Origin of the sequence: Gaetbulibacter sp. PBL-D1, from assembly GCF_050509525.1 — a bacterium.
In the GTDB taxonomy this organism is placed as follows: Bacteria; Bacteroidota; Bacteroidia; order Flavobacteriales; family Flavobacteriaceae; genus Gaetbulibacter_B; species Gaetbulibacter_B jejuensis.
Genome location: NZ_JBNWKB010000002.1, coordinates 57672 through 115342, shown reverse-complemented (window position 1 = coordinate 115342; position 57671 = coordinate 57672). Strand labels below are relative to the sequence as shown.

Genomic DNA, 57671 nt, shown 5'->3' with positions numbered 1-57671 from the left:
TACTACACCAGCAGGTAAATTATCGGTAAATGAAATGTTGGTTTGCGAAGGGTTTGAAGCAATATTGTAAACTGTAAAAGTTAAAGTACTTTCTTGACCTTCAAAAATAGTATCAGGATCAAACGCTTTAGTTAAAGTAGGTGCAATAACTTGAACGTTGCTTATTGAAATATTTGTTTCAGGAGTTAACTCATTATTTTCAGCAATATCTGGAGTTGCTTCGGCAGTATTGTTAAAAGCTCCACCAAAACTTGGTGCAGTAACAGGAATTCGTATTCTAACAGTTGAACCAGATTCCATATTAGGAATTACACCCGAAATAGTATTTCCGGTTACTGAAAAGCCACTCATGCAAGTAGCAGTACCAGCAGTAACGCTACATGTTGGAGTTCCAACAACTGTAAAGTTAGCGTCTAATATATCTTCAAAAAATATGTTTGTAGCGTTAGAGCTTGTTGTGCTATTACTTATGTCAATTATCCAATCAAAAGGCTGGTTAACTGTAACTTGAGTAAACTCAGGAAAGGTTTGTACAATTAAATCTACACAAGGTGCTAAATATGAAGTTACTTGAGAACTGTTATTTGAAGGACTTGCATCAATAATATCATCGCCAATATGATTTGCTGTAACATTATTTATAACAGGAATAGCAGCGCTTGAACAACCAGGTTGCCAATTTACAGTTGCTTGAAATGTTACTGAACTTTGCGCAGGTAATTCCCAATTGTCTTCAACGGTAATTCCCCAAAATTCATCAAATTCACCATCTTCTGGTTCACCATCAAAAACCACATCTATGTTTGCGTTTGTAATAGTAAAACATTCAGCAGTACCAGTTGTTGAAACACATTCAACAGAAAGTAAACTAGCAGAAACAGGTATGCTTCCAGCTAAAGTCATATAATCTGAAAGCTCGATAAAAGTGTCTACATCACCAGCATTTGTAACGGTTATTTCATAAGTGATTGGTCCCCAATCTGTAGTATTGTTAACGTCTCCACCTTCAGGTAATTCTGGTGCAATTTGTGTTTTTATAACTTGTATATCAGATGCAGGACAAGATGCAGTAGGAGGTAATGTAACAAAATCACTTTGAGCGCTATTTTCAATATTTGAATCAAAAAGCTGACTTTGCATAATGTTGGTTCCGCTTCTTACATGAGCAAGTGTATTTTGTGTACTTGTTGAGCACTCTGGTTCTAGGAAAATTACTGTTGTTTCAATAGTAATGGTTGCTCCAACAGGCATAGTAAACGTATCACTAGCCCACAACGTATTCATATCAGTAATAGTAAAATCATCGCATGTAACATCTCCTGTTGTGCCTAAACAGGTTATGCTTATTATATCCCAAGTTACTGTAGTAGATAGGTTTTGTAGAAAGAAAACAATAGGAGCGTCAAGAGGTCCATTATTACAAACTGTAGTTTCAAAGGTGACTTCTTCTCCCCAATCAACAATGGTCGAAACATTAGGATTTGTTTGAATAGTATCAATACAAATATCAGTAACATTACATAATTCTGCAGTCAATAAATTAGTTTGAACTAAATTAGAACTATCCGAAGATTCATTAACGTGGTTTAGCTCAATATTAATATAACTATCTACAATTATTTGCTGTGGATCAAAAGCACAACTAGGTTGTAGAAATTGATAAACAACCTGAAAAGTTATAGAGCCGCCTGAAGTAAACACATGAGGTGTGCCATAACTAAAAATAGCTGACGTTGTATTTACAACAGTTAATGGACCATTTACAGTAGAGAGATCTGGACACTCTGTTCCGTTGGTTGAGCCAACACATTCTATAGATTGTAATTGTACAACTGGTTGACCATATTCGAAAGGCGATTGCAATGTCATAAACCCAGTTATTCCATATAAAGGGTAAGAAACACTACTATTATTGGTGATTGTAAATTCATAAGTTACAGTATCGTTCCAGGCGCTAATTCCTGTTCCTTCAGCAGGACTTATTTGAGAATATACTACCGAAAAATCAATAGGTATATCAATAACATCAATAGAAATTATAGACTGGTTGTTTGATGTATTGGTGTCGGTAGTGCCTGATGGAGGAGAGACTAATGCATCAAAAGCAATTCCTCCAATATCTGTAGGCGCATTAACATTAATTCGTATTTCAACGCTAGAGTTATTGGGTAAACTAGCAACACTTCCTGTGAGGACGTTATTGAGTTCAAGGTTGAAATTTTCGGCATCACTTGCACCTCCTAAATTGTTTTGCGAAACATAAGAGTTAACAACAACGTCATCATTAAGGTTTAAAGAAAAAGTAGCATTACTTACCGCATTTCCAGAATTTATAATTGTAACTATGTACTGAAATTCTTGGTAGATTTGAACCTGAGAAACATCGGTCCCACTCAAGTTTTGAGCCTCTACAACTACTGCTAAATCTGTAGTTTGAGCAGATAATTTAAAAAAACAGAGACAAAAAATCACGAGGCTTAAAACGCTTTTGTACATAGGTTGGTTTTTACAAATAGATGTCAAATAATAAAAATGGTTGTGTGAAGATAGTTTAAAAGATTGTAAATTTGACTGTTACTTAGCATTTATGAGCAAACTTTATATTGTACCCACGCCAATAGGAAACCTAAAAGACATGACTTTTAGGGCTGTTGAAGTATTAGAACAAGTCGATTTAATTTTAGCTGAAGACACACGTACTTCAGGGAAATTACTAAAGCATTTTGAAATCACTACTCCTATGCAATCGCACCACATGCATAATGAGCATAAAATGGTTGAAAGTTTAGTAAATAAACTAAAAAGCGGAACAACAATAGCGCTTATAAGCGATGCAGGAACACCAGCAATTTCAGATCCTGGATTTTTATTAACAAGAGCTTGTGTTGAAAACGCTATTGAAGTAGAGTGTTTACCAGGAGCAACTGCTTTTGTGCCTGCTTTAGTAAATAGTGGTTTGCCTAACGATAAATTTGTGTTTGAAGGCTTTTTGCCTGTAAAAAAAGGGAGACAAACACGATTGACTTTTTTAGCAGAAGAAACCAGAACCATGATTTTTTATGAAAGCCCTCATAAACTTATAAAAACACTTACTAATTTTTGTGAGTACTTTGGTGAAGATCGCCAAATATCTGTTTCTAGAGAGTTAACAAAACTCTATGAAGAAACGGTTAGAGGTACTGCAAAAGAGGTTTTAGAATACTACACAAACAAGCCACCAAAAGGCGAAATTGTAATAGTGGTTGCTGGGAAGAAGGAGTAAAATGTTTTTTTTAAAAACACAATTAATTGTTTTTTGTTTTCAAAATAAACAATTTTTAATATTTTTGTTTTCAAAATAAACAATCATGGAAGATTTTGTAATTCTTCAAGAGCAACTTTTAGAGAATGTTTCTAAAGAGCAACGATATTTATTAGATGAGATAGATTGGTCTAATCGATTAATAGGTATAAAAGGAGCGAGAGGGTCAGGTAAAACTACACTATTACTACAACAAATAAAGCATAAGTTAAGCAAGAGCTTAGAAACAGAACCTTTATATGTTTCATTAGACAACTTATATTTCCTAGATAACACATTGATTTCGTTAGCTCAGGATTTTGTATTACGAGGAGGAACCCATTTATTTTTAGATGAAGTTCATAAATATCCTAATTGGTCTAGAGAATTAAAATTGATATATGACCAATTTCCTAATTTAAAAACAGTGTTTACTTCATCGTCGATATTAGAAATATTTAAAGGAGAATCTGATTTGAGCCGAAGGGCTGTAAGTTATCATTTAAAAGAATTATCATTTAGGGAGTATTTGTTTTTTGAAACAAACAGGAATATTCCAAAAATAAGTCTAGAAGAATTACTAACTAATCATAAAGAAATAGCTAAAAAAACAAAAGGAGAAATAGCCCATGTTATAAAATATTTTAAAGAATATTTGAAGCATGGTGCATATCCGTATTATTTAGAAAACAAAGAAAGTTATATTCAAAAACTAAATCAAACAATTAGTTTGATATTAGAAATAGATTTAAATGCAGTTGAAAACATAACTTATCAGGATAGTCGTAAAATAAAAAAGCTATTAATTGCTATAGCTCAAAGTGCACCATTTACTCCAAATGTATCCAAATTAAGTGAGAGATTAGGAGTGCAACGCGCATTCTTGATTAATGCTATTAAACTTTTAAATCGTGCAGATTTAGTTATGGAATTATACAAACCTACAAAAGGAGTTGGAGCGTTAACTAAACCTGAAAAGTTATTCCTAAACAATCCAAATTTGGTTTACGCTTTAGGTAAGGACAATACAGAAATTGGTACATTGAGAGAAACCTTTTTTGTAAATCAAATGAAACACCTTTACGAGATTCATTTAGCTGAAAAAGGGGATTTTATTATAGATAGAACTTATACTTTTGAAATAGGAGGAAAGAACAAAAAAACAAAACAGATAAGTGGAACACCAAATAGTTTTGTGGTAAGAGATGATATGGAGGTGGGGAGTCTAAATATTATTCCTTTGTATTTATTTGGTTTTTTGTATTAATGCAAGAACTACTAAACAACATAAAGCAATGTACTATCTGTAAAGACCATTTGCCACTTGGTCCAAACCCAGTGGTTTCAGCACATAAAAACTCTAAAATTGTAATTATTGGTCAAGCACCAGGAACCAAAGTACATGCGTCTGGAATTCCTTGGGATGATGCTAGTGGAAAGCAACTTAGAACATGGCTTAATGTTACTGATCAACAGTTTTACAACCCTGAACATTTTGCCATTATCCCTATGGGTTTTTGTTATCCAGGAAAAGGGAAGAGTGGCGATTTACCTCCACGACAAGAATGTGCTCCACAATGGCATGAGTTGTTGTTACAGCAAATGCCCAAAGTAGAACTTGTGATTTTAATAGGTATGTATGCGCAGAAGTATTATTTAAAAGAGAAGGCAAAGCAAACACTTACTAAAACAGTAAAAGACTTTAAAACGTATTTGCCATACTATTTTCCGTTACCTCACCCAAGCCCAAGAAACCGATTTTGGTTAAGCAAAAACCCTTGGTTTGAAGTTGAGGTGTTGCCAGAGTTGCAGGAGAGAGTTATAAGAGTTTTATAAACTTTTCTTGTTGTTTTTCTTCCAATTAGGTATCGAATATTTACTGTTCTTCTCATAATTTCCAATAGATTCAATTTTTGAATTATTAATTTTTTTAAATTGTTTAATTCTATATGATTTACCTATTTCTTTTATAATAACAATGATTATAGTTGCTAACCATAAATGCTCAATAAACGCCATTATTTTAAATTTTAAACTAAATTAAACTAAGCTGATAGATACAACTGTGACAAGGTTTAAGTTGTCATATTTATATAACGAAAAGGCATATTTTCTGTTTGAAATTCAAATCAGATTCATTAATACCTAATACAACAAGTAGCTTCGAGAAGAGCAATATATATTTAGGAAATCAATACAACAGCAAACAAAGTTGTATTTGATTTTAAAAAGAAATTAAGTGAAGAATCAGTTGTTTTATAACCCAATAAAATACTTTTGGTATTCTAATAGTTCTTGTGGGTTTTCTTTTGCGTTTAAACGTTTTATCTCGTTGCCATCTTCATCAAGTTCAATAAGGTAAGCAGTATCACCATCTTCAAAAAATCGTAAAAACTTAGCAAGACTTCCATCTTCATTATAAAATTTGGTGGCTTCAAAGCTGTCGTAATTGGAGTTAATCTGTTCACTATATACTTTACCGCTTCTTATGGTTTGGGTAATAGTTCTACCGTCTTTTATAAAGGTTTGCGATACAATATTTCCTAAAATATCATAAGATGAAGACTCTACAGATTTTCCGTCTTTATAAGTTGCTTTAGTGGCAACTTGACCGCTTTCAAAATACGTTTCAACAGTTCCAGTTATCACATCATTGGCATACATAACGGTTTTTTTCAACGTCCCAGAAGGGTAATACGTTTTTTCAGCTCCATGCTTTTTACCTTTAGAATAAATGGCATGAGAGAAGATTTCACCATTATTATGAAAAAGTAAATAATCACCATCTAGCAAGCCTTCTTTTACACTAAACTCTTCCCATTTGGTAAGTTCGTTTCCCACAACATAGTAACCATCCATTATTTTTTTATTCTTTTTATCTCTGTAAATAGAATGACCATTATAAGAATCGACCACATACTGTCCTTGCTCTATAAAAGTAAAAGACTTATCAGTTTTTTCAGTTTGTTTTTTACAAGCAATAAAGATTAACGATAAAAGAAGAAGGCATAATGTTTTTTTCATTTTTGTGAGGCTTATTTATCTTTTAAATAATTATACTTTTTCTTCAGCTTTTGCTCATCAAATGAGAGTGCTAAACCATATAATAACGAGGCAACAATGACTATTTTCCAAAGAATTCCGCTATACAAATACATTGGGTCGTTTAGATACAATAAGAGATAATAACCTAAGATTAATGCAAGAGACAGTGAAATAAACAATATGGGTTTTTTAGGACATAAATAACCAAAGATTATCAAAATAATACCTAAAACACAATAGAAAATAACATCTTCAATACTGTAAAGTTTTCTATAAACTAAAAACGCATTTAAAAATTGGAATGCAGCAATAATGTATAGTATTTTTTGAACTCTGTTTTGAGAATCTTTAGCGTCTCCAATTTTCGTTTTATTGGTGATTTGTTTTCCAATGAAGATGGCTTTTTCTTTTTCAGTTCCAGATAAAGGATATCCACAGTTAGAGCACTCAAATTCTATTTGCGAAACAGTCTCTTTGCAGTTTGGGCAGTTTAAATCAGTCATTGTCAATTTTTATATATGTTTTCCTTTATTCCAACCGTGTTTTCCTAAGTACTGTTCTCCACTTTCAACAGCTCCATTTTCAATGCTTGTTCCCATGCTATCATTCCATCTATTCAAATAACCAAAAAGTGAAATAACACCTAGCATCTCCACAATTTCACCTTCGTTCCAATGCTCATACAATCGTGTTTTTATGGAGTCGTCAACAGCATTTGGTACTTGACTAGCAGCCAAACTAAAATCAAGAGCTGCACGTTCAGCTTCAGAAAACGCAGGATGCGTTCTATACTCCCAAATATTATCTAGTTGTTCCTGTTCTGCTCCATAGCGTTCCGCTGCTCTTATAGCATGCGCTTGACAATAACGACAACCTGTAGCGTTACTGCTCACCCAAGCAATCATACGTTTTAAGGCCGAAGTAACTCTACCTTCATTAGCCATAACTGCTTTGTTGAGGTTGATAAATGCTTTTGAAATGTCAGGACGACGTTGCATAGTTAATACCGAATTTGGACAAAACCCTAAGGTTTCATTGTAAAAATCGGCTAGTTTTTGAGTTTCAGCATCGTGGTCTGGAGATAACGGAGTGACTAATGGCATAATCTATTTTTTAGTGGTATTTTTGAAGTAATAAGACACCTCTTTTTTGTAATTTAATGAAATTTTAAGAGGTCTTTTACGTCTTAAGTAATTAAAAATTTATTCATTACAATAAACAAAAAAATCTTCAAACATGACAAATAAAGTCTCTACACATTGGAAAGGAAATTCGCAGTTTGAATCTGATAACCCAAGCGGAAAAACCCTATTTATGGATACTTCGGAAGAACATGGAGGACATAATTCAGGATTGCGACCAAAGGCAATGATGTTATCGTCACTAGCAGGATGTTCAGGTTTAGACGTGGTATCTATTTTAGATAAAATGAAAGTGAAAATCTCTGATTTCAGAATTGACACTTACGGAGAATTGACCGATGAACACCCAAAATATTACCATACTGTTTCAGTTGAATATCATTTTTATGGAGATGATTTAAACGAAGACAAAATAAAGAAAGCGGTAGACCTATCGGTTGAAAAATACTGTGGTGTGATGGAAATGTTTCGCAAATTTGCTAATGTAAAAACTTCAATTCATTATCACAATTCATAAGTATGCGCTGGACTTTAAAGCCAAAACCGAATACTGAAAAACTAAAACAACTACAAGAAGCACTTCAGGTTGATGAGATTGTTGCTACACTATTATTGCAACGAGGCATTGAGACTTATGAAGCAGCTAAAACCTTTTTTCGCCCAAGCTTAAAAGATTTGCACAATCCGTTTTTAATGAAAGATATGGATAAAGCGGTTAATCGTATTGAGCAAGCATTGACTAACAACGAAAACATTTTGGTGTATGGCGATTATGATGTAGATGGAACGTCTTCGGTGGCTTTAATGAGTTCATATCTTAAAACAAAAACCAATCAGGTGGCTACATACATTCCAGATCGTTACGACGAAGGTTATGGAGTGTCTATTAAAGGTATCGATTTTGCGCATGACAATGAGTTTTCACTTATTATCGCTTTAGATTGTGGTGTAAAAGCTATTGATAAAGTAGCTTACGCTAAAGAAAAAGGCATTGATTTTATTATCTGTGACCATCACAGACCAGGTGATGAGCTACCAAATGCTATTGCTGTTTTAGACCCAAAACGAGATGACTGTGAGTATCCTTACAAGGAGCTTTGTGGATGTGGTGTAGGCTTTAAACTCATACAAGCATTGGCTTCAAAAGAAGGAAAATCTGCAGAGGATTTAACTGAATATCTCGACTTGGTCGCAACAGCAATTGGCGCAGACATTGTTCCTATTACAGGAGAAAATAGGACTTTGGCGTATTATGGGCTGCAAGTGATTAATGAAAATCCTAGACCAGGAATACAAGCTATTATCGATCAAGTAAAAAAAGAAGAACTTACTATTACTGATGTTGTATTTATTGTGGCACCTCGTATTAATGCTGCAGGACGAATGCAACATGGTGATTATGCTGTGGCGCTTTTAACAGAAACCAATTTTAACCAAGCCAAACAATACGCTGAAGAAATTGAAGCGTTTAATACTGATAGGAGAGAAGCAGATCAACAAATAACAGAAGAAGCACTTCAACAAATAAAAGCGCATAATGAAGAGGAGCGTTTCACAACAGTTGTATATCATAAAGAGTGGCACAAAGGTGTAATAGGTATTGTTGCGTCACGTTTAACCGAAACCTATTACAGACCAACACTAGTGTTTACTAAAAGTGGAGATAAGCTTGCAGCTTCAGCACGTTCGGTTTCTGGTTTTGATGTGTATAATGCACTAGAGGCTTGTAGCGCACATATCGAGCAGTTTGGAGGTCATAAATATGCAGCAGGACTTACCTTAAAAGAAGAAAACTATGAAGCCTTTAAACAAGCCTTTGAAGACGAAGTTTCTAAGACAATAGATAAAACCTTGTTGGTTCCTGAAATAAAAGTAGATATGCTGATTAGCTTACCTCAGGTTAATGATAAATTGTGGCGTATTATTCGTCAGTTTGCACCTTTTGGACCTAGTAATATGACACCTATTTTTATGAGTGAGAACCTTAAAGATACTGGTTATGGAAAATGTGTGGGTGAAGAAGATAAACACTTACGTATTACAGCAACTCAAACAGGACAAGAAAAACTTGTAGGTATAGGTTTTGGCTTAGGAGACAAATACGATTTAATTACGAATAAAAAACGGTTTAAAGCAGTGTATTCCATAGACGAAAACCATTGGCAAGGACATGTGAGTTTACAGTTAAAGTTGAGAGACATAAAATAAAGCTTTGTCATTCTCAACTTGATTCAGAATCTATACAATGAATTTCGTGTCGTAGTACAGGAAGATAAAGTCAAATTAAAATAATTTCTTTCAGTTTCCGTTTTTCTAAAATGAAGTATAAACTACTCACTTTTTCCCTTTTGTTTCAAACAATTCTTTTTTCACAAAATTTGGTTAAAAACCCAAGTTTTGAACTTAGAAAGAGAGACAAGTGCTTTGTGTTTTTGGGTGACTTTGATAGTCAAACTTTAAATTGGTCGAAGCCCAACAATGGAAGTACAGATTCTTTTCTTACTTGTAGTTCTAACTTGGGAACTAAAAACTACAACGGTCAGCAAAGTCCTAAAGAAGGAAATACATACTGTGGCATTTATACATTTTCTCCTTACAGTAATTACAGAGAGTATATTCAAGGAGAATTAAAAGAGCCTTTAATTGCAGGAAAAACGTACAAAGTAAAATTCTATGTAAGTCTTGCTGATATGGCTACGCATGCCATTAAAGAACTTCAAGTGTTATTTACTGAAGAAAAAATAAAAAGCTGTTTTGATAAAAACAGTTGTGAAAAAGTAATAGTTCCTAAAAGAGCAACTACCCAAAGGTTTATGTTACACTCTTTGAAAAATGAAGGTTTTTTAGAAGAAAGAAATACATGGGAAGAACTGTCTTTTGAATTTGTTGCTTCAGGATTTGAAAACTTTTTATCCATAGGAAATTTTAATAAAGATGGTAAAACAGAACTAAAGGAAATATTAACGGTTAGCCGAAAAGACAATAAGTTTTCTTACTACTATATTGATGAGGTTTCAGTTGAAGCAACTGAGAAATCAACTGAAGGAAAAATGACTTCACACACTAACAACACTACTAAAGAGTCATTTAAAAACAACACAACCTATGTCTTTAAAAATGTGTTGTTTGATTTTGATAAAGCCACTCTTTTAGAAACTTCTAAAGTAGAACTTAATGCTTTGTATGACTATTTAAAAGAGCATCCTGAACTCCACATAGAAGTTTATGGACATACAGATACTGTTGGCACAGAAACAAGAAACGAAGAATTATCAAAGCAACGAGCAGAAGCTGTTTCCAATTTTTTAGTAGAAAAAGGGCTAGAAAGCCATAAAGTAAAATGGTTTGGGTTTGGAAGCTCTAAACCAAAAGTAAGTAATGATACTGAAGCAAATAGAGCAATAAACCGACGAGTAGAGTTTAAACTTATCAAAAAATAAAGTCTTTATTTAGATTTATTCTAAATAATTATATCTTTGTAGTACAAAACCACTTCTCATGGAACAAGATATCTACAAAATATACCATAATAATTTCGGAATTTCTTTTAAATGGATTAACCCTCAAACCGAAAAGGTAAAAGGAAAAGTACAACTTATATTTAGAGATATGGGCTTTTATCTTACACATAACGAGATAAAGCAGTTTTATAATTGTGTTTGTGCTGCAAAAAACACACAACCTTGTAGTTGTTGTCAATCAAACATTGATAGTAAAAACATTCTGCTTAAAACACCAAGTAATAAAATAGATATTGCAGTTAATGAAAAGGAATTATCTCAAGTTGAAGATTTAATAAAAGGCACATTATTTCAGTTAGATTTAGAGTATTATTTAGAGACGCTTTGCAAAAATTAAAATAAGAAACTTGGATGTTTTACTTTTGTGTCAAAATCTAAACCAACAGTTTTGAGAGGTTATCATCTTGAAAAACCTCTTTAAATTCCTGTTTCCATAGGAAATGAATATGACAAAAAAAGACCCTTACGCAGCACTTCGATATAAAGAGTTCAATTTATTTATACTAGTTCGTTTTGCTTTGGTTTTTGCATGGTCAATGCAATTTATAATTATTGAATGGCAAGTCTATGCACTCACCAAAGATCCATTATATATTGGTTTAATTGGACTTATGGAGATTATTCCTGCATTAGGAATGGCGCTTTTTGCAGGACATATTGTAGACCAAAAAGAAAAGCGGAATCTTTTAGCTCTTTGTATTGCTCTGTTTTCAATTATTAGTTTTGGATTATTCTGGATTACGTCTCCAAGTGTTTTTGAAACATGGTCCACAAAACAAATACTCTATTGTATTTATGCTTTAGTGTTTTTTGGAGGACTACTACGTTCGTTTTTTGGCCCAACTATTTTTTCGTTAGTGGCTTTAATTGTTCCTAAAAAAATATATCCTAATGCAGCTACTTGGAACAGTTCTACATGGCAAATGGCAAGAGTTTTGGGTGTCACTTTCGCAGGATTTTCAATTGGTTGGCTTGGAGAGAATGAACAAATGGGTGTGCATTGGTCGCTTTGCATTGTGTTTGGTTTAGTAATGTTTTCACTGATAATGTTATATCAAATTAAACGCAAACCCATTCTTAACCCAAACATTGGAGAACCAGTAGTTAAAAGTTTAAAAGAAGGTGTTTCATTTGTGTTTAAAACAAAAGCTATTTTGGGAGCCTTAACCCTAGATATGATTTCGGTATTGTTTGGTGGTGCTATTGCCTTGGCAGCAGTTTTCGCCACTGATATTTTAAAAGTAGGACCTGAAGGTTTTGGAATTTTGGTAGCTGCACCTAACATTGGTTCGTTTTTAACTATGTTGGTTACTGCATATATTCCTATTGTAAAGAAAGCTGGTATTAAACTGCTAGTAGCTGTGTTTGGTTTTGGGTTGAGTATTATTGCTTTTGGCTTGTCAACCGTATTTTGGCTTTCAGTAGCAGCTTTGTTTTTTAGTGGAGTGTTTGATGGTGTGTCTATGGTAATTAGGCAAACCATTTTGCAACTTAAAACACCAGACCATATGCGAGGTCGTGTGTCTTCGGTAAACTCAATGTTTGTTGGCTCTTCAAACGAATTGGGTGCTTTTGAAAGTGGTTTGACTGCAAAATTAATGGGAACAGTAACTGCTGTAGTTTTTGGAGGAACAATGACATTAATTACTGTAATTACAACAGGATTGGTTTCGCCTTCATTTAGAAAATTGGACTTGACAAAAGATTTAGAAGAACACGAAAAAGAAGACTAGTGTCTTTTCGAGTGGAATTCTGAAAAGAATTCTGTATCGAGAAACTAGATTGTAAATTTCACTTGTTTTCGATACAATTTTCTTTATGAAAATTACTTAAACTGACGTGAATACGTTTTTAGTTCCATTGTTGTGCCATCAAAAACACCATAGGTATAGTAGTTGATCCAATCACCAAGGTTAATGTATTTTGAATTGTTTTCCAACGCTATTTCAAGTGGTAAATGTCTGTGTCCAAAAATATAAAAATCACGATGTTTTTCAGACTGTTTGCGCTTACAGTATTGTACTAACCATTCATTGTCTTCACCTAAAAATTTAGCATCTTCTTCACCTGAAATCAATTTGTTTTCAACCGACAGGTATTGTGCTAATTTCACGCCTAAATCAGGATGTAACCAACGAAACAACCATTTACAAAAGCGATTGGTAAACACCTTTTTCATACGTTTATAACCCTTATCTCCAGGACCTAATCCGTCACCATGACCAATGAAAAAGCTCGTGTCATTAAATATAAATTCTTTAGGCTTATGGTATACAGGAATGTTAAGCTCTTCTTCGAAATAGCCATTCATCCATAAATCGTGATTGCCAACAAAATAGTAAATAGGAATACCAGAATCAGAGATTTCTGCCAATTTACCAAGTGTACGAGTAAATCCTTTTGGCACTACTGTTTTGTATTCAAACCAAAAATCGAACAAATCTCCCATTAAGAAAATTGCAGCAGCATCTTTTTTAATCTCGTCTAACCAAGCTACAAACTTTTTTTCACGAGGAAGCGATGCCTTTTTATTTGGTGCTCCTAAATGATTATCAGAAGCGAAGTATATTTTTTTTCCTTTTGGGATGTTCATCGTTTATAAAAAATGTAATCAGTTACAGGTGGCTCAATTTCTTGTTGTCTTAAATCGGAAATAAGTTGCCCTTTATGGTGCGTAAAATGATTAGCGATATGAAACAAAATATCTTGTACTGTGTTTTCAAAATTATCGCCTTTTGAATTTGTGTAATTTATTGTTTCTTCAAAATCAAAAGTATCAATAATTTTTAATGTATCAACATAGTTGGTTTTGTCTATGTCTTTACAATTTTTAAGTGCATGTAATTGGTGTACTCCAAACGAGTCTGTTTTCAATATACGTGCATTCCATATTTGATGTGCGTTTAAGCAATGCGAAAACAACGGAATGGTTCTTTTTGATATTGAAGCAGAATGTTCCAAAAACAGTTCTATCAACTTTTGGTTAAAGTAGTGATGATAATCAAATATGCTTTTAAAAAATGGTTTCATTTAATTATCGCTAGCATACCATTCGGCAAAACTGGTTTCGGTTTCCTGAAGCTTTAAGGAATGCAGTTTTATGTTTTTTGGTAATCTGGTTTTGATTTTTTCAGCAAAATCAATAACCATCATCTCACTGGTTGGTTGGTAATTTACCAACAATACATTATGTCCTCTATCTTCAAGTTCTTTTGCTAACTCCACATGAGGCGTGTTTTTGTTGAACACTGTAGCATGATCAAAAACATCAACTATTTCTTCTTTTACAATTTTTTTTAAATCGCTAAAGTCTATAACCATTCCAAATTTAACATTGGAGTTGTCTGCTATAGGTTGACCAATAACTGTAACCGATAGTTTATAGCTATGTCCATGTACGTTTTTGCACTTTCCATCATAACCGTAAAGTGCATGTCCTGTTTCAAACGAAAACTGTTTTGTAATTCTAATATTACTCATCAAAAAATATTTTCATTACAAAGATATTGAATTTGTAAAAGCAATTGATTTTTAGATTACTTTTGCGCGCTTTTGTTTAAAAATTATGAAAGATACTTTGGTTGAATCTCAAATTTTTGAGAATATCGATTTTGTTGAAAACCCTCAGTACGAAAAGGTTATCAACGATATTATTTCGCAACAATACAGTATTGTTGAAGACTTTTTTTCTAAAGAAGAAGTGCATGCTTTAAGGCAATCGTTGTTAGAAAAACATGAAGAGGATCGGTTTAAAAAAGCAGCTATTGGTAATCGCGTTAATGAAGTGATTGTAAAGTCTATTCGTGGCGATGTGATTTTATGGATAGATGAAACTAAAGCTAACGCAGCAGAGCAATTGTTTTTCAACAAAATAAACAGCTTAGTAAACTACTTAAATAAAACCTGTTTTTTAGGAATATTGCACAAGGAATTTCATTATGCATTATATCCAAAAGGAACGTTTTATAAGCGTCATTTAGATACATTTCAAAATGATGATAGAAGAAAACTGTCGTTTGTTTGTTACTTAAATGATGAAGATTGGCAGCCAGAAAATGGAGGTGAACTTGTATTGTATCTTGATGAAAACGGAAATGAAGTTCCAAAAAGCATTTATCCTTTTCCTGGACGTGTAGTCATTTTTGAAAGTCAAATTATAGAACACGAAGTAAAACCTGTAGAAACGGAAAGGTTGAGTATAACAGGATGGTTAAAAACCAGATAAGACTAACGTCTTTTTCTTCGGTTATAGAAGTAAATAATTATTAATACGATTGCTAGTATAAGAAACAGTCTATTACCCATAATTGTTTTTTTGAACTATTAAAACCCTAAAGTTACTGCTTTTGTGTAAGTGGTAAAAATAGTTTTCTAAATTTTATAATTAACGGAATGCCTCTAGCTATAATCCAAATGGTTAACGCAATAAATACAGCGTGTAACTTAAGGTTGTAGTTATCTAGTAAAAAAAGCGCAGGCACAAATACCAAAAACGTAGAGGCTAAAAGTAAATTACGCAGTATTTTCATTTTTCCTAAGCCTTTAAAAACACCATCAAAAATAAAGGCTAAAGCACAAAGTGGTTGCATTGCTAATACAATCCAAAATACAGAGTAAAATTCGTCTAAAACAGCAGTTTCTTGAGTGAATAATCGTCCAATTGGATAATAAAGAATACCTCCTAAAACTGCTAAAACAATACCTAAACCAATTCCATATTTAATTAAGGTATTGCTTAATTTAATCAAATCACTATACTGTTTTGCACCAAAGAGTTTTCCTGATAAAATGTTACCAGCACTTGCATAACCATCAATAACAAATGCACCAAAAAACCAGAGGTTAATGGCAATAGTATAAGCAGCAATATAATTTTTGCCATAGGCAGTAGCAAACCTAGTCGCAAAATATAATGTGATGTTTAACGCTAAGGTGCGTACAAATAAATTAAGCACCATTAAAGAGAAGTTTTTAATCTCTTTGTTAAAAGGCAGCTTAACCATAAGCGGAACATCGGTTTTTTTAATTATAAAATAAGCGGAAAGCAAAGCCATTAACAATTGAGCAACAACACTTGCATATGCAGCACCTTTAATATGCATTGGCGCAATAAACCCTTCAACGCCATACACTAAAACAACATCTAAAACAATATTTGTTAAAGCACCAACAACAGCAATTATCATAGGATAAAAAGTGTTTTGTAAACCTCTAAATGTTCCAAAAACCGCAATGGTAAATAAGGTAAACGGAAACCCAAACACTCTAATTTTGTAATATTCACTACAGTATTCTAGAATTAAACCAGAGGCATTATAGAGTTTGAAAATAGAATTTGTAAACGGATAAGTACCTACAATAATTAATAAGCTTAATGATGTTATGATTAAAATAGCTTGTGCAGGCAGATTTTTAACTTCATTAATTTTATTTGCACCAAGGTATTGCGAAATAATTGACGAAATAGCACTTCGGGTTTGTCCAAAAATCCAGATAAGCATAGATAAAAACGTGCCAACAATACCAACAGCAGCTAGTGACTCTGCTGTATTTATTGGAATATTACCAATAATTGCAGCATCAGTAAGCGATAATATAGGTTCTGAAATCCCTGAAATTAATGCAGGTATTGCTAATCGGTTAATATGTTTTGTGCTTATGTCTATATTCAAAATACCAATTCGTAACAGTAAAAAGGATATTCACTTTGTTTAGGAAAATAAATGTCACCTAAACGTTTGTAACCTCTTTGTTCGTAAAATTTTTGATTTCTTTTATTTTGAGAAAATGTATCAAGTCTAACTGATTCGTAATCGTTTGTTTTTGCAAATATTTCAGCAAAGTCCATAAATTGTTGTGCGTATCCTTTTCCTTGATGGTTAGGGTGAACAGCTAACCTATGAATGTAAATGTTTTTTTCATTTTTAGTGAGCCATTCAATAGGTATATATTCCTCATCCATTAAAGTAGAAATTACTACACATCCAATAATAGTGTTGCCAATTTCCAATACATAAAGTTCTGATCGCGCTACATCGTTTAAAAAAGCATTTTCACTTGGATAATGTTCATTCCATTGATAAATGTTGTTAGCTATCATGTGTTTAGCACAAGCGTTAGTGAGCTGTAGTATAGAACCAATATCGTTAAGCGTAGCTTTGCGAATCATTAATAATGTTTATTTTTGCGAGTAAATTTACTTTTAATTTATAGAATATGAAGAATATTTTAGTTCCTGTTGGTTCTTCAAAAAATGCAGTAAGTCATTTACAGTATGCAGTTGATTTTGCTAAAGCGTTTGGCGCAAAGTTGTATGTAGTACAAGTTTATAACGTGTATACCAAGGCAGGAACTATGATAAAAGTAGATGATATTTTGGAGCGTGAGAGTTTAGAGTTTTTAAAATCTCATGTAGATAAAGTAGATAAAAAGGGTGTTGAGGTAGTGATTAAAACCTTTAAAGGAAAACTTGTTGATACGCTTGAATTGGTTTGTAAATCATTAGATATTGATTTAATAATGATTGAGCCAAGAACAAATTCGGTTAAAGAAGAAGTGTATTTGGGTAAAACGTCTGGAAAGATTATTAAACAAACCAATATACCAGCATTAATAGTACCTGAAGGATATGTGTTTAAGCCTATTGTATATATTTTAATGGCATTAAAATCTGCTGTTATTAAAAATCATAATGCACTAATACCATTAAAGTCTATTAAAGACCAGTTCAAGTCAATTGTAAATCTTTTATTGGTGAAAACACCTTTTTATAATGAAGGTGATTTTGATGTAGATGAAGAACTTTCAACATTAATAACCAACACTATCAAAAGCGAAAATGCTACTACATTTCAAGGCGTATTGGAGCATTACAAAGACAATGACCCCGACTTACTTTGTGTGGTAAGACGTAAAAGAGGGTTCTTCACTAAGCTTTGGGAGAAAAACACAATACTTAAAAGAGATTTTCATAGCTCTAAACTACCTGTTTTAGTACTTAGCGGATTAAAATAATTTTGGGAGTTAGCTCAGTTGATAAGAGCGATATATATTCTTTATTTAGGGTTGATTATATTGTTTCGTATAGTTTTTAATTAAGCACAAAAATTCACTGAAACTTCATATTTAATTTTTCAACAATAGAAGCTATGGTTTTATTGGTGTTCAACTTGTCTAGAGCTACAGGAGAAGCTTTTCGTTCTTTACAATCTTTTATTGAACAACGCTCGCAAGTAACTCCTACATATTGTTCGACTATTTTATTTTCATTCAAAAAATTAAGTTTGCGTTCTAATTGTTTATTAATCAGAAAGCCTATTGAGATGCTTCTATACTGGTTTTCACGAAATGGGTCTTTTGTTGCTGATGATAAAACCAAATATTTCATGTTGTCATTAACATAATTTGAAATCTGAGCACTAAATTCATGTGCTTTACCACTTTTACATATAGTGTTCAACACATTTAGGGACACCCATCTTCTACAGTAATGCTCGTTGGTTTCATTGGCTCTTGGTGAATGTTGATGGGATAAGTGCAATTCTTTTTTTAAGTGAAATTTCTCACTTCCAAGTTTATGTGTGAACCTCAAAAAAAACAAATCTTGAACATTGAACGCTTTTGGTATAACGTTAGTTAATCGCTGATAGAAAGATTCGGGAGAAGCGTTAAAACTTTCAATTAGTTTCATAAACCGTGTTTCACTGAAAGTTTTCATTGCAAATATTTTCTCCAATTTGGAAGATAATTCAGCTTTTGAGATAATTAAGGCTCCTGCAAAATAAGAGGCGTAAAAGTTATTCAGTACTTGATCAAAACTGTCAAACTTAATCCAAGGGAACGTATATAATCTATTTGTTATTTCTAAATAATTATAGGCTATTTCTTTTGCATAAATAAATGTTCGTTGCGCGTCATCAATACCAGAAGCCAACAACAGTGTTTTGGTTTTGGGAACAAAAACCGATCTAAGATTTCCTAAGTCTTGGTGCTTTTTCAACTCATTTTCATTTATGGTGTATCCATATTCTTCAATAAGTACTTCCTCAATATCTTTAGACGAAATAGGTTTTGTTAAATCTATCTGATAAGCTTTTGAAAACCTTAAAGCACTTTGCTCTAAATCATCAAAATAATTATTGTTGGCTTCTTGAAATGAACGTACTGAAGCCAAAAAAAAGCTTTCTCTACTAAAATTATAATGTTGAGCTATTTCAATGATGGTACTAATAAAAGCATTTACCTTTGCTGGTGCATTGGCAACAATATCTATTAAGTCGCTTTCTTTTATGCCAAATAAATCCAAAGGTATTTCCTTAAAGATTTTTGACTGTAACAACTCTCCAATAGGAGCTAAATTTTTATCAAGCTTTAGGGACACCAATTGGTCATAGGGTACATCCAGTTTTTCAGATAGAATCGCAATCTTATCAGGCTTAGGGTATTTTTTGCCTTTTTCTATTTCATTTAAATAAGATTTGGACAGTTTTGTCAATTTTGACAACCCAAATAACGATAAGTTTTTGTCTGTTCTAATTTGTTTAAGCTTAAGCCCAAATATGATTTTTATATAGTCTTGTTCCATATTTAATAGCAAAAATAGTGAATTTTGCGAAAATATTAAAAATAGCGAAAAAATATATTTAGCGAACGTTCGCTTGTTTTTTCAAAAACTTTATTTTATTATTGCTATGAAAAACACACACAATTATGGAAAATTCAATATTAAAACAGTACAAAGTACAGTTTGCTAACAACACCAAACATTATTACCCAGAACTTTTAACCGATGATGCTATTGAATTTATAATAGCACTTCATGAAAATTTTAATGAGAATAGATTAAAGCTACTTGACAGGCGAAAAAAGCAACAAAAGGTTTTTGATTCAGGTGTTTTCCCAAATTTTCCTATCGAAACCAAATCAATACGAGAAAGTGAGTGGACAGTTGGTGAAATACCCAATGACTTAAAAGATAGACGCGTTGAAATTACAGGACCTATTGATAGAAAAATGATTATTAATGCATTAAATTCTGGCGCAAGCTCATTTATGGCTGATTTTGAAGACAGTAATGCGCCTACTTGGAAAAACTGTATGCAAGGGCAACAAAACCTTATAGATGCAAATAAAAAAACCATCTCATATACAGATAGCTCTAAAGAAAAAACCTATACGCTCAATAACAAAACATCTATATTGATGGTTAGACCTAGAGGGTTACATTTAAACGAAAAGCACCTGATAATTAACAATACAGAAGTTTCTGCTAGTATTGTGGATTTTGCTTTATATGTATTTCATAATACCAAAACATTACTAGATCAAAATACAGCTCCTTATTTTTACCTACCTAAACTAGAGCATTATTTGGAAGCACGTTGGTGGAATGAAGTTTTTGAATTTGCTCAAGAATATTTGAAGGTTCCTAAAGGAACTTTTAAAGCGACGGTCTTGGTAGAAACTATAACTGCTAGCTTTCAATTGGATGAAATCATTTTTGAACTTAAAGACCATATTGTGGGATTAAACTGCGGACGCTGGGATTATATCTTTTCTTACATTAAAAAGTTTAGAAACCACAACAATTTCAATGTCCCCAACCGAGACCAAGTGACAATGACCGCTCCTTTTATGGATGCGTATTCAAAATTGGTCATACAACGTTGCCATAAACGTGGTATTCTTGCTATAGGAGGAATGGCTGCCCAAATTCCAATTAAAAACAACAAAACCCAAAACGATAACGCTCTAGAGAAAGTAAGATTAGACAAAGAGCGTGAAGTAAAAAATGGACATGATGGTACTTGGGTTGCGCATCCTGCATTAGTTCAAGTAGCAATGGAGGAATTTAACAAACACATGCCCACATCAAATCAAATTCACATTAAAAAGGAAGAGCTAAATATTACAGAAAAGGATTTACTTCAAATACCAAAGGGAACTGTTACAGAAGCCGGAATTAGAAAAAACATAAACGTTGGTATTCTTTATTTAGAAGCATGGTTACGAGGTTATGGTGCGGTGGCTCTTTATAATTTAATGGAAGATGCTGCTACTGCTGAAATATCAAGAACCCAACTTTGGCAGTGGGTAAAAAATGAAGCTGTATTAGATGATGGCAGAAGGCTTACAATAGAACTTTATATGGAACTATTTGATGATGAAATTGAGAAAATCATAACTGAAGTAGGCGAATCTAATATAGCAAGCACTAAACTTGAGTTAGCTATAAAATTGTTTGACAAATTAGTGCTGTCAGATGAATTTGAAGAATTCTTAACAACTCAAGCATATAAATACATTTAAAAAAACAATCCTGCGATTGCGGCAACAATCAACAGGATCTAATTATTATTAAAATAACTTATTACAAAATTATGGAAAATTTAATTCAAAGCAAGTATCAATCTGCAATTGATGCTGTAAAAAGCCTTAAAGAAAAACACGGCACAACCTGGAAAGCAATAAACCCTGAAAATGCAGCTAGAATGACTATTCAAAATCGTTTTAAAACAGGGTTGGACATTTCAAAATACACAGCGGAAATTATGAGAAAAGACATGGAAGATTATGACAAAGACTCTGCAAGATATACACAATCTTTAGGTTGCTGGCATGGTTTTGTTGCCCAACAAAAAATGATAGCAATAAAAAAACACCATAAAACCACAAACAAAAAATATCTTTACCTATCAGGCTGGATGGTTGCTGCACTGCGTTCTGAATTTGGACCATTACCAGATCAATCGATGCATGAAAAAACCGCTGTTCCTCAATTGATAGAAGAAATTTATGATTTTTTACGTCAGGCAGATGCTATAGCTTTGAATGATTTGTTTAGAAGACTTGAAAACGGAGAGGACGTACAAGACGAAATAGATAATTTTGAAACACATATCGTGCCCATCATTGCTGATATTGATGCTGGTTTTGGAAACGAGGAGGCCACTTACCTATTGGCAAAAAAAATGATACAAGCAGGTGCTTGTGCTATTCAAATTGAAAATCAAGTTTCAGATGCAAAGCAATGTGGGCATCAAGATGGTAAAGTAACTGTACCGCACGAAGATTTTATAGCCAAATTAAATGCTATTCGATATGCTTTTTTAGAATTAGGTGTTGAAGATGGGATAATTGTAGCACGAACCGATTCTGAAGGAGCTGGACTTACCCAAAAACTGCCTGTAAGCCAAAAACCAGGTGATTTGGCTTCGCAATACTTGGCTTTTGTTGAAGCTGAAGAAATAAACCTTAATGAAGCCAAAGAAGATGATGTGCTTTTAAAAAGAGAGGGCAAACTTGTTAGGCCCATTAGGCTACCTAATGGATTGTACAAATTTAAAGAAGGTACTAATATTGACAGGGTTGTTTTAGATTGTGTAACAAGCTTACAACATGGTGCCGACTTATTATGGATTGAAACACCAACCCCAAATATTAAACAAATTGCCCATATGGTAAACAGAATTAGAAAAGTTGTCCCAAATGCTAAATTGGTTTACAACAACTCACCTTCATTTAATTGGACATTGAATTTCAGAAATCAAGTCTATGAAGAGATGTTGAACGAGGGAGAAAATATGACGGCATACGATTTAAATGACTTAATGAATGTGCAATACGACAATTCTGAATTGAGTTTTCGTGCAGACCAAAAAATAAAATCTTTTCAAAAGGATGCTTCACAACAAGCAGGTATTTTTCATCATTTAATTACTTTGCCAACCTACCATACAACAGCGCTACACATGAATGATTTATCTCAAGCTTATTTTAATGATGAAGGTATGTTGGCATATGTGAAAGGTGTGCAAAGACAAGAAATAAGAAAAGGTGTTTCGTGTGTAAAACATCAACGAATGGCAGGTTCAGATTTGGGTGACGACCACAAAACTTTTTTTTCAGGTGAAAATGCGCTAAAAGCAAGCGGTAAAAAAAACACTTCAAATCAGTTTAAACATGATTGTCAAAACAATACAAAAAAAATATTTAAAGAAGTAGTCGGTTAATCCTCTATAAAAGGGATGAAAAGCATTTTCATCCCTTTATAAAAGCCTTCATCTAAATATTTTTATTTTCCTTTATTATGCTCCACAGTTCATCCAAGATATTAACATTTTTAAACGGTTTGGAGAAGTTTTGTAACGTGTAATCGAGTTTTTTGATTTTCTATAAAGGGTTTTTGTAAGTTTCATTTGATTAATAGCACCCCAAATGAAATTTATACTACTATTCTGCCTGCTCAGTATAGGATTGTATGCGCAAGAAAATGCATATAACTTAGAAGAGTCTTCAAACAAACTTTACAATTTTGCTGAGTTTACTGCAACTGACAAACCTGAATTATCAATTGAAGAGGTTTTAAACAGCGACTTAGAATTTACTCCACTTGCTTCTGACAATCATAGTATTGGTTTTACTTCACAGAGTTTCTGGACCAGATTTAAACTTTTTAATCCAGATAGCGAATCAAAAACTTACTATCTACAAACAGCAAGACCAATAACTGATATTGCTGATTTATATCAAATATCAAAAAATGGCATTGAAAAGTTTAGTAGTGGAGACCAAATTCCTTTTAATGAAAGGCAGGTTGAACATAGAGAAACCATTTTCAAAATAACATTACCAGCTAATACAACCCAGCAATTTTATTTGCACTTAGCAAGTGATGGCGAAACCATAAACATACCATTAGACATTTATAGTGAGTTTGATTTTTGGGTAATGAACTATAAACAACAATTATTTTTAGGGTTGTTTTATGGGTTGTTATTTCTTGCAGGTGTAATTTATCTTTTCTTTTACACCAGTTTAAAAGAAAAAACATTTTTGTATTATGGGCTTTATGTGTTTTCAATTGCTTTAATGCAAGGTGCATTAGATGGTTTAATTTTTCAATACGTATTTCCAAAAGGAGGTTTTATAAACAGTAGAGCAGTAATGATAGCTGCATTGGCATCAAACTTCTTTTTACTTAAATATTGTGAGTACTTTTTAAAGGTAAAACAGCGAACACCAAAAATATACAGTGTTTTTAAAGGCATTTATATTTTTATTGCTGCACTATTTGTTATGGTGTTTCTTAGTGAAAAAACACTTGAACTTACCTATCCAATAGCAAACTTAAATGGACTTATAAGCTTAGTTTTTATACTTGCAACATTATTTATAATACGTTACAAAAAGATAAAAATAGATCCTTATTTTTCTATTGGAATTTTCTTTTTAGTAATAGGTTTGTTAGGCTTTGTAATGAATAATTTAAGCCTATTACCAAACAATTTCTACACACTCAATAGTGCCAAATTTGGTTCAGGTTTTGAGGTGATTTTCTTATCACTTTCCATGACTAATCTCATCAAAAGGTTACGTATGGAAAAGGAGAAATCTCAGGTTTTAGCTTTAAAGAAATCGGAAGAGATTAGTAAACTAAAAACGTATTTTATGTCTAACATGAGTCATGAATTACGAACACCCATAAATGCTATTATGGGTATTGCTGAGAATCAATTAGAAACTAATAAAAGCAATACAAGCAGAAAGAATTTTGAAATCATTAAAAATGCGTCTCTTAGTCTGTTGAGTAGTGTAAATGATATTCTAGATTTTGAAAAGATTGAAAAGAAGGAACTCAAGTTAAGAAGTGAAGAGTTTAACCCTTCTGTAGTACTTAATCAGATAAGCTCAAATTGGAAGTTAGAAGCCGAAAAGAAAGGGTTGACTTATGCTTTTGAAATGGATTACAACATTCCTACGAGAGTAAAAGGAGATAAAGAGCGTTTTGTTCAAATAATAAACAACATCCTTAACAACGCCATTAAATTTACAATAAAAGGAGGCGTTCATTTAAAACTTAGCTGTACTCAACAGCCAAATGATTTGTCGCGTTTTTCTTTTGTGGTTTCTGACACAGGTGTTGGAATGTCTGATGATATGAAAGAGAATATGTTTGATAGTTTTAACCAAATGAAGCATGATAACAAAAGGCAATTTGGAGGAATTGGTTTAGGTATGACCATCGCAAAGTACTTAGTTGAACTTTTTAACGGTACAATTAGTATAGAAAGTAGTGAAGGAAAAGGGACTAAGGTTTTTGTTGAGCTTCCTTTAGAAGTCATTAGTAAACCTAAAGAAGAATCATTTTTAAATGTTAGCCAAAAAGACCCTTTAAAAGTCTTGGTTGTTGAAGACAATGTGATGAACCAAATGATTATGCGCAAGCTTTTAGGAAGTTCAGAGCATATTAATTTTGCTGTGGCGCAAAACGGTCAGGAGGCTTTAGAAATTCTAAAAAAAGATGTTTACGATGTTGTTTTAATGGATTTACAAATGCCAGTAATGGATGGTTATGAAGCCACAAAAATTATTAGAAGTGGAACATTAGGACAAGTTATTGGCGAAATTCCTATTATAGCAGTAACTGCTGATGCGATGCAAGAAACCAGACAACGAGTGCTTGATATTGGTATGAATGACTATATGACCAAACCAGTGAATAAAGACTTATTAATGGAAAAAATAAATTACTGCTGTAAACCTAAACTACAAATAGCATAAGTGGGCTTTAAACTTCTTTTTCTATAAAGTCGATATTTGGATTACAAATTTCTAAAATAAGATTTTTTAACTCTACCGTATAGTTCCCTAAGGTTTCTTGAGAAATTAATGTGTTTTTGTTTTCAGTGAATTTTAAAAACCCACTACCTAAGTTTTTAAACGAAATTATTCCTGCTTCAACAGGTGCTGTAAACGGCTTTTTAGAGTTTAACATATAAGCATAAGCCAGTATTTGAAATGGTTTACTGTATTTATCATAGTCGGTAGTTAGATCTTCCCATTGAGAAATTTTAACTTTAGAAGCCTCTACTTTTCCAGATTTATAATCAATAATACGAGTAGTACCATTAAATTCATCGATTCGGTCCACTTTTCCTGTTAAATAAACAGGAAAGTCTAGTTCAGGAATATCAATTTTCACTTTATTATCTTCTTCAACCGAAATAATTTTTATAGTATTTCCTTGCTGAAGCGCATCTATTTCTAAATCTAAAAAATTAGAAACATACCGCTTTGCTATTTCAAAAATGATAAGGTTTTTACCTTTTGTGGTATCCCCTTTTTTATATTCATTTTTAAAGTGCTTTAAAACAGTATCATGTATTTTAGGCTTCATTGCTTCAACGTCTTTAGAAGTAAGCTCTTTGCCAATGTAAGGCGTATAAAAGTCCTCTAAAGTGTTGTGAATTGTAGTTCCTAACGTATTAGCTGCAACAGTTTCTTCAACATCATCAAACTCTTTAATTCCGAGAATTTTTTGCTTATAAAAGTCAATTGGGTTTCTAATGTAATTTGTTAATGATGAAGGCGAAAACCCTTTTTCTGCAATTTCTTTTATGCGCGATAGTACTGCATCAGTCTTTTTAATTTGAGTGAGACTTTGTTGAATAGCAGGTACTTTAGGCGACACTATGTAATGGTTAATATTGTGTGTGTCATCAATTTCTAATTGAGTGATAAATCTACTTTTTTCATTGCCTTGTAACACATCTGGTTCGGTATTGTAAACCAAAAAAACAGTGTTAGCTCGTTGTAATAGCCTATAAAAATGATATGTGTAAACTGCATCTTTTTCCTTATAGGTTGGCAGGTTGTTTTCTATTTTAACATCAAAAGGAATAAAAGAATTATTACTTTTTCCAGCAGGTAGAACACCTTCATTAACCGAAGCAATAATAACTGTCTCAAAATCGAGAACTCGAGATTCTAGCATTCCCATAATTTGAAGACCTTGCAAAGGTTCTCCTTTAAAATCTAATGTTTCGTTTTTAATAAGTTCTCTATATAAACCATGTAAAGTATTTATTGATTCAATATGCTCATGTTTTGTCAACATTAGTCCTAATGTATTGAATATTTCATTAAACCTATATAAGTACTCTAATGAGAGTAATTGTTTTGATTTATCCTTGTCTAAAAACGCTTTAATAGACATGATAAGTTTGCTACAATTTGATAAACCTCTCCTTGGATTATTGTTCCAATTATTGAAAAGGAGTTCTAATAACTCTGTTTTAGATGGAGCTAATTCAGTAACTCCTTCAGCAGTAATATTAGCAATATTATTGTTTTGAATATGGTCAATTATTGTATCTGCATGGTCAATATCATTATCAACAAGAAGCGGTTTTATAAATTGATGGGACAGTATTGTTATTACATCTTTGTAATACAGAGTTTTTGAAGTTGATTTTTGAATTGCAAATAGTTTTTCAAACAAAGACGCCAATGGAATTGCATTTAAAGGCAAACCCATAGTAATATTAATGGGACCAATATCTTCAGGCATTGAATTTAATAAAGGCATTAATAGGCTTTCATTGCCTAAAACAACAGCTGTGTTTTTTAATGAGTTCTTCTCTTTTTTTAAACGCTGTAGCAACTCACCAATATATTTTACTTGACCAATATTTTTTGGAGTACCAATAATATCTATAGTCTTTGGTTTGGAATAATTGTTCGATAACCAATTGATAGGATTTTTTCTAAAATAAGGCCAATTCGCTTTATGTTGTCTTATAAACATACCAGCATCATGAATTGAATCTTTAAAAAATCGTTGGTCTAAATCCCAATAGATAATAGCTATATCTTGTTGTAAAAGTTCTTGTATTATGGTTTCTTCGGCTTTGTTAAGTGCGTTAAAACCAACAAACACAAATGTCTTTTCTTGGTTTGCAGCTGTAAACTGCTCAAGGTTATTTACTGCTTCCCTATACACCAAGCCTTGGTATCCTTTTCGCTTTGAAATGAGTTGGTCGTTTAGTAACTCATAATATTGTTTTAAACGTTTCCAAAAGGCTAGGTAGTTTTTAATATAATCGGTTTGATTTTCATCAACTGACCAATGATGATGTTCTATTTCTTTAATAGCAGTTAAGTAATCAAAAATATTTTGAGGCGCTACAAGATAACGGTCTATTTCATTAAAATCCTGAAGCAGTATTTGAGCCCATTTATAAAATTGGTCAAAGGGCTCCACATTTTCTTTTGGAGTTGCCTTAAGATATACATCATAAAACTCAAAAATCAACTCGGTATTATTGATGTATTGTAAGTTAGATAGTGTTTCTACAAAGGTTTCAGTAGAAAGAATTTCAGGTGCAAAAAAAGTGCTTTTAAATACTTTAGATAATTCGTGTTTTAAGAAAACACCAGCTCTTTTACTAGGAAGTACAAAGGTTAATTCTGAAACGTTGAGGTTTTTTTTATGTATGTCACTAATAACCTCTTCTATAAAACTTGTCATATTATAAAAATAAAAAACGCTCCGAATTTCGGAGCGTTTTTTAAACTTATTTTATAGTGTTTTAAAACTTAATTATTTTTTAAGTTTTACTTCTACACGTCTGTTGTTTTTTCTTCCAGAAGCAGTAGAGTTAGAATCTATTGGGTTAGCTTCACCAAAACCAGCAGCAGTTAATCTGTCAGCGTTGATACCGTTAGCGATTAAGTAATCTCTTACAGCGTTAGCTCTTCTTTCAGATAATAATTGGTTAGATGATTTAGATCCAACGCTATCAGTGTGTCCTTCAATAGAGAAGTTAGCTTGTGGATATTCTTTAAAGATAGCAGTCATAGCTTGTAATACAGGATCAGTTTCTTTTTTGAAAGAAGATTTTCCAGTATCAAATAAGATAGTTCTAGCGTAGTTGTTTAAAGTTTCCATTACTTCAGCAGTAGGAAGAACTTCTGGGCAACCATTGTTAGCAACAGTACCAGCTTCGTTAGGACATTTATCGTCTTTGTCTAATACACCGTCACCATCAGTATCTGGCCATGGGCAACCGTTGTTAGCAGCAGGACCAGCTTCGTTAGGACATTTGTCATCTTTATCAGCAACACCGTCACCATCAGCATCTGGACATCCAGCTAAAGCTTTTAAACCAGCAACTGTAGGACAGTTATCATCTTTATCAGCAACACCATCACCATCAGTATCAGGGCAACCGTTAAACTCAGCTAAACCAGCTTCGTTAGGACAATCGTCTTTAGAATCTTCAATACCATCGTTGTCAGAATCTGGACAACCGTTGAATGCTTCTAAACCAGGAACGTCTGGACAAGCATCATCTTTGTCATATATACCATCTCCATCAGTATCTTTTCCACCAAATTTGATAGCAAGACCAACTGAATGTTGGAAGTGAGTAGCTAAATAATCTTCAAACGCATGTTTGTAAGATGTTTGTACAGTTAAACCAACGTTTTCACTAAACCAAAGGTTAAAACCTGCAGTACCATTTAATGTACCAGCTCCGATTTCGTTGATCCAAGTGTAACCACCACCTACTCCTAAGTAAGGGTCAATTAATTTAGAGTTGATTAATTTTGCAAAGCTATATTTTACTGTACCATCTAAAGCGTAGTAAGATAAATCGTCAACTGTAGAATCACCAAAGCTATCAATTTCATTGATAGAACCAGCAGCAGTTAATGTAAACCCATCACTTAAATATCTAGAAACAGATACTGTAGATAATGATGGCAAAAAGTTGTAGTGATCACTAAGGTTGAAAAACTCGTCAAAGTATTCACCTAACGGAGCATCTTCTCCAGTAGGATAAAAGTCAACTGCATTTACACCAATTCCAACAGCCCAAGGATTGTTTTCATCTTGTGCATTAGCATTGAAGCTTAATAAAAGCAACATAGCGAAAAATAATCTGCTAAGATTTTTCATATTCTAATAATTTTAATTTTAAGTGTTAATTGTAAGCAAAAGTAAGTTGTTAAATTTTATTAACAAAGACAAATATATAAAAATATTGATTATTTGCCCTAAAATAGAGGAGTTTGGAACAAATTTAAATTATTTCTAAAGATTTCCCAACCTTAATAAAAGCAGCAATAGCCTTATCTAAGTGCTCTTTTGTGTGTGCTGCCGAGAGTTGTACTCTAATTCTTGCTTTTTCTTTAGGAACTACAGGGAAAAAGAATCCAATCACGTATATTCCTTCGTTTAAGAGCATTTTTGCCATTTTTTGAGACAATTTAGCATCATATAGCATCACAGGAACAATAGCTGAGTCTCCGTCAATGATGTCAAAACCAGCGTCTTTTAACCCTTTTTTAAAATAAGCAGTATTGCTTTCTAAAGTATCTCTTAATGAGGTGTCTTTGGCAAGCATATCAAAAACCTTAATAGAAGCTCCTACAATTGCAGGCGCCAATGAGTTTGAAAACAGATATGGTCTTGAGCGTTGACGCAGTATTTCAATAATTTCTTTTTTACCAGTTGTATAACCTCCCATTGCTCCTCCAAGAGCTTTACCTAATGTTCCAGTTATAATATCTATTCGTCCTAAAACGCCTTTGTCTTCAAGTGTTCCTCTACCAGTTTCACCAATAAAACCAGCAGCATGACATTCATCAATCATAACCAACGCATCATACTTATCAGCCAAGTCGCAAATTTCATCTAAAGGCGCAACTAAACCATCCATTGAAAATACTCCATCTGTGACAATAATTTTAAAACGCGCTCCATTTTCATTAGCTGCAATTAATTGCTTTTCAAGATCTTCCATGTTGTTATTTTCATAACGGTATCTTGCTGCTTTACATAAACGAACACCATCAATTATTGAGGCGTGGTTAAGCGAGTCAGAGATAATAGCATCTTCTTTTCCTAATAATGGTTCAAAAACACCACCATTAGCATCAAAAGCTGCTGCGTAGAGTATAGTGTCTTCAGTACCATAAAACTCAGCTATTTTTTCTTCAAGCTCTTTATGAATATCTTGTGTTCCGCAAATAAAACGAACAGAAGACATTCCAAATCCATGTGTATCCATTGCGTCTTTAGCTGCTTGTACAACTTCAGGATGTGAGGATAAACCTAAGTAATTATTAGCGCAAAAATTTAAAACAGTTTCTCCTGTAGTCAAAGTAATTTCGGCACCTTGAGGCGAAGTAATAATACGTTCTTCTTTGTAAAGACCAGCTTCTTTTATGTCTTTTATTTCGTTTTGTAAGTGTTGTTGTATCTTTCCGTACATATCGTCTTTGGTTTTTTACAAAGTTAAAATTCTTTTACCTGAATATCATCATTTATGTACACAAGAATTTTTTTGGTCACGTTGTAATTCATGTCTTGTAAAACTGAGGTGTAGAGTTCTAATTGTTGCTTATGAGAGCTTTTTTCAGCTCCAGTTTTGTAGTCTATAATTATTGCTTTATTGGTGTTTATTACTAAACGGTCTGGTCGTAAAATTTGACCGTCTTTAGTAATGATATCTCTTTCATTGTAAATCAAATTATTGCTTTCAAAGTAAGATTTCAAGAGTTGGTGATCAACAATTTTTAAAACCATTGGTTTTAGTTCGTCGTATTGTTGACTATTGATAGTTCCTGATTCGATGTACCGATTGAACACAAAATCAATATCTTCTATGGTTTTAATTTCAGCCATGATATTATGAACCAAATTTCCTTTTTCAATAGATTTTTCTTGATCAGTATCCCATAAATAAGCCGAATTGGTAATGATGTTTAGATTGTGTTGCGCTCTTGAAGTAGAAATAAATAGCTCTTGTTGAACGGTTGGTTCTGCTTCATGTGACTGCAATGTTCTTTTTGGGCTTCCAAAAGTATATTCGGTTTGAGTATCATTCCAGAGTGCTTTAGATTTTAAGAAATTGATAAAAAGTCCTGAATAGTATTTTAGCTTCTCTTCGTTTTTAGCGTCTGTGTCATATTCTGAAATGACATATAATTGTTCAACAGCTCTAGTCATAACAACATACAGTAAGTTAATGGCATCGAGCTCTAATTCAGATTGATAGTTTGTATAAATTTCGTTACCAGTGTTATCTAGTTCCTCAAGGTCTTTATTTAGGTTGATGTACATGTGTGAGAAACCACTAAACACTTCAGTATTTACAGGAAACCAAACTTTTGGAGACATGTCAAAATATATATTCTGATTGGCATAAGGGAAAATCACCACAGGAAATTCCAGTCCTTTAGATTTATGAATAGTCATTATTTGTACTGCATTATCGTTTTGTGATGATACAATACTTAGCTTATCTTTTTTGCGTTCCCAAAACTCTAAAAAACTAGAAATACTAGAACCGTGTTTTTGTGAAAAATCGAGAATTTCATCTAAATAAAACTGGATATAAGCATTTGAGGTTGCATTTAATTTAAAGGCTCTTATAATATGTTCTACGGCTTCATAAATTGGCAAGCTAGAAAATGTCCCAAAGTCAAAATTGAAATCATACTCTTTCAATACAGTAAATAGTTTGCTTGATGGTAAATGCACCAAACTACTAACAAAATCATGTTTTTGTTCAAGTTTTAAGCTGTGTTCAGCAATGAAGAGTAAAATATCACATTTTACTTCATTATTTTGAGGCTGTATACTTAGTTGTAAAATGGACGTTATAAAGTTAACCTCAGGAGCATTTTTGAGCATAAGCGATTCTGAAGACACTACATTTATTCCATTTAGGCTTAAATATTCGGCAACTGCGATTCCTTCTTTACTTTTTCGGGTAATAACACAAATATCACCTAGCTTAAAGCCATTGTCCAAAGCCTTGTTAATTGAGAACAGTGTTTTTTCGCAATGTAATTCATCCTTATCTTGATCTTTGGTATTTAAAAATGAGAGCTCTACATAACCGTTTTCTTGAATAAAAACGTCTTGTGAACTCGCTTGATAAATAGCTTGATGTTCAGGACTTGATAGCGCAAAACTACTAATGTGCTTAAAGAAATCATTATTAAAATCTACAACAGTTTTACTGCTTCTAAAATTATAATCTAAATGCTTGGTGGCAATCTCAATATGAAACGGATTGACCTTTTCGGTATACATATCAATAAACTGTTCTGCTTTTCCACCTCTCCATCTGTAAATGGCTTGTTTAGCATCGCCAACTAGCATTATGGAACCTGTTTCGCCTTTTAAATTCTCACCTGAAAGCACATTGTCTGCTAAAGGAATTAGGTTTTGCCATTGCAAAACCGAAGTGTCTTGAAACTCATCAATAAAATAATGTTTAAACTTTTCACCCAAACGTTCATATATAAAAGGAGCTGGTTGATGTTTTATCTCTTTATGAATAATAGAATTAAACTCTGAAATCAGTAAGAGGTTGTCTTCTTCTTTCAGTTCATTTAAAGTATTGTTTATAGCGTTTAAAACCGAAAGAGGCGTGATGTTTTTTATGCAATTGTTTAAAAATTTATATTCGGAAACCGCTTGTTTTGTATCGTTAAAAGCTAAAATAAGTTGAGGCTGTATAGCATTAATAGTTTCCGCAACTTCATTTGAAACACGTTTTGGGTATAAGGTGTTGCCTTCAAGAAGGTCGTTTTGCCAACCTAAATTAAACGATACATTTACATCAGAATTACTTAGTTTTTGAAAATACTTAGGTAAATAGCCTCTAGAGAAATCGTTGTATTCTAAACCTGCTTCATTTATTAGTCTTAAAACTTTATTTGATGTTGCTACTAGGCTTGATTCTTTGGCTTTGAGGGTTTTAATAAGCACAGACTTTAAATCTGAAAAATCCTTTAATTGTTTGCCTTCAAGTTGCTCAATAAATTCAATATCATTTTCATTGACCAGTAGTTTAGCAATTGTATTAAAATCATAAGCGATGTCCCAGCTTCTATCGTCATCGGCTTTTTCAATAGCAAAGTCAACCAGCACTTTAGTTAGTTGCTCATCTTCTCCTGCTTTATCAATAAGCTTATCTACAGCTTTGGCAAGTAAATAAGGCGTATCTAGTTCAACTTCAAAATTTACAGGAAGTTTTAAGTCGTGTGCAAATGTTCTAATAAGCCTATGGTTAAACTTGTCAATAGTTGAAATATCAAAAGACGCATAATTATGAATAATAGTTTGCAGTATTACTTTTGACTTTTCATGAAGCTCATTAGGAGAAATATCAAGCTCTTCAACCAAAAGGGAGAACATACTGTTAGGATTTTCTATAATTGAAGCTTCAGAAAACGCTTTAAGCATATTTATAATACGCTCTTTCATTTCATTTACTGCCTTATTAGTAAAGGTTAGAGCTAAGACAGTCCTAAAAGCAAGTAAGCTGTTGGAGTTCAGTAAAATTTTCAAATACTCTTTAACCAGTGTAAACGTTTTTCCGCTACCTGCAGATGCATTATAAATGGTAAAAGCCCTGTTTTTTAGCATGTAGAAATTTTTGATACAATATAAAAACAATCAATAGATTGATAACAATATATTATTTTAAATCATCTGTTTTTTTGCGTATTATGTGTAAATTTGAAGAAATAAACAATAACAACATAAAAATCAAATATTATGGCTTTTGAATTACCAAAATTAAAATATGCTTACGATGCTTTAGAACCAAATATTGATGCACGTACAATGGAAATACACCATTCAAAGCACCATCAAGGATATACAAACAACCTAAATAATGCAATTGCAGGAACAGACTTAGAAGGAAAAACAATTGAAAATATCTTAGACAATTTAGATATGGACAATAAGGCTGTAAGAAATAATGGAGGAGGTTTTTACAACCACTCATTATTTTGGGATGTTATGAATCCTGAAGGAAAAGGATATTTATCAGGAGAATTAAAAGATGCTATTGAAGCAGAATTTGGTTCGGTAGATGCTTTTAAAGATGCATTTAGTAAAGCAGCTGCAACTCAGTTTGGTTCAGGTTGGGCTTGGTTGTGTGTACATAAAGGCGGAAAAGTTGAAGTATGCTCTACACCAAACCAAGATAACCCATTAATGCCTGGAGTAGGTTGTGGAGGAACACCAATTTTAGGATTGGATGTTTGGGAGCACGCATACTATTTAAATTACCAAAATAGAAGACCAGATTATATTAATGCATTTTTTAATGTAATTAACTGGAATGAAGTAGAAAGACGTTACGCAGAAGCAAAATAGTTTTTCTAAAAATAAATTAATGAAGAACCAAGCTGAATAAGCTTGGTTTTTTTATTTCTATAAATGAAAAAAGGTGAACGAGTGTCCACCTTTTTTGCCCCAAATCTACCATAAACTTAACCTACTTATGTTATGGTGACAGCAAATATATAGCGACATGTTTCAAACTGTTAAATTTATTAGATAAACGACACATAAATTAGCTTAAAAGATTTTTTGTTAGTTAAAAGTGTTGATATATCTAAGGGTTTTAAAGATTTTGAGTTTTATTGGGTGAAAAAGTTTTTGAGAGAAGACTTGCTTTGAAAAAATAAAAAAGGTGAACGAGTGTCCACCTTTTTTGCCCCAAATCTACCATAAACTTAACCTACTTATGTTATGGTGATGACTAATATAGAGCTACTTACAACAAAGTGTTAATAAAATAGATAAACGACACAAAAATTAGTTTAAGGAATTTTTTGAGCTTAAAATGAGATATAATGAAAATGTGAAAGGAAATTTTAAACGAATTGCATAAAAAAAGGTGAACAAGAGTTCACCTTTTTTTGCCCCAAATCTACCATGAACTTAACCTACTTATGTTATGGTCTTACTAAAGTATGCGTAATTTGTTAACAAAGTACAAATATTAGATGAAATGCATTTTTTTTAGATAAACAACGCATTTTTTCGGATAAAGTGTATTTTTTCTCGGTTTTTTGCTTAATAAGCACGCTCTTTATTTCCTTCGTAAAAATTAATGAAAGCCCTGTTAACCACTCTGTTACCTCCAGCAGTTGGGTAGTTGCCTGTAAAGTACCAATCGCCTAAATTTTTAGGACAAGCTTTGTGTAAATTTTCTACCGATTGAAAAATGGTTTCCACTTTAGCGCTTACTGTGTCGTCAGAGATTAATTCTGAAATCTTATCAGAAATTTCTTCGTCAGTAAATACATCATATAAATCTTTCACAAAATTGTGTACATCTTTGTCTTCAAGATCGACCTGAGCTTTACATTTATTATAAACTTCTTCAACTAAGTGATACTTGTTATTTTCTTTTAATAATTCTAACATAGCTCTAAAAGCAATTAAATCTTCTAGTCTTGCCATGTCAATACCATAACAGTCAGGATAGCGTATTTGAGGAGCAGAAGAAACCACAACAATTTTTTTAGGGTTTAATCTGTCCATCATTTTAATAATACTCTTTTTAAGGGTTGTACCTCTTACAATACTATCGTCAATGATTACAAGATTATCATTTGGTTTTATAACACCATACGTTACATCATAAACGTGCGCAACCAAATCGTCTCTACTACTATCTTCAGTAATAAATGTTCTTAGTTTTACATCTTTAATAGCAACCTTTTCTATTCTAGGTCTTTCCGATAGTATTTCAGTAACACGTTCAGCCGAAAGCATACCGTTACCATCTAAAATAGCTTGGGTTTTCTTTTCGTTAAGGTGTTTTTCTACAGTTTCAATCATTCCAAAAAACGACGTTTCAGCAGTATTTGGAATGTATGAAAATACAGTGTTTTGTGTGTCGTTATTAATGGATTTGAGAACTTTAGGCATTAACAGTTTACCTAGCTCTTTTCTTTCTTGATAAATTTCGGCATCACTTCCTCTAGAAAAATAAATGCGTTCAAACGAACACGCTTTTCTTTCAAGTGGCTCTATGATTTGTTTTATTGAAACTTCTCCAGATTTTTTGGTAATAATAGCGTGTCCTGGTTCTAGTTCTTTTACTTCTTCAAACGGAACATTAAAAACAGTTTGAATTACAGGACGCTCAGAAGCTACTACTACAACTTCATCATCTTTATAATAATATGCAGGTCTTATACCAGCAGGATCTCTTAAAACAAATGCATCTCCATGACCAAGTAAACCAGCCATAGCATAACCACCATCCCAGTTTTTGGATGACTTTTTTAGGATCTTTGCAATATTAAGACGTTCGGCTATTAATGGAGAACATTCATGTTTACTGTAACCTTCTTGCTTTAGTTTTTTGTAAACTTTAGAAACAGCATCATCCAAAAAATGACCGATTTTTTCCATAATGGTAATTGTGTCGGCTTTTTCTTTTGGGTGTTGTCCTAATCTTACAAGACCATCAAATAACTGATTAACATTGGTCATGTTAAAGTTTCCTGCAACAATAAGATTTCTGTGCATCCAGTTATTTTGTCTTAAAAACGGATGAACACTCTCTACACTGTTTTTACCAAATGTTCCATAACGAACATGACCTAAAAGCACCTCTCCTATGTAAGGAATGTTCTTCTTTTGTGCTTCTACATCATCAGCATATTCAGGGTGTTCGCTTAATTCTTTATTGATACGATCGTTAATTTGCCCAAAAATATCTTGAATGGGTTGTTGAGCAATAGAGCGCACTCTACTTATATAACGTTCTCCTGGAGTTGTATCTAATTTAATGCTGGCAAAACCTGCACCATCTTGTCCACGATTGTGCTGTTTCTCCATCATGAGATACATTTTGTTTACGCCATAAAAAGCACTCCCATATTTTTCTTTATAAAATTCTAATGGTTTTAAAAGCCTTATTTGTGCGATTCCGCATTCGTGTTTTAAAGCATCACTCATTGTGTTGTGTTGTTGTGAGTTACAAAAATAAAACGCGCTCAGTTTTGAGCGCGTTGGTTTATGTTAGTTCAATATCAAATTGTGTTAAGTCTTTAAACTGCTGCAAGCGTTGATGAACTTCTTTTTTAGGGAGGTTTTTCATGCGCTCTGTACCAAATTTTTCTACACAAAATGAGGCCAGTGTAGAGCCATAAATAACAGCGTTTTTCATGTTTTCAAAAGAGACATCTCCTGTTTTTGCTAAATAACCTGCAAATCCACCAGCAAAAGTATCACCTGCTCCAGTTGGGTCAAACACCTCTTCAAGAGGTAAAGCAGGAGCATAAAACACACTATCATCATGAAACAACAATGCACCATGTTCTCCTTTTTTAATAACTACATATTTTGGTCCCATTTCATGAATTTTCCTTGCCGCTACAACAAGAGAATATTCTCCTGTTAGTTGTCTAGCTTCTTCATCGTTAATGGTAATAACATCAACACGCTTTATAACATTGTGTAAATCTTCAAGCGCTGAGTCCATCCAAAAATTCATAGTGTCTAAAATAGCCAGTTTTGGCTTTTTAGTCATTTGATCCAAAACACTAGATTGTACTATTGGGTGTAAGTTACCAAGCATTACAATTTCAGCGTCTTTATAATCTTGTGGTACAATAGGATTAAAATCAGCTAATACATTAAGCTCAGTTGCTAAGGTATCTCTAGAGTTCATGTCGTTATGATAGCGACCACTCCAAAAGAACGTTTTACCGTCTTTTATGATTTCTATTCCTGAAATATCAATATTTTTTTCAGATAATAAATCTAAATATTCTTGAGGAAAATCTCCTCCAACAACCGATACAATTGCAGAATCTACATTAAACTGTGAGGCAGACAAACCTATAAAAGTTGCTGCTCCTCCTAATATCTTATCGGTTTTTCCGAAAGGTGTTTCAATAGCATCAAAAGCTACAGTACCTACAATAACTAATTTACTCATAAAGAGATTTCAAAATTTTGTGCAAAGATAGGGTTTTAAGCTCTAAATAACGAATATTATTTTCTGCCGAAATCTGCAGGAATTTCTCCCCAAGCTTTGGTTTTCCTTTTTACAATAGTTGTTGTGTGGTGGTTTTCTTTTGGACCTTTTATTGCCCTGCCTACTAAATCAAAAACAGGTTTATTTTTTGCGATGCGTTCTAATTTAGGATTACACATTTTCTTTTGTACCCAACTCATTGCAGTTTTAGAATCGGTATATGTAATACGGACATTATCATATTGTTTTAAAAATGCTAATCCGTGACAATAGCTTAAAAAGCACTAATTTTATCAGTAAAATCTAAATTACTTAAACGTAGAATATGGATGATTTAAATAAATATGTTGCGATTTATAAAGAGCAGTTAGCTAAAGGAGACATATTAATAGCTTATAATGGCCTGGTGAAATTTGTTATGAAACTAAGGACTGATTTTATAAAAAATCTTTCTAACAAATATACTTTTGCGGGTATTTTGCATGGCTATATGGATTACACATATTTTTATTTTTCTAATGACCTTTTAAAAAGTAAAAAATTAAAATTCGCTTTGGTTTTAAATCATTTAGAAATGACATTCGAAATTTGGCTTTTAGGAAACACTTTGTCAGTACAAAAAACATATTGGGAGCTTTTGAAAATGTCTAAATGGAATGAGAACCGATCTGAAATGCCTAAATATGCAGTTCTAGAAGCAACACTGGTAAGTAATCCCGATTTCAACAACCTTGATAAATTATCAAAGCAAATAGAAGACCAAATGCTTCAGGTCTCAAGAGACATAATAAGTACCTTAAAGGAATAGTTTTATTTATTTCTATCCTTCTGAAATGAAAAAAGTAACTGTTTTACTTGTAGTGATTTTTACGATTAAAGCATAGCTCAAAATGTTTCTGAATGTGGTTATATTATAGTGTGGAACTTTTTAAAATAATTATTCTAGCTGTAGAAGAGAGGTGTATGTAAAAAACTTATTTTTTGCATACGTATCATACGTATTATTTGCATGTAACACGTATTTTATTCAGTAATGAGGACGCATATTTTTGTGGAGATTCACATCAATTAATCTCCATGAAAAAATTTATTTTTAGAACCCTTTTTTTGTTCACGTTATTGTTAGTTAATAATAGCCTTGTGTTAGGGCAAATAAGTAATAAGTCTTATCCTTTACAAAGCTCTTTATATGCCAAACAAGGTCAAGTGAAAATTCCAATAATTCAATTAGAAACTATTGATTTAGAAAAAGTAACAGCAGAAGATCTTATTGAAGATGAAAAAAACGAAAAAGCCACTAGATTCGGAATTATTATCCAAACAAACATAGGATTTGAACAAGGTGCTTGGGAAACATTAGAAAATGGCGATAGACTATGGAGAGTTCATATAAATCCTCAAAACGCCAAAGCAACCAATCTATATTTTGATGATTTTTATATGCCTATTGGCGCAACATTACATGTCTATAACCCAGATAAAACAGAAATTTTAGGAGGTTTTGGTGCGCATAACAATTCAGAAAAAAACGTTTTTGCAACAGCGCTTATTTATGGTGAAGATATTATAGTTGAATATTTTGAGCCAGCAGCTGTTAAAAATCAAGGAAGACTTCATATTTCTGGTGTTAATCATGCTTACAGAATGGTTAATAATCCTAAAGATACTTCAGATTATGGCAGTTCTGGTGATTGTGAAGTTAACGTAAATTGCTCACCAGAAGGCGATGGTAAAACAGAACAAAGAGATGCGTCTGTAAGAATTTTAGTTGTAGAAGATGGTTCTACGGGATGGTGCTCTGGTACAGTTCTGAATAATGCAAATTTTGACTGTACCCCATATTTACTTACAGCACTTCACTGTGTATCAGGTAGTATAGCCCAGTGGGTTTTTTATTTTAACTACCAAAGTACTGATTGTAGCAATGGTATTGAAACAGAAATTCCGACCCAAACGGTAACAGGTGCTACATTATTGGCAAATTATAATGGTGCAGATTGGGCATTATTACAGCTTAATAGCAATATTCCAGACTCTTATAATGTGTTTTATTCTGGTTGGGACATATCAGAAAACGATTTTACTGGTGGATTTGGTATTCATCACCCAGCAGGAGATATTAAAAAAGTATCTACTTTTAATAGTACGGTATCTGTTATTTCTACACCAGAAGTACAATCTTGCAGAGAAGTATTTTGGGATGCGACTACAAATGGTCATGGTGTTACAGAAGGTGGCTCTTCAGGCTCTGGTTTATTTAATAATAATGGACATCTTATAGGGACGTTATATGGAGGATACTCTTCTTGTTCAAATACATCAGGCTCTGATTATTATGGTAATATTGCGCATCAAGGAGGTAGTAGTGTCAGTAGATTAAACGATTGGCTAAACCCTAATAATTATAATATTACTTCTTTAGATGGAGCTTATTCGCCATGTAATCAAAACAACTCGGAGTTATCAAATATAACTATGCCTAGTAATTATTTTTGTGGCAGTTCTGTAATCCCTAAAGTTAGCATACTAAATAAAAGTAGCATACCATTAACAAGCTTAACCATCAATTATCAAGTTAATTCAGAAGCTATTCAAACCTACAACTGGTCAGGAAATCTTAATCAGAATCAATCAGAATTAGTCTCTTTACCAGAAATTTTAGTAGCAGCAGATAGTCCTTTAACATTGCAGGTTTTTACCAATATGCCAAATGGTAGTGTAGATGTATATCCTGAAAATGACATGTTAACAGTCGCTAGTCAACCTAGAATCGTTAAAAACCTTCCTTATTCAGAAGATTTTCAATCCGGAAATTTACCAGATAATATGGTTGTTTACGTAGAGCCTTCCTATGGTACTAACTGGATTTATGATACCAATGCCAACGCTTTTCAAGATGCCAATTTAGGATCAAGCATTATGATGGATAATTATACTGCGACTACTACAGGTACCGAAAGTTTCTTAGAGCTATCAGTAGATCTATCTATTCATACAGGTTCTAATCTTTCTTTTGATGTCGCCTATGCTAGATATGATGACACTTTTTATGATGGTTTAGAGTTAAGAGTCTCTTCAGATTGTGGAGTTACATACACCACACTTTTTTCTGAAAGCGGCTCTACCTTAGCAACCGCACCAGACGCATCTGATTTCTTTGTGCCAAATGCCTCACAATGGGCTACCAAAACTGTAGATTTATCTGCTTATGATAGTTTAGATAATCTTGTTCTGGCTTTTGTAAATATAGGTGGTTATGGCCAAGCGCTTTATTTAGATAATATTCTTGTGGAATCATCAGAGACATTGTCTGTTGCGAATAATAATATAGAAAATGACCTAAAAGTATTTCCTAATCCAACATCGGATATACTAACTATAAAAACCAGTTATGATATTGATAAAATAGAGCTTTATGATATGCTTGGAAAACGAGTAATGAAAAAAACTAATAGTTCTGAATTGAATTTAAATTCGCTTTCTGATGGCATATATTTATTAGAGATTTATATAAATAACGTCAGAACAGTAAAGCGTATAATAAAACAATAACAATGTATTGCTTTTAAATTGAATTGATAAAAACCTAGTTTTGGATGAGAATTATAATAAAATTAAAGCCAAAGTTGCTTTATATTTACGTACTCAATCTAAAAGCCTTATGAAGTTTATCTTTAAACTTGTTTCGTTTTTTTTAATATTATATGTTCAACATCCTTTTTTGCAAGCCCAAAACAAATCTTCTGATTTATATAAAAAGTTAGAGGTTTTAGATAGCTTAAGTCAGGAAAACTCTATAAGTGATTCTTTATTGATTGAAACAATCACTCTGGCTAAACAATTAAAAGAATATGATATTGCTGTAGACAAAATAGCAAGCTTAATAAAAAGCTATAATTATAATACTAACCAAAAGAGCGAAGCAAAAAAACTAATTTCTCAAGCAACTTCTTTTTTACATTTAGTAGAAGATAAAAACATTATCAGTCGTTATTATTTTGAAGTTGCTGACTTGTATTATTATTCAGGTGCGTTTGAAGCGTCGTTAAAGCATTATGATAGTGCGTTTTATTATGCGAAAAATATAAATAGTTCTCTGCAAGGACTTTCTAAATTTGGAAAAGGTATTGTTTATGTAGATACAGGAGATTTTGGAAAGGCTTCAATTGCTCTTCAAGAAGCTATTACCTATTTTAAAAAAGATAAGGATACATTAAATTGGATTAATGCAAAAAACTCAATAACTATTTTATATGGTAAAAATGGATTTTATGAAGAGGAAGAAGAAGAAAGAAACGAGCTAATAAATCTTGCAAATTCATATAAAAACTACCCAAATCTACCAAGTGTATATTATAATGCTGCTGCAAGCGCAAATAAAACATCAAATCAAAAAAAGCGTATTAGTTATTTATTGAAAGCGCTTCTTGTTAATGAAAATTCAGAATATAAAGATTTTTTTCAGCCTATCTTAAATTCTGGATTAGCTGCAGCTTATGCTGATAGTGATAGTATAGCAAAAGCTGAAAAAATAATAAAACAAATAGAATTAGATTCTAATTCTGTTACTGGTTTTAATGAGTCCTTTTATTTAGATGCAAAAATGCGGTTAACTTTTGCTAAAAAAAAATATCGTGAGTCAGAAAAGTATGGTTTAGCTTATTTGAAATTAAAACGTCAAAGCAGTGAATATGAAGAAATACAAGAAGCTGAACAGTTTTTGTCAAAAACATATAAGGCTTTAGGTGATGAAAAAAGTGCCCTTAAGCACTATGAGAGTTTTACAAAATTAAAAGACTCTATTTCTAATGTTCAAAAACTGCGAGTACTTAGTTATTATCAAACATTGTACGAAACAGAAAAACGAGATTTAAAAATTCAAGCCCAACAAGGAGATATTGAGTTATTAAACGCAAAAAATAAGCTGAAAGCGCAATGGTTATGGTTTGGTAGTTTTAGCTTGATTATCTTTTTTATTGTCATTATTATTTTAAGGTCAAGAAGCTTTATGAAAAAGCAACAAAAATTGCAAGAAAGCTTTACTCAACAAGTAATAGCATCACAAGAGCATGAACGTAATAAGTTAGCAATGGAGCTTCATGATAGTGTTGGGCAGCAATTGATGTTATTGGTAAGAAAAACAAAAGTTTTACCTGATAGTTCGTTTCAAGAATTAGCTTCTGAAGCACTCTCTAGTGTCAGAACAATATCTCATGATTTATATCCTGTAGTTTTGATGCGTTTAGGATTTTCAGAAGCTGTGCAGCAATTAGTCAATTCAATTGATGAAAACTCTGACATGTTCTTTACAACAGAAATAATGTTTGTAGATGATATGTTAAATGATGATGAAGCATTGCATTTGTATCGAATAATTCAAGAAGTTTTGCAAAATACATTAAAGCATTCAGAGTCTAAATCAGTGCTTGTTGAGGTAGTTCGAATCAATAAAAAGGTCATATTAAAAATAAAGGACAATGGAGTTGGGTTCAACGTTGATATGGCGTTAAAAACCAATAACAGCTTAGGTTTAAAATCCATAAAAGAACGATGTAAAATCATACAAGCTGAATTATTTGTAGAATCTCACTCAAATAAGGGAACATTAACCAAAGTAATCTTATAATATCAAGTCTTTTAATTATTTTTGAAGAAAAGTAAGATATGCTCAAGTCTAATATTTCGATAATCATTGCTGATGATCACCCAATGATGTTAAAAGGGTTAGAGCAAGAATTAGAACAAGCAGGTTATTCCATATTAGCAACAGCAAAAAATGGAGCTTCTGCAATAGAGCTCATAACAGAGAATCCTCCTAGCGTTGCATTTTTAGATATTGAAATGCCTTTTTTAAATGGTTTTGAAGTTGTAAAGCGTTTAAAAGAACTAAACTTAAAAACGCGCTATGTTATAATGTCTTATCATAAAGAAAAAGGTTTTGTTATGCAGGCCAGAAAAGTAGGTGTTCATGGCTATTTGCTAAAAGAAGATAGCATAACAGAGATAGAACAATGTATAGAGCAAGTTATTCAAGGCAATAATTACTATAGTAAATCTTTTAAAGAAGATTTTGAGCTGCAAACTGAAAAAGAAATGCGAAAAATAGCACTTCTTACACCTTCTGAAAGGACTATTATTAGGCTTGTTTCTCAAGAAAAAACATCACAAGAAATCTGTGATGTTTTAAGCATTTCAAAACGCACTGTAGATAAACACAGAACAAATATTATCGCAAAGCTAGAATTAGAGCCTGTGAGTAATACCCTTTTAGATTGGATTCGATCTCATAAAGAAATTGTACTAGGTTTGTGAATAAGTAACACCTATTAATCTTAAGATTAACAGGCGTTATTTTGTTTTTATTCAATAATGATTTTTTTGGTTATGGTTTGATGTTCAGTGTTTTTTATCGTAAAAAAATAGGTTGAGGTACTTAAACCAGATAAGTCAATATTGATATGGTTGCTATTGTTTCCAGATATAGTTTTTACTAAACGCCCTGATATGTCATATATGTCTATGACTTTTATTGATGAGCCATCCTTTGTTTCTATAGTTATTTTGTCTTTAGTTGGGTTTGGGTATGATGTAATATTTTCATAAAAGTTGCTAATGCCATTCATGCTTAAGGTATTGTTTACATTCTCATACCAAGCAATTTTACCGCTTGAAGCAGATATTATATCTAAATCACCATCATTATCCAAATCTGCGGCATACACATTTCTGGCTCCATTAGCGTTTGTTGTTATTACTTGTTGTGGGCCAAAGTTTCCTAAACCGTCGTTTTCATACCATGCTATTTTAGTGTCGTCTGTTGATGCAGAGATGACATCCATATCGCCATCGCCATCTAAATCGCTACAGTATACTCCGTAAGCAAAATTAGCTTCCGTAACAGATGTTATTTCTTGCATAGCTTGAAAACTGCCATTTCCATTATTTTTAATCCAATGAATACCACTGTATCTGGTAGCTATAATAACATCTTGATAGTTGTCACCGTCTAAATCTGTAATATCTAAACCGAAAATATGAAAGGAGCCAGGAGAGATGGCATATGAATAATCAAAGGTGTTTTCTTCCATTTGTTGGTTCCAATAAACACGGTCTTTAGTGAATATGATATCCATTTTGCCATTATTATTCATGTCTGCAGCACGAATTATAGCTGCGGTACCATTGTTAATTAATTCTTGAGTCCAAGGATTACCATTGTTATTTTTAAACCAATACATTCCACTTGAACTGGAAGGCGTGCATAAAATATCTAAAAAACCATCACCATCAACATCGCTAACATGTAATCTTTTTGTGTATCTAGCTGATGTTGTTACAATTTGTTGAGGTCCAAAATTTCCATTTCCGTCATTTTCATACCAAGCTACTTTATTGTCAACTCTTGATCCTGATATAACATCTATATCGCCATCGTTATCTAAATCGGCGGCATATACAGCCCAAGCTTCGTCCAATTCTGTTGATATTGTTTGTTGAGGTCCAAAATTTCCATTACCATCATTTTTATACCATGCTATTTTGTCGTCAAAAATAGATGCAGAGAGTACATCTATATTACCGTCATTGTCTAAATCGGCAGCAAAGACTGCAAACCCACCAATAAGGTTGTTTATTATTATATTTTCACCATTATCAAAATTTGCAGTACTCAATCCTCCTATTGTAGTGAAAGAAGTAGTATAGTTACCTAGAAAGGTGCTTGCTGATAAAAAAATAAGTTCTCCAGGTTTAAAATGTTGATTAGGGGTAAAAGTTAAGGTGTTAGTCCCAATTCCTGTAATAGTTCCGGGTATTTTTCCTGTAAAAGATCCAAAAACATTTACGTTAATTAAACTAAATGTGTAAGCGTCTATTTCCATATCAAAAGTTATGTATGGGTTTGAGTTTATAGGCACATTAGTTGCATTTAGGCTTGGGTATGTTGTTACAATATTTTGAGAAAGAGTGTTTTTTGTAAATAATATTGTTGCTAACAAAAAAAATAAATAGTATTTGTTTTTCATTGTAATTGATTAATTGTTTTAGCCAACACAATATTAGTCTACAACGTAGAGCTGTGGAATACGTATTTCTAGCAAATAATAAGTATAGTGCGTATTATTTTCTAATTAGAAAAAACGATTTAAAAAAAAAAGAGTTATATGTAAATAGTAATAATCCGTGTGTTACTGTTCAATGGGTTGAGCGTTTACTTGCGGCCAAAATCAGCAGGGATTTCTCCCCAGGCTTTGGTTTCCCATTTAACAATAGTTGTTGTGTAGTGGTTTTCTTTTAACCATTTTACTGCTCTGTCTACTAAATCAAAAACAGGTTTATTTTTTGAGTTGCGTTCTAATTTAGAATTACACATTTTCTTTCGTACCCAACTCATTGCAGTTTTAGAATCGGTATATATAATGCGGTCACTATTATGTTGTTTTAAAAATGCCAATCCGTGAACAATAGCTAAAAACTCACCAATATTATTTGTGCCTTCATCAAAAGGTCCTTGAATAAAGAGTTGTTTTTTTGTTTTGGTATCTACACCTCGATATTCCATTATACCAGGGTTTCCTGAAGAGGCAGCATCAACAGAGATAGAGTTGTAATTAGGCTGACCTATTTTTTTTAATTGTTCTTCAGAGAGTTCACTTTTAAATGTTTTGTTTTTTCCTACGTAGTCAAAATAATTACCTTTTAAAGCCTTTTTAGCGGCTTCAAATGTGGGAAACGATTTGTACTGTGCGCCTTGAAAATCTTTTATTTGAGCTTTGCAATCATCCCAAGACTCAAAAACACCTGTGTGGTGACCTTTCCAAACTGTGTAGTATTTTTTCTTTTTCTTGGACATGAACTACTAATTTTCAAAAACAGCAACAGCTCTTACAGGAGAACCTGTTCCTCCTTTAATTTTTAAAGGTAAGGCAATAAAACGAAATCTTTTTCTTCCTATTAACTTATATAAATTAACCATGTTTTCATAGTGCGTAAAGCCTAATTCACCACAAATATGATGTACTTCTTTGTTCGAAATTCCTGAAACACCTGGAGACATTGTTTCCACTCCAAAAGCAGCAATTTTTTGATTTCCCAACCATCTGGCTGTTTCTGCACTAACACCTGGTCCTTTGCTCCAGTTTTCCGTTCCAAATGCTTTTCTATAATGGTCAGTATAAATTAATACAGTATCATTTTTTTTAATACTTACGCCTTGCTTTTTACAAGCAGTTTCCAAATCGCTTATTTCAATTAATTCTCTAAAAGATTTGTGAGAAAGGTCTAAGCAAATACCTTCGGTATAAAACATTGATAAAGGCATTGTGTCGATAGACTGACCTTTATATTGTTTTGCCATGTGGTTTAAAGCGTCAACATGAGTGCCTGTATGCTCGCCCAATTCTAGTTTATGTACAGCAGGCGTTTTGGTTTTAGAATCAAAATCGCCATCCCAATCTTCGTGGGTGTTATGAACAGACATTTTTACTTGAGGCAAATCTTTATAAACAGGCATACCTTCATAAATGTCTTGGCTTAAATCTATAATTTCAGTCATTGCCTTAGTATTATGGCTTTAATAAGTCTTCAACTACTTTTGGAAAATGCTCCATTTCAAGCTCATGAATTTTTGCCGCTACAGCTTCGGCAGTATCAGATGATTCTACGCTACATTTAGCCTGAAAAATAATAGCACCTTCATCATAGTTTTCGTTAACATAATGAATGGTAATACCAGTTTCGGTTTCGTTATTTGCCACAACAGCTTCATGAACGTGCATACCATACATGCCTTTTCCTCCATATTTAGGCAATAAAGCAGGATGTATATTAATGACTTTATTAGGGAAATGCTGTAAAATATGCTCAGGAAACTTCCATAAAAAACCAGCTAGTATTATTAAGTCTGGTTGAGTAGCTTTTAGAATATTAAGGACATCATCGGTTTTTGAGAAAGCAACTCTGTTGAATGATAAAGCGCTAACGCTCAGGTTTTTTGCGCGTTCTAGTACTTTGGCATGAGGATTGTTGGTCAACACCTGAATAACAGACGCATTATCTCTGTTGTGAAAAAACTTAATTAAATTTTCAGCATTGGTTCCACTTCCGGACGCAAAAATTACAATACGTTTCATTTACAGATATAATGTTAGGATTATTCGAAACAAAAAAAAGAATAATTATTAACAATTAGAAGCCAAAATAGAAATACTTAAAAGTAATTTTAGTAAATTACATTCACATTTTTAAAGTAAAGATGTGTATTAAATAAAGTTTTTTTATTTTTGCGCTCTAATTAAAACTTAAAATTTAAAAATTATGTCAGACATTGCATCAAGAGTAAAAGCGATTATCGTAGACAAATTAGGTGTTGATGAGAACGAAGTTGTAACTGAAGCAAGCTTCACAAACGATTTAGGAGCAGATTCATTAGACACTGTAGAATTAATTATGGAATTCGAAAAGGAATTTGATATCCAAATTCCAGATGATCAAGCTGAGAACATTGCAACAGTTGGTCAAGCTATCTCATATATAGAAGAAGCAAAATAATTCACGTTAATTTATGGAATTAAGGCGAGTTGTAGTTACTGGGTTAGGTGCACTTACTCCTATAGGCAATACCAAAGATCAATATTGGGAAGGCTTATTACAAGGAAAAAGTGGTGCAGCACCTATAACATATTTTGATACTGAAAAGTTCAAAACCAAATTCGCTTGCGAATTAAAAAACTTTAACGCTACCGATTTTCTTGACAGAAAAGAAGCTAGAAAGATGGACAGATTTACGCAATATGCAATGGTAGCTTCTGATGAAGCTATTGCAGATGCGAAACTAGATCTTGAGGCTGTTGATAAATTGAAAGTTGGAGTTATTTGGGGAGCAGGTATTGGAGGTTTGGAAACATTCCAGGACGAAGTACTAAACTTTGCAGCTGGAGATGGAACACCAAGATTTAATCCATTTTTCATCCCAAAAATGATTGCAGATATTGCTCCAGGAAACATATCTATTAAACATGGATTTATGGGTCCTAATTACACAACAGTATCTGCCTGTGCATCCTCTGCCAATGCTATGATTGATGCTTTAAACTATATTCGTTTAGGGCACTGTGATGTTATAGTAACTGGTGGTAGTGAAGCAGCAGTAACCATTGCTGGAATGGGTGGTTTTAATGCTATGCATGCATTATCAACAAGAAACGAAAGTCCTGAAACCGCTTCAAGACCTTTTGACGCAACCAGAGATGGTTTTGTATTAGGAGAAGGCGCAGGAGCAATAATTCTTGAAGAGTATGAGCATGCTAAAGCAAGAGGTGCAAAAATATATGCTGAAGTTATTGGAGGCGGATTGTCTTCAGATGCGCATCATATGACAGCTCCTCACCCTGAAGGTATAGGTGTAATGGCTGTAATGAGAAATTGTTTAGATAATGCTGGTATAAACCCTGAAGAAGTTGATCATATCAACACGCATGGTACATCAACACCTCTTGGAGATGTTGCTGAACTTAAAGCGATTTCGGAAGTGTTTGGTGACCACGCAAAACACATCAATATTAACTCTACTAAGTCCATGACTGGACATTTACTTGGAGCTGCAGGAGCTATCGAGTCTATTGCCGCTATTTTAGCAATAGAACATGGTGTAGTGCCTCCAACAATAAACCACGAAGTAGTAGATGAAACTATTGATCCTGAATTAAATTTAACATTAAATAAAGCTCAAAAAAGAGACGTTAAAGTTGCTATGAGTAATACATTTGGATTTGGAGGTCACAATGCTTGTGTATTATTTAAAAAATTAGATTAATTCCTGAATGAATTACATTCGTAACATATTAAATTCCCGTTCTAACGATAACGGGAATTTTTTTTTGCAACTAAAAAATATTCTAGGGTTTAAACCCAAAAACAAGAACTACTACATTACTGCATTTACCCATCGTTCTATGAATATAAAGGACAAAAAAGGAAATGCAATTAACTATGAAAGACTAGAGTTTGTTGGCGATGCCATGTTAAGCTCAGTAATAGCTGCTTATCTTTTTAGCGAAGTTCCTCATGGAGATGAAGGCTATCTTACAAAAATGCGTTCTAAAATTGTAAGTAGAGAACACCTTAACGAATTGGGTAAAGAGCTTAATTTAATTGACTTTGTAGAAAGCAAAATTTCAAAATCCAATTTTGGTAATAACATTCATGGTAATCTTTTTGAAGCCTTAGTTGGAGCCATATTTTTAGACAGAGGTTATAGATACTGCGAAAAATTTATTTTTAAAAGAGTAATTAATCCGCATGTTGATATTGAAACCCTAGAAGGTAAGGTTATTAGCTACAAAAGCTTACTTATTGAGTGGTGCCAAAAAGAAAAAAAGACCTTTGACTACAATGTCTATGAAGACACAGGAAACGATAGCCTAAAACACTTTTCGGTTAAGTTATCTATAGACGATAAAGTGGTGGCAAAGGCAAGAGCAACTTCAAAAAAGAAAGCCGAAGAAAAAGCTTCAAAACGTGCTTTTTTTGCGTTTCAAAATAAAATTACCAAATTTTTTAACGAATAATTAGACGCTTGTAAAAATTCAAACGTTTTCGTTAACAGGTCTTGATAAGATTAATGTTAACTTCATTTTTTAATTATTATATTATACTATATTTACATCGTATAGTTGATTAATTATGGCATTGCATAAATTACTTGTTGACGATTTCTATGATGCTTCTTTCACGCTTTTAGCTATTCATTGCAGACTGGAAGATTATAGATTGGCTTATCTTCTTAATAAAAATTTAGAGATAAATTTAGAGCGTAAACCACAAGATTTAGACTACAAGTATTTTTCGGCATCTTACTCTATTTATGAGTGGGAAGACAAAGAACAATACACTACTTGGAATCTTATGTCCAACGTGTGTAAAAAAGAAGAAGACAGCCTGCAAAGTACAGGATCTTTATTTGAAGCTCAAGGCAAAGTCTTAAAAACATATCACCTATTACCAGAATTGAAAAACGTTGACTATCTGTTTAAAATAGATAATGACACCCAATATTTAAACGAGAAAATAATTCTCAATAAAATACAGTCTATACCACAAGTTATCACAGCTTACAGTGTAGATGTAGAACAACTAAAATCTAAAGACCACTTAATTTTTTAATTAATGCCAAAAAGAAAGAAAACCAAAATAGTAGCAACATTAGGACCAGCAACCAGTACAAAAGATGTTTTAAAAGGCATGCTTGAGGAAGGTGTTGATGTGTTTAGAATTAACTTTTCACATGCCGACTATAAAGATGTTGAACAGCGTATAAAAATGATAAGAGAGCTTAACGATGAGTTTGGATACAATGCAGCCATTTTAGGTGATTTGCAAGGACCTAAACTTCGTGTTGGCGTAATGAAAGGCGAAGTCATCGTTAATGAAGGTGACGAAATTATTTTTGCAACCGGAAAACGTTTTGAAGGCACAAAAGAACGTGTTTACATGACTTATGATAGTTTTCCACAAGATGCAAAACCAGGAGAGCGCATACTTTTAGACGACGGAAAATTAATTTTTGAAGTGGTTTCAACCGATAAAAAATCGGAAGTAAAAGCACGCGTTATTCAAGGTGGACCCTTAAAATCTAAAAAAGGCGTTAACCTTCCTAACACTAATATTTCACAACCTGCACTTACTGAAAAGGATATTGAAGACGCAATTTTTGCAATAAAAATGCAAGTAGATTGGATTGCGTTATCGTTTGTGCGTCATGCTGAAGATTTAATTCAGCTCGAAGAACTTATCAAAGAGCATAGCAAACATAAAATTCCAATTATAGCTAAAATTGAAAAACCTGAAGCTGTTGAGAATATCGATAAAATTGTTGCTTATTGCGACGGATTAATGGTAGCTCGTGGTGATTTAGGTGTAGAAATTCCTGCCGAGGAAGTTCCGCTTATCCAAAAGCAATTGGTATTACGAGCAAAACGTGCAAGAATTCCTGTAATTATTGCTACGCAAATGATGGAAACCATGATTTCTAGTTTAACACCAACACGTGCTGAGGTTAACGATGTGGCAAACTCGGTTATGGATGGAGCAGATGCAGTAATGCTTTCAGGAGAAACATCGGTTGGGAGTTATCCAGTGCAAGTTATTAGGCAAATGGCAAACATTATTAGAAGTGTTGAAGATTCGCCACTTATACAAGTACCACAATCGCCACCACACATTCGTACCAAGCGTTACATTACAAAATCTATTTGCTACCACGCAGCACACATGGCAAACGAAATTGATGCCAAAGCCATTTCTACATTAACCAATAGTGGTTACACAGCGTTTCAAATTTCGGCTTGGAGACCAAGTTCTCACATCTTGGTATTTACATCCAACAAACGTATTTTAACACAATTAAGCTTGCTTTGGGGAGTTAAAGCGTTTTATTACGACAAGTTTGTAAGTACAGATGAAACCATTGAAGACGTCAACGCTATTGCCTGTAAAAAAGGCTATCTAGAAACAGGAGATATGCTGGTAAGTCTAGCTGCAATGCCTATACAAGAAAAAGGTATGGTAAACACACTAAGAGTTACTGAAATTACAAGCTGTAGTTTTTAAACTATTTTTTGGGCGTTACCACAAGGGTCGCGCTTTCCGCAGTCGCTCTCTCTGAGGAGCTCCAACAATGCTGCAATCGCTAACGCAAACAAAAAAGCCACTGAAAATTTTCAGTGGCTTTTTTATTTTAGGAATATAGTAGTTTGTTATTGAATCCTGATTAGGAATTTAGCTGCAATGAACCATACACGTTATTGTAAAACGTTTTTATTCAATAAATTTCATTTCAAATATTACATAGTGTTTTATTCCAAATTCTTTTCCCCAGTCTTCTACATTTTTTCCGCTATCATCTACATCACACCAAAACTTAAATCCATCCTTTTCGTAAGGTAAAATGTATGTCAAAAAATAGAAGTTTTTTCCGTATTCAATTTTTTCTCTAACTCCTGTATTCCTCAAACTGTAGTCATCAGACATTATCGCATCATACTTTTTCTTTATAACAAACTTTGGAAATCGAAACCATAATTTGAGTTTCGGTTCGTCTGTTCTTTTTGCCATTACTTTTAATTTAAGAGTATCGGATTTTACTTCAGAGTTCTTTGGGTATTTTGAAGTATTTATGATTGTATCAGTACTTTTTATTTTTCCGTCCCACATTTCTTTTACTGTAAGGATAAAGCTTTTATCTGTAATGTCTTTTCCAGTAAATTTTATTTTCCAAAAGTCAATACTTTCAAAATTGAGCATATCAGACACATCCTGATTTTCAGAGGAATATTCAGTTGTCATTTTTACATCTTGACCATAAATTAAATTAGTTAAAAAAAGAAAAATTAGAAAGGGTTTAATTCTATTCATTCGGTTTCGTTTAAATGTTTTACAATAATAAATATATGGATTGTTTTAACTAAACATATCACAATTAAACGAAGGTCGACTATTTTTTTGATAAAGTCAAACACCTTAAAACTCAAACTGCAATTGTACACTCACTGCTTTTTCGGGTGTTTTTACAGTGCTTTTTTTAGAGGTTTCAGTATTTAAATTAGATAACGAAATACCCAATAAACGCACTGAATTGCTCAACTTGTCTTGGTACAATAAATCTTTAGCAGTCTCTAAAATTATACTCTTGTCACTAATAAAATAAGGTAAAGTTTTACTACGTGTTTGTAGTGTAAAATCGCTGTATTTTATTTTTAAGGTGACGGTTTTTCCTGCAACAGAGCTTTTGTTTAAACGTCGCGCTACTTCTTCAGCAATATGGTCTAGTTTTTCAAGCATAAACACTTCAGAAGACAGGTTTTCACTAAAGGTACGTTCAGCAGCTAAAGACTTTCTGGTTCTATTTGGCTTTACTTCGCTGTTATGAATGCCTCTAACCACATAGTAATAGTAACGACCAGATTTACCAAAATGCGCATCTAGATATTCCAGCGATTTTGCTTTTAAATCCTTTCCTGTAAAAATGCCTTTTTGGTACATTTTTTCGGCAGTAACTTTACCAACGCCATAAAATTTTCTAATGTCAAGAGCTTCTAAAAACTCAAGCACTTCTTCAGGATTCACGGTTTTTTGTCCGTTAGGTTTGTTGTAGTCGCTTGCTACTTTTGCAATAAATTTATTGATAGAAATCCCAGCAGAAGCAGTTAAACCAACTTCATTAAAAATACGTTGCCTTATGTCTTTAGCAATAAGTGTTGCGCTTGGGTGTCCTTTTTTGTTTTGGGTAACATCTAGATAAGCTTCATCAAGCGATAACGGTTCTACCAAATCGGTATAATCATGAAAAATTTTCCTGATTTTTTTAGAAATTTCATGGTAGCGATTAAAACGCGGACGCACAAAAATAAGCTCAGGACAAAGACGTCTTGCTTTAACACCACTCATAGCACTTCTTACACCAAATGTTCTGGCTTCATAGCTTGCAGCACTTACAACACCACGTTTACTACTACCACCAACAGCAATGGGTTTACCTTTTAATTCAGGATTGTCCATTTGCTCTACAGATGCATAAAAAGCATCCATATCTACATGAATAATCTTTCGTATTGGTAAATCGTTTTGCATAGTGTAAATTTACTAATTCCTGCGAAGGCAGGAATCCCAAAATTTGTATTTTAAAGCGTGAATTGATATCCTGCTCATTTAGTCAAAACTATGATTGAAATAGAACGTAAATTTTTAGTAACTTCTCATGCGTTTAAAAACCAAGCGCATTCAAAAACGCATATAGTACAAGGGTTTTTAAATACTGACAAAGCACGAACAGTTAGAGTAAGACTCAAAGGTGATAAAGGTGTATTGACTGTAAAAGGACCATCTACAAGTGATGGATTATCGCGTTTTGAATGGGAAAAAGACATCGATAAAACAGATGCTGAAGCGCTTTTAAAACTGTGTGAAAAAGGAGTGATTGACAAAATACGTTACGAGATTGCAGTTGCAAAACATATCTTTGAAGTTGATGAATTTTTTGGAGATAATAAAGGCTTAATTATTGCCGAAGTTGAACTAAACTCCAAAGATGAGTATTTTGAAAAACCCGATTGGTTAGGAGAAGAAGTAACAGGAGACATTAAATATTATAATTCACAAATAAGCAAAAAACCATACAACACCTGGAAGTTATGAAAAGACTATTACCATTGTGCATTGTAGCATTATTATATGTTGCATGCAAAGAAGAGCCTAAACAAACCACTACTGAAATAGAAGAACCTATTGAAGCTATTGAGGACTCAACCATAATTGAAGTAGAGGAAGAAGTAGTACCTGAAAAATCTATTAGTGAGTTAAAATCTGAACTTGCAGCAAAAGGGTTTAAGACCTTTGATTATGTTGATGCGAAAACGCAAGACACTATACTTATGCAACAGTATTTTATTGCTTTTTTAAAGCGTGGTACAATACGTAATCAAAATGAAGAGGAAGCTGCGATTTTACAAGAAGAGCATTTAGCACATTTACAAAAAATGTACGATTTAGGTTATGCTGATATTTCAGGACCTTTTGGTGACGATGGAGATATAAGAGGTATTACCATATATAATGTGCCAACACAAAAAATGGCCGACAGTTTAGCAAATGCAGACCCAATGGTACAAGCAGGACGATTGGAAATTGAAATCCATCCTTGGTGGGCAGCAAAAGGGTTTCCTTTACGATAATAAAAAAAGCCACTCATTTTGAGTGGCTTTTTATTTATAACTTAGTATTTTAAAGTTACGCTTTCTTTTTATCTGCGCAACATGCCATTTTACAGTCTTCAGCACAAGCTTTTTTAGCGTCTTCGGTTTTATCAGCACAACATGCCATTTTGCAATCTGCTTTACAAGCTTTTTCGTTAGAGAATGATTCAACCGTTTTCATGTCATTAACTTTGTACATGTCTCCTGCTTTAGCAACCGCTTCTTCTAAAGAGTTAGGAGTTACTTTAGCTTCATCATACTCTACCATTGCTAAATGCTTGTCAAAATCTACAGTAGCAGACTTTACACCTTCTACTTTTGCAAGTTTCTTTTCAATAGTTTTTGCACAACCAATTGCACATGTCATACCTTCAATACCAAACTCAGCTTTAGCATAAGTTGCATTAGGATCTAGTTTTACTGAAGTTTCTTCAATAGTAGTATCTACAGTTTTAACTTCAGGCTTAGCATCGTTTTTACAAGACACTATAAAAAGTGCTAAAACAGAGACAACTAATATATTTTTTATTGTTTTCATAATGAATTAAATTTTTCTCCTTTAGGGTATTTATTGTGTTTTAATTTGAAACAAATCTAATAAATATTGCTGTTTTTAGTGAAATAATTAACGAATTTTGTGATTTACAGCAATATTGCATAAAAAAAACCGAAGTGTATAAACTTCGGTTTTTAAAAAATTATTTAAAGACTTAATTAGTCAAAATCAGCATCAGATACGCCTTCGTTGATTTTAACTTCTTTAAGTTTAAACTCAATAACTTGTCCCATTTGACTTCCAGATCTAACTCCAGGAAACTTTAATCCTTCAATTAACTGGTAGTCTTTTAAATCGGTTTCTTGACTTTGAGTTTGACCTTGCATATTAGTTGTTTGAATCTCTTTTACTTTTAATCCAGTTTCAACATCATAAAAATACGTTAGAGAAATTACTTCTCCTGAAACTTCAACTCTATAAGCATCTTTACCATCAATAGACTCAATTCCAGCTAATTTTACATTATCAGCATTAAGCATATTTAATTCTGGGAATAAACCAGCCATAATGCTCATGTCTTTAGCCATATTTTCTGGTAATGGGTTTTTGTTCATTGTAACTTTTTCTTGAGTCATTACAACAGCCATCATAGGGCTACCATTCATAGAAATGCTTTGAGAAGCTTTTCCATCAAGACGTTTTTCTTCACTTACAATAGTTGCTCCCATTGCTGATGCTTCGTAAGAGACTAATATAGAGTTAGTAGATTCAATTTTTGCTTTTCCACCAACAGCTTCTAAATAGTCATTAATAACTTTTTTAGCATCTACACCTTCAG

General features: G+C 32.9%; 51 protein-coding genes (2 of these 51 cut by a window edge). 25 read left to right on the top strand and 26 right to left on the bottom strand.

The features are described 5' to 3' along the window. Positions 1-2496, bottom strand: partial view of a gliding motility-associated C-terminal domain-containing protein gene (locus tag ACQ0RB_RS02480; RefSeq protein WP_430496256.1) — the 5' portion only. Its footprint begins 894 nt before the window's first position; only the first 2496 of its 3390 coding nucleotides appear in the window; it begins with the start codon at positions 2494-2496; its stop codon lies off the left edge, out of view. Positions 2497-2587: 91 nt separating this feature from the next. Here ACQ0RB_RS02480 and rsmI point away from each other — a divergent pair, with 91 nt between their 5' ends. The 3 genes from rsmI to ACQ0RB_RS02465 all read left to right on the top strand — a co-directional run bounded on the left by rsmI (position 2588) and on the right by ACQ0RB_RS02465 (position 5116). Next, positions 2588-3262: a 16S rRNA (cytidine(1402)-2'-O)-methyltransferase gene (gene rsmI, locus ACQ0RB_RS02475; RefSeq protein ID WP_430496255.1), complete on the top strand. Its 675-nt coding sequence runs from the start codon at positions 2588-2590 to the stop codon at positions 3260-3262. Positions 3263-3347: 85 nt separating this feature from the next. Next, positions 3348-4547 (top strand): ATP-binding protein, encoded by a 1200-nt coding sequence (locus ACQ0RB_RS02470; protein ID WP_430496253.1) that lies wholly within the window; start codon positions 3348-3350, stop codon positions 4545-4547. Next, a complete protein-coding gene (locus tag ACQ0RB_RS02465) occupies positions 4547-5116 on the top strand; it encodes a uracil-DNA glycosylase family protein (protein WP_430496251.1) in 570 nt (189 codons plus the stop codon). The genes ACQ0RB_RS02470 and ACQ0RB_RS02465 overlap by 1 nt, the downstream gene beginning before the upstream one ends. Here the strand turns inward: ACQ0RB_RS02465 and ACQ0RB_RS02460 are convergent. The 4 genes from ACQ0RB_RS02460 to ACQ0RB_RS02445 all read right to left on the bottom strand — a co-directional run bounded on the left by ACQ0RB_RS02460 (position 5111) and on the right by ACQ0RB_RS02445 (position 7428). Further along, positions 5111-5299, bottom strand: coding sequence for a hypothetical protein (locus ACQ0RB_RS02460; RefSeq protein ID WP_238155770.1), 189 nt, complete (start codon positions 5297-5299; stop codon positions 5111-5113). The two genes, ACQ0RB_RS02465 and ACQ0RB_RS02460, sit on opposite strands and share 6 nt — an antisense overlap. 237 nt (positions 5300-5536) lie before the next feature. Beyond that, the gene (locus ACQ0RB_RS02455) at positions 5537-6304 is read right to left on the bottom strand and encodes a toxin-antitoxin system YwqK family antitoxin (RefSeq protein ID WP_430496249.1); all 768 of its coding nucleotides are present in this window, start codon (positions 6302-6304) and stop codon (positions 5537-5539) included. A gap of 11 nt (positions 6305-6315) precedes the next feature. After that, positions 6316-6828, bottom strand: a complete 513-nt coding sequence (locus tag ACQ0RB_RS02450; RefSeq protein ID WP_134198292.1) for a hypothetical protein — start codon at positions 6826-6828, stop codon at positions 6316-6318. Between the two features lie 9 nt (positions 6829-6837). Further along, positions 6838-7428: a carboxymuconolactone decarboxylase family protein gene (locus ACQ0RB_RS02445; RefSeq protein ID WP_129759856.1), complete on the bottom strand. Its 591-nt coding sequence runs from the start codon at positions 7426-7428 to the stop codon at positions 6838-6840. 133 nt (positions 7429-7561) lie between these two features. Here ACQ0RB_RS02445 and ACQ0RB_RS02440 point away from each other — a divergent pair, with 133 nt between their 5' ends. The 5 genes from ACQ0RB_RS02440 (at position 7562) to ACQ0RB_RS02420 (ending at position 12721) form a co-directional block, all read left to right on the top strand. Next, positions 7562-7984 carry an OsmC family protein gene (locus ACQ0RB_RS02440; RefSeq protein ID WP_430496246.1) on the top strand — a complete coding sequence of 141 codons (423 nt, stop codon included), beginning with the start codon at positions 7562-7564 and terminating at the stop codon, positions 7982-7984. A gap of 2 nt (positions 7985-7986) precedes the next feature. Beyond that, a complete protein-coding gene (recJ, locus tag ACQ0RB_RS02435) occupies positions 7987-9675 on the top strand; it encodes a single-stranded-DNA-specific exonuclease RecJ (protein WP_430496244.1) in 1689 nt (562 codons plus the stop codon). 110 nt (positions 9676-9785) lie between these two features. Then, on the top strand, positions 9786-10907 hold the full coding sequence (locus ACQ0RB_RS02430) for an OmpA family protein (RefSeq protein WP_430496243.1): 1122 nt from the start codon (positions 9786-9788) through the stop codon (positions 10905-10907). Between the two features lie 58 nt (positions 10908-10965). Continuing rightward, positions 10966-11325, top strand: a complete 360-nt coding sequence (locus ACQ0RB_RS02425) for a hypothetical protein (protein WP_131506447.1) — start codon at positions 10966-10968, stop codon at positions 11323-11325. Positions 11326-11434: 109 nt separating this feature from the next. After that, complete coding sequence (locus ACQ0RB_RS02420; RefSeq protein WP_262732504.1) at positions 11435-12721, top strand: MFS transporter; 1287 nt, start codon at positions 11435-11437, stop codon at positions 12719-12721. Between the two features lie 92 nt (positions 12722-12813). Here ACQ0RB_RS02420 and ACQ0RB_RS02415 read toward each other — a convergent pair whose 3' ends face one another. The 3 genes from ACQ0RB_RS02415 to ACQ0RB_RS02405 are packed head-to-tail and all read right to left on the bottom strand — an operon-like array spanning position 12814 to position 14468. Next, positions 12814-13581 (bottom strand): UDP-2,3-diacylglucosamine diphosphatase, encoded by a 768-nt coding sequence (locus tag ACQ0RB_RS02415; RefSeq protein WP_430496240.1) that lies wholly within the window; start codon positions 13579-13581, stop codon positions 12814-12816. After that, on the bottom strand, positions 13578-14018 hold the full coding sequence (locus ACQ0RB_RS02410) for a DinB family protein (protein ID WP_430496238.1): 441 nt from the start codon (positions 14016-14018) through the stop codon (positions 13578-13580). Before ACQ0RB_RS02410 ends, ACQ0RB_RS02415 begins: the two co-directional genes overlap by 4 nt. Then, positions 14019-14468 (bottom strand): 6-pyruvoyl trahydropterin synthase family protein, encoded by a 450-nt coding sequence (locus ACQ0RB_RS02405; RefSeq protein WP_430496236.1) that lies wholly within the window; start codon positions 14466-14468, stop codon positions 14019-14021. Between the two features lie 85 nt (positions 14469-14553). On the opposite strand from ACQ0RB_RS02405, the gene ACQ0RB_RS02400 reads away from it, so the two are divergent. Then, complete coding sequence (locus ACQ0RB_RS02400) at positions 14554-15213, top strand: 2OG-Fe(II) oxygenase (RefSeq protein WP_134198284.1); 660 nt, start codon at positions 14554-14556, stop codon at positions 15211-15213. Between the two features lie 112 nt (positions 15214-15325). Here ACQ0RB_RS02400 and ACQ0RB_RS02395 read toward each other — a convergent pair whose 3' ends face one another. Next, entirely contained in the window at positions 15326-16660 is a 1335-nt protein-coding gene (locus ACQ0RB_RS02395; protein WP_430496235.1) for an MATE family efflux transporter, read from the bottom strand. Beyond that, positions 16657-17157 carry a GNAT family N-acetyltransferase gene (locus ACQ0RB_RS02390; protein ID WP_430496233.1) on the bottom strand — a complete coding sequence of 167 codons (501 nt, stop codon included), beginning with the start codon at positions 17155-17157 and terminating at the stop codon, positions 16657-16659. Before ACQ0RB_RS02390 ends, ACQ0RB_RS02395 begins: the two co-directional genes overlap by 4 nt. Positions 17158-17204: 47 nt before the next feature. On the opposite strand from ACQ0RB_RS02390, the gene ACQ0RB_RS02385 reads away from it, so the two are divergent. Next, the gene (locus ACQ0RB_RS02385) at positions 17205-18002 is read left to right on the top strand and encodes a universal stress protein (RefSeq protein WP_430496231.1); all 798 of its coding nucleotides are present in this window, start codon (positions 17205-17207) and stop codon (positions 18000-18002) included. Positions 18003-18096: 94 nt separating this feature from the next. Here ACQ0RB_RS02385 and ACQ0RB_RS02380 read toward each other — a convergent pair whose 3' ends face one another. Next, on the bottom strand, positions 18097-19572 hold the full coding sequence (locus ACQ0RB_RS02380; RefSeq protein ID WP_129759869.1) for a helix-turn-helix domain-containing protein: 1476 nt from the start codon (positions 19570-19572) through the stop codon (positions 18097-18099). Between the two features lie 125 nt (positions 19573-19697). Between ACQ0RB_RS02380 and aceB the strand changes: the two genes are divergently transcribed. From aceB to ACQ0RB_RS02365, 3 genes are all read left to right on the top strand, one after another. After that, complete coding sequence (gene aceB / locus ACQ0RB_RS02375) at positions 19698-21296, top strand: malate synthase A (RefSeq protein ID WP_430496229.1); 1599 nt, start codon at positions 19698-19700, stop codon at positions 21294-21296. 71 nt (positions 21297-21367) lie between these two features. Then, positions 21368-22999 carry an isocitrate lyase gene (locus ACQ0RB_RS02370; RefSeq protein ID WP_129759871.1) on the top strand — a complete coding sequence of 544 codons (1632 nt, stop codon included), beginning with the start codon at positions 21368-21370 and terminating at the stop codon, positions 22997-22999. Between the two features lie 205 nt (positions 23000-23204). Then, the gene (locus tag ACQ0RB_RS02365; RefSeq protein ID WP_430496226.1) at positions 23205-25550 is read left to right on the top strand and encodes a 7TM diverse intracellular signaling domain-containing protein; all 2346 of its coding nucleotides are present in this window, start codon (positions 23205-23207) and stop codon (positions 25548-25550) included. Between the two features lie 7 nt (positions 25551-25557). Here the strand turns inward: ACQ0RB_RS02365 and ACQ0RB_RS02360 are convergent, their stop codons facing one another. The 4 genes from ACQ0RB_RS02360 to ACQ0RB_RS02345 all read right to left on the bottom strand — a co-directional run bounded on the left by ACQ0RB_RS02360 (position 25558) and on the right by ACQ0RB_RS02345 (position 34221). After that, positions 25558-28299: a PD-(D/E)XK nuclease family protein gene (locus ACQ0RB_RS02360; protein ID WP_430496224.1), complete on the bottom strand. Its 2742-nt coding sequence runs from the start codon at positions 28297-28299 to the stop codon at positions 25558-25560. A 72-nt stretch (positions 28300-28371) separates the two neighbouring features. Continuing rightward, positions 28372-29733, bottom strand: a complete 1362-nt coding sequence (locus tag ACQ0RB_RS02355) for an OmpA family protein (protein ID WP_129759874.1) — start codon at positions 29731-29733, stop codon at positions 28372-28374. Between the two features lie 124 nt (positions 29734-29857). Continuing rightward, positions 29858-31051, bottom strand: coding sequence for a glycine C-acetyltransferase (kbl, locus tag ACQ0RB_RS02350; RefSeq protein ID WP_262732511.1), 1194 nt, complete (start codon positions 31049-31051; stop codon positions 29858-29860). Positions 31052-31074: 23 nt separating this feature from the next. Beyond that, positions 31075-34221, bottom strand: a complete 3147-nt coding sequence (locus ACQ0RB_RS02345; protein WP_430496221.1) for a UvrD-helicase domain-containing protein — start codon at positions 34219-34221, stop codon at positions 31075-31077. Between the two features lie 132 nt (positions 34222-34353). Here ACQ0RB_RS02345 and ACQ0RB_RS02340 point away from each other — a divergent pair, with 132 nt between their 5' ends. Then, complete coding sequence (locus ACQ0RB_RS02340) at positions 34354-34962, top strand: superoxide dismutase (RefSeq protein ID WP_131506458.1); 609 nt, start codon at positions 34354-34356, stop codon at positions 34960-34962. Positions 34963-35667: 705 nt separating this feature from the next. Here ACQ0RB_RS02340 and ACQ0RB_RS02335 read toward each other — a convergent pair. Genes ACQ0RB_RS02335 through ACQ0RB_RS02325 form a run of 3 tightly spaced genes read right to left on the bottom strand, consistent with a single transcriptional unit; the run spans position 35668 to position 38790 of the window. Beyond that, entirely contained in the window at positions 35668-37566 is a 1899-nt protein-coding gene (locus ACQ0RB_RS02335; RefSeq protein WP_131506459.1) for an amidophosphoribosyltransferase, read from the bottom strand. Between the two features lie 58 nt (positions 37567-37624). Beyond that, on the bottom strand, positions 37625-38551 hold the full coding sequence (locus tag ACQ0RB_RS02330) for a PfkB family carbohydrate kinase (protein WP_129759879.1): 927 nt from the start codon (positions 38549-38551) through the stop codon (positions 37625-37627). Between the two features lie 56 nt (positions 38552-38607). Beyond that, complete coding sequence (locus ACQ0RB_RS02325) at positions 38608-38790, bottom strand: hypothetical protein (RefSeq protein WP_430496218.1); 183 nt, start codon at positions 38788-38790, stop codon at positions 38608-38610. Positions 38791-38915: 125 nt separating this feature from the next. Here ACQ0RB_RS02325 and ACQ0RB_RS02320 point away from each other — a divergent pair, with 125 nt between their 5' ends. From ACQ0RB_RS02320 to ACQ0RB_RS02305, 4 genes are all read left to right on the top strand, one after another. Then, the gene (locus tag ACQ0RB_RS02320; RefSeq protein ID WP_430496216.1) at positions 38916-39398 is read left to right on the top strand and encodes a DUF7000 family protein; all 483 of its coding nucleotides are present in this window, start codon (positions 38916-38918) and stop codon (positions 39396-39398) included. 398 nt (positions 39399-39796) lie between these two features. Next, complete coding sequence (locus ACQ0RB_RS02315; RefSeq protein ID WP_430496214.1) at positions 39797-42142, top strand: T9SS type A sorting domain-containing protein; 2346 nt, start codon at positions 39797-39799, stop codon at positions 42140-42142. A 40-nt stretch (positions 42143-42182) separates the two neighbouring features. Further along, positions 42183-44216, top strand: coding sequence for a tetratricopeptide repeat-containing sensor histidine kinase (locus ACQ0RB_RS02310; protein WP_430496212.1), 2034 nt, complete (start codon positions 42183-42185; stop codon positions 44214-44216). A 38-nt stretch (positions 44217-44254) separates the two neighbouring features. Next, positions 44255-44902, top strand: a complete 648-nt coding sequence (locus ACQ0RB_RS02305; protein WP_430496210.1) for a response regulator — start codon at positions 44255-44257, stop codon at positions 44900-44902. 47 nt (positions 44903-44949) lie between these two features. Here the strand turns inward: ACQ0RB_RS02305 and ACQ0RB_RS02300 are convergent, their stop codons facing one another. The 4 genes from ACQ0RB_RS02300 to ACQ0RB_RS02285 all read right to left on the bottom strand — a co-directional run bounded on the left by ACQ0RB_RS02300 (position 44950) and on the right by ACQ0RB_RS02285 (position 48720). Continuing rightward, positions 44950-46614 carry an FG-GAP-like repeat-containing protein gene (locus ACQ0RB_RS02300; RefSeq protein WP_430496208.1) on the bottom strand — a complete coding sequence of 555 codons (1665 nt, stop codon included), beginning with the start codon at positions 46612-46614 and terminating at the stop codon, positions 44950-44952. 185 nt (positions 46615-46799) lie between these two features. After that, positions 46800-47441, bottom strand: a complete 642-nt coding sequence (locus ACQ0RB_RS02295; protein ID WP_430496206.1) for a viroplasmin family protein — start codon at positions 47439-47441, stop codon at positions 46800-46802. A 6-nt stretch (positions 47442-47447) separates the two neighbouring features. After that, on the bottom strand, positions 47448-48143 hold the full coding sequence (locus tag ACQ0RB_RS02290) for a cyclase family protein (protein WP_430496204.1): 696 nt from the start codon (positions 48141-48143) through the stop codon (positions 47448-47450). A 10-nt stretch (positions 48144-48153) separates the two neighbouring features. Continuing rightward, positions 48154-48720, bottom strand: a complete 567-nt coding sequence (locus ACQ0RB_RS02285) for a phosphoribosylglycinamide formyltransferase (protein ID WP_430496203.1) — start codon at positions 48718-48720, stop codon at positions 48154-48156. Positions 48721-48904: 184 nt separating this feature from the next. Here ACQ0RB_RS02285 and ACQ0RB_RS02280 point away from each other — a divergent pair, with 184 nt between their 5' ends. The 5 genes from ACQ0RB_RS02280 to pyk all read left to right on the top strand — a co-directional run bounded on the left by ACQ0RB_RS02280 (position 48905) and on the right by pyk (position 53197). Continuing rightward, complete coding sequence (locus ACQ0RB_RS02280) at positions 48905-49138, top strand: acyl carrier protein (protein WP_008269813.1); 234 nt, start codon at positions 48905-48907, stop codon at positions 49136-49138. Positions 49139-49151: 13 nt separating this feature from the next. Then, a complete protein-coding gene (gene fabF, locus ACQ0RB_RS02275) occupies positions 49152-50402 on the top strand; it encodes a beta-ketoacyl-ACP synthase II (RefSeq protein WP_129759883.1) in 1251 nt (416 codons plus the stop codon). A gap of 7 nt (positions 50403-50409) precedes the next feature. Then, on the top strand, positions 50410-51156 hold the full coding sequence (gene rnc / locus ACQ0RB_RS02270) for a ribonuclease III (RefSeq protein WP_430496200.1): 747 nt from the start codon (positions 50410-50412) through the stop codon (positions 51154-51156). Between the two features lie 115 nt (positions 51157-51271). Beyond that, positions 51272-51751 (top strand): IPExxxVDY family protein, encoded by a 480-nt coding sequence (locus tag ACQ0RB_RS02265; RefSeq protein WP_131506464.1) that lies wholly within the window; start codon positions 51272-51274, stop codon positions 51749-51751. 3 nt (positions 51752-51754) lie between these two features. Then, positions 51755-53197 carry a pyruvate kinase gene (gene pyk, locus ACQ0RB_RS02260; RefSeq protein ID WP_430496198.1) on the top strand — a complete coding sequence of 481 codons (1443 nt, stop codon included), beginning with the start codon at positions 51755-51757 and terminating at the stop codon, positions 53195-53197. Positions 53198-53404: 207 nt separating this feature from the next. Here the strand turns inward: pyk and ACQ0RB_RS02255 are convergent, their stop codons facing one another. Together ACQ0RB_RS02255 and dinB are read right to left on the bottom strand one after the other, a co-directional pair. Beyond that, positions 53405-54001, bottom strand: a complete 597-nt coding sequence (locus ACQ0RB_RS02255; RefSeq protein WP_129759887.1) for a hypothetical protein — start codon at positions 53999-54001, stop codon at positions 53405-53407. A gap of 105 nt (positions 54002-54106) precedes the next feature. Then, on the bottom strand, positions 54107-55216 hold the full coding sequence (gene dinB, locus ACQ0RB_RS02250; RefSeq protein ID WP_430496195.1) for a DNA polymerase IV: 1110 nt from the start codon (positions 55214-55216) through the stop codon (positions 54107-54109). A gap of 90 nt (positions 55217-55306) precedes the next feature. On the opposite strand from dinB, the gene ACQ0RB_RS02245 reads away from it, so the two are divergent. Next, positions 55307-55780: a CYTH domain-containing protein gene (locus tag ACQ0RB_RS02245; protein ID WP_430496193.1), complete on the top strand. Its 474-nt coding sequence runs from the start codon at positions 55307-55309 to the stop codon at positions 55778-55780. Beyond that, positions 55777-56316 carry a YciI family protein gene (locus tag ACQ0RB_RS02240; RefSeq protein WP_430496191.1) on the top strand — a complete coding sequence of 180 codons (540 nt, stop codon included), beginning with the start codon at positions 55777-55779 and terminating at the stop codon, positions 56314-56316. The genes ACQ0RB_RS02245 and ACQ0RB_RS02240 overlap by 4 nt, the downstream gene beginning before the upstream one ends. A 55-nt stretch (positions 56317-56371) precedes the next feature. Here ACQ0RB_RS02240 and ACQ0RB_RS02235 read toward each other — a convergent pair whose 3' ends face one another. Next, positions 56372-56875 carry a cation transporter gene (locus tag ACQ0RB_RS02235; protein WP_430496190.1) on the bottom strand — a complete coding sequence of 168 codons (504 nt, stop codon included), beginning with the start codon at positions 56873-56875 and terminating at the stop codon, positions 56372-56374. A 176-nt stretch (positions 56876-57051) separates the two neighbouring features. Then, positions 57052-57671, bottom strand: partial view of a M16 family metallopeptidase gene (locus ACQ0RB_RS02230; RefSeq protein WP_430496188.1) — the 3' end only. 1438 nt of this gene lie beyond the right edge of the window; 620 of the gene's 2058 nt are visible here — the last part of the coding sequence; the start codon falls outside the window, past its right edge; its stop codon occupies positions 57052-57054.

What these genes read in the sequence shown, in the direction of transcription:
- rsmI (WP_430496255.1), top strand. Translation starts at nt 2,588, where the DNA reads ATGAGCAAACTTTATATTGTACCCACGCCAATAGGAAACCTAAAAGAC.
- ACQ0RB_RS02470 (WP_430496253.1), top strand. Translation starts at nt 3,348, where the DNA reads ATGGAAGATTTTGTAATTCTTCAAGAGCAACTTTTAGAGAATGTTTCT.
- ACQ0RB_RS02465 (WP_430496251.1), top strand. Translation starts at nt 4,547, where the DNA reads ATGCAAGAACTACTAAACAACATAAAGCAATGTACTATCTGTAAAGAC.
- ACQ0RB_RS02460 (WP_238155770.1), bottom strand. Translation starts at nt 5,299, where the DNA reads ATGGCGTTTATTGAGCATTTATGGTTAGCAACTATAATCATTGTTATT.
- ACQ0RB_RS02455 (WP_430496249.1), bottom strand. Translation starts at nt 6,304, where the DNA reads ATGAAAAAAACATTATGCCTTCTTCTTTTATCGTTAATCTTTATTGCT.
- ACQ0RB_RS02450 (WP_134198292.1), bottom strand. Translation starts at nt 6,828, where the DNA reads ATGACTGATTTAAACTGCCCAAACTGCAAAGAGACTGTTTCGCAAATA.
- ACQ0RB_RS02445 (WP_129759856.1), bottom strand. Translation starts at nt 7,428, where the DNA reads ATGCCATTAGTCACTCCGTTATCTCCAGACCACGATGCTGAAACTCAA.
- ACQ0RB_RS02440 (WP_430496246.1), top strand. Translation starts at nt 7,562, where the DNA reads ATGACAAATAAAGTCTCTACACATTGGAAAGGAAATTCGCAGTTTGAA.
- recJ (WP_430496244.1), top strand. Translation starts at nt 7,987, where the DNA reads ATGCGCTGGACTTTAAAGCCAAAACCGAATACTGAAAAACTAAAACAA.
- ACQ0RB_RS02430 (WP_430496243.1), top strand. Translation starts at nt 9,786, where the DNA reads ATGAAGTATAAACTACTCACTTTTTCCCTTTTGTTTCAAACAATTCTT.
- ACQ0RB_RS02425 (WP_131506447.1), top strand. Translation starts at nt 10,966, where the DNA reads ATGGAACAAGATATCTACAAAATATACCATAATAATTTCGGAATTTCT.
- ACQ0RB_RS02420 (WP_262732504.1), top strand. Translation starts at nt 11,435, where the DNA reads ATGACAAAAAAAGACCCTTACGCAGCACTTCGATATAAAGAGTTCAAT.
- ACQ0RB_RS02415 (WP_430496240.1), bottom strand. Translation starts at nt 13,581, where the DNA reads ATGAACATCCCAAAAGGAAAAAAAATATACTTCGCTTCTGATAATCAT.
- ACQ0RB_RS02410 (WP_430496238.1), bottom strand. Translation starts at nt 14,018, where the DNA reads ATGAAACCATTTTTTAAAAGCATATTTGATTATCATCACTACTTTAAC.
- ACQ0RB_RS02405 (WP_430496236.1), bottom strand. Translation starts at nt 14,468, where the DNA reads ATGAGTAATATTAGAATTACAAAACAGTTTTCGTTTGAAACAGGACAT.
- ACQ0RB_RS02400 (WP_134198284.1), top strand. Translation starts at nt 14,554, where the DNA reads ATGAAAGATACTTTGGTTGAATCTCAAATTTTTGAGAATATCGATTTT.
- ACQ0RB_RS02390 (WP_430496233.1), bottom strand. Translation starts at nt 17,157, where the DNA reads ATGATTCGCAAAGCTACGCTTAACGATATTGGTTCTATACTACAGCTC.
- ACQ0RB_RS02385 (WP_430496231.1), top strand. Translation starts at nt 17,205, where the DNA reads ATGAAGAATATTTTAGTTCCTGTTGGTTCTTCAAAAAATGCAGTAAGT.
- ACQ0RB_RS02380 (WP_129759869.1), bottom strand. Translation starts at nt 19,572, where the DNA reads ATGGAACAAGACTATATAAAAATCATATTTGGGCTTAAGCTTAAACAA.
- aceB (WP_430496229.1), top strand. Translation starts at nt 19,698, where the DNA reads ATGGAAAATTCAATATTAAAACAGTACAAAGTACAGTTTGCTAACAAC.
- ACQ0RB_RS02370 (WP_129759871.1), top strand. Translation starts at nt 21,368, where the DNA reads ATGGAAAATTTAATTCAAAGCAAGTATCAATCTGCAATTGATGCTGTA.
- ACQ0RB_RS02365 (WP_430496226.1), top strand. Translation starts at nt 23,205, where the DNA reads ATGAAATTTATACTACTATTCTGCCTGCTCAGTATAGGATTGTATGCG.
- ACQ0RB_RS02360 (WP_430496224.1), bottom strand. Translation starts at nt 28,299, where the DNA reads ATGACAAGTTTTATAGAAGAGGTTATTAGTGACATACATAAAAAAAAC.
- ACQ0RB_RS02355 (WP_129759874.1), bottom strand. Translation starts at nt 29,733, where the DNA reads ATGAAAAATCTTAGCAGATTATTTTTCGCTATGTTGCTTTTATTAAGC.
- kbl (WP_262732511.1), bottom strand. Translation starts at nt 31,051, where the DNA reads ATGTACGGAAAGATACAACAACACTTACAAAACGAAATAAAAGACATA.
- ACQ0RB_RS02345 (WP_430496221.1), bottom strand. Translation starts at nt 34,221, where the DNA reads ATGCTAAAAAACAGGGCTTTTACCATTTATAATGCATCTGCAGGTAGC.
- ACQ0RB_RS02340 (WP_131506458.1), top strand. Translation starts at nt 34,354, where the DNA reads ATGGCTTTTGAATTACCAAAATTAAAATATGCTTACGATGCTTTAGAA.
- ACQ0RB_RS02335 (WP_131506459.1), bottom strand. Translation starts at nt 37,566, where the DNA reads ATGAGTGATGCTTTAAAACACGAATGCGGAATCGCACAAATAAGGCTT.
- ACQ0RB_RS02330 (WP_129759879.1), bottom strand. Translation starts at nt 38,551, where the DNA reads ATGAGTAAATTAGTTATTGTAGGTACTGTAGCTTTTGATGCTATTGAA.
- ACQ0RB_RS02325 (WP_430496218.1), bottom strand. Translation starts at nt 38,790, where the DNA reads ATGAGTTGGGTACAAAAGAAAATGTGTAATCCTAAATTAGAACGCATC.
- ACQ0RB_RS02320 (WP_430496216.1), top strand. Translation starts at nt 38,916, where the DNA reads ATGGATGATTTAAATAAATATGTTGCGATTTATAAAGAGCAGTTAGCT.
- ACQ0RB_RS02305 (WP_430496210.1), top strand. Translation starts at nt 44,255, where the DNA reads ATGCTCAAGTCTAATATTTCGATAATCATTGCTGATGATCACCCAATG.
- ACQ0RB_RS02300 (WP_430496208.1), bottom strand. Translation starts at nt 46,614, where the DNA reads ATGAAAAACAAATACTATTTATTTTTTTTGTTAGCAACAATATTATTT.
- ACQ0RB_RS02295 (WP_430496206.1), bottom strand. Translation starts at nt 47,441, where the DNA reads ATGTCCAAGAAAAAGAAAAAATACTACACAGTTTGGAAAGGTCACCAC.
- ACQ0RB_RS02290 (WP_430496204.1), bottom strand. Translation starts at nt 48,143, where the DNA reads ATGACTGAAATTATAGATTTAAGCCAAGACATTTATGAAGGTATGCCT.
- ACQ0RB_RS02285 (WP_430496203.1), bottom strand. Translation starts at nt 48,720, where the DNA reads ATGAAACGTATTGTAATTTTTGCGTCCGGAAGTGGAACCAATGCTGAA.
- ACQ0RB_RS02280 (WP_008269813.1), top strand. Translation starts at nt 48,905, where the DNA reads ATGTCAGACATTGCATCAAGAGTAAAAGCGATTATCGTAGACAAATTA.
- fabF (WP_129759883.1), top strand. Translation starts at nt 49,152, where the DNA reads ATGGAATTAAGGCGAGTTGTAGTTACTGGGTTAGGTGCACTTACTCCT.
- rnc (WP_430496200.1), top strand. Translation starts at nt 50,410, where the DNA reads ATGAATTACATTCGTAACATATTAAATTCCCGTTCTAACGATAACGGG.
- ACQ0RB_RS02265 (WP_131506464.1), top strand. Translation starts at nt 51,272, where the DNA reads ATGGCATTGCATAAATTACTTGTTGACGATTTCTATGATGCTTCTTTC.
- pyk (WP_430496198.1), top strand. Translation starts at nt 51,755, where the DNA reads ATGCCAAAAAGAAAGAAAACCAAAATAGTAGCAACATTAGGACCAGCA.
- ACQ0RB_RS02255 (WP_129759887.1), bottom strand. Translation starts at nt 54,001, where the DNA reads ATGAATAGAATTAAACCCTTTCTAATTTTTCTTTTTTTAACTAATTTA.
- dinB (WP_430496195.1), bottom strand. Translation starts at nt 55,216, where the DNA reads ATGCAAAACGATTTACCAATACGAAAGATTATTCATGTAGATATGGAT.
- ACQ0RB_RS02245 (WP_430496193.1), top strand. Translation starts at nt 55,307, where the DNA reads ATGATTGAAATAGAACGTAAATTTTTAGTAACTTCTCATGCGTTTAAA.
- ACQ0RB_RS02240 (WP_430496191.1), top strand. Translation starts at nt 55,777, where the DNA reads ATGAAAAGACTATTACCATTGTGCATTGTAGCATTATTATATGTTGCA.
- ACQ0RB_RS02235 (WP_430496190.1), bottom strand. Translation starts at nt 56,875, where the DNA reads ATGAAAACAATAAAAAATATATTAGTTGTCTCTGTTTTAGCACTTTTT.